The sequence below is a fragment of the Anoxynatronum sibiricum genome, from assembly GCF_039414295.1.
GTDB lineage: Bacteria > Bacillota > Clostridia > Peptostreptococcales > Tindalliaceae > Anoxynatronum > Anoxynatronum sibiricum.
In genome coordinates this window covers 57,672-115,342 of sequence record NZ_JBCITM010000001.1, presented here as the reverse complement: position 1 = coordinate 115,342, position 57,671 = coordinate 57,672, and the positions used below count along the sequence as shown (strand labels likewise).

51 protein-coding genes and 1 pseudogene (2 of these 52 cut by a window edge) are annotated in these 57,671 nt (G+C 48.9%); 17 read left to right on the top strand and 35 right to left on the bottom strand.

Annotation, left to right across the window (positions count from 1 at the left end):
* The 7 genes from AAIG11_RS00510 to AAIG11_RS00480 form a co-directional block, all read right to left on the bottom strand.
* Nucleotides 1–386: the start of an iron-sulfur cluster carrier protein MrpORP gene (locus AAIG11_RS00510; protein WP_343184323.1), read on the bottom strand. Its footprint begins 820 nt before the window's first position; only the first 386 of its 1,206 coding nucleotides appear in the window; it begins with the start codon at nucleotides 384–386; its stop codon lies off the left edge, out of view.
* Entirely contained in the window at nucleotides 370–1,281 is a 912-nt protein-coding gene (locus AAIG11_RS00505) for a nucleotide-binding protein (protein ID WP_343184322.1), read from the bottom strand. The genes AAIG11_RS00510 and AAIG11_RS00505 overlap by 17 nt, the downstream gene beginning before the upstream one ends.
* Nucleotides 1,278–2,120, bottom strand: a complete 843-nt coding sequence (locus tag AAIG11_RS00500) for a nucleotide-binding protein (protein WP_343184321.1) — start codon at nucleotides 2,118–2,120, stop codon at nucleotides 1,278–1,280. Before AAIG11_RS00500 ends, AAIG11_RS00505 begins: the two co-directional genes overlap by 4 nt.
* Nucleotide 2,121: 1 nt before the next feature.
* Complete coding sequence (locus AAIG11_RS00495; RefSeq protein WP_343184320.1) at nucleotides 2,122–2,490, bottom strand: NifB/NifX family molybdenum-iron cluster-binding protein; 369 nt, start codon at nucleotides 2,488–2,490, stop codon at nucleotides 2,122–2,124.
* Between the two features lie 18 nt (nucleotides 2,491–2,508).
* Entirely contained in the window at nucleotides 2,509–2,886 is a 378-nt protein-coding gene (locus AAIG11_RS00490) for a DUF134 domain-containing protein (RefSeq protein ID WP_343184319.1), read from the bottom strand.
* Between the two features lie 13 nt (nucleotides 2,887–2,899).
* The gene (locus tag AAIG11_RS00485; protein WP_343184318.1) at nucleotides 2,900–3,250 is read right to left on the bottom strand and encodes a DUF5320 domain-containing protein; all 351 of its coding nucleotides are present in this window, start codon (nucleotides 3,248–3,250) and stop codon (nucleotides 2,900–2,902) included.
* Nucleotides 3,251–3,586: 336 nt separating this feature from the next.
* The gene (locus tag AAIG11_RS00480) at nucleotides 3,587–4,444 is read right to left on the bottom strand and encodes an MBL fold metallo-hydrolase (RefSeq protein ID WP_343184317.1); all 858 of its coding nucleotides are present in this window, start codon (nucleotides 4,442–4,444) and stop codon (nucleotides 3,587–3,589) included.
* A 109-nt stretch (nucleotides 4,445–4,553) separates the two neighbouring features.
* Between AAIG11_RS00480 and AAIG11_RS00475 the strand changes: the two genes are divergently transcribed.
* The 5 genes from AAIG11_RS00475 (at nucleotide 4,554) to AAIG11_RS00455 (ending at nucleotide 9,421) form a co-directional block, all read left to right on the top strand.
* Nucleotides 4,554–4,835, top strand: a complete 282-nt coding sequence (locus AAIG11_RS00475; protein ID WP_343184316.1) for a hypothetical protein — start codon at nucleotides 4,554–4,556, stop codon at nucleotides 4,833–4,835.
* A gap of 301 nt (nucleotides 4,836–5,136) precedes the next feature.
* Nucleotides 5,137–6,360 (top strand): stalk domain-containing protein, encoded by a 1,224-nt coding sequence (locus AAIG11_RS00470; RefSeq protein ID WP_343184592.1) that lies wholly within the window; start codon nucleotides 5,137–5,139, stop codon nucleotides 6,358–6,360.
* Between the two features lie 238 nt (nucleotides 6,361–6,598).
* Nucleotides 6,599–7,297, top strand: coding sequence for a zinc metallopeptidase (locus tag AAIG11_RS00465; protein WP_343184315.1), 699 nt, complete (start codon nucleotides 6,599–6,601; stop codon nucleotides 7,295–7,297).
* A gap of 133 nt (nucleotides 7,298–7,430) precedes the next feature.
* Complete coding sequence (locus AAIG11_RS00460) at nucleotides 7,431–8,105, top strand: response regulator transcription factor (protein ID WP_343184314.1); 675 nt, start codon at nucleotides 7,431–7,433, stop codon at nucleotides 8,103–8,105.
* Nucleotides 8,102–9,421, top strand: coding sequence for a HAMP domain-containing sensor histidine kinase (locus AAIG11_RS00455; RefSeq protein WP_343184313.1), 1,320 nt, complete (start codon nucleotides 8,102–8,104; stop codon nucleotides 9,419–9,421). The genes AAIG11_RS00460 and AAIG11_RS00455 overlap by 4 nt, the downstream gene beginning before the upstream one ends.
* Nucleotides 9,422–9,512: 91 nt before the next feature.
* Here AAIG11_RS00455 and cls read toward each other — a convergent pair whose 3' ends face one another.
* From cls to AAIG11_RS00435, 4 genes are all read right to left on the bottom strand, one after another.
* Nucleotides 9,513–11,141, bottom strand: a complete 1,629-nt coding sequence (cls, locus tag AAIG11_RS00450; protein ID WP_425499394.1) for a cardiolipin synthase — start codon at nucleotides 11,139–11,141, stop codon at nucleotides 9,513–9,515.
* A 16-nt stretch (nucleotides 11,142–11,157) separates the two neighbouring features.
* Nucleotides 11,158–12,639, bottom strand: coding sequence for a threonine synthase (thrC, locus tag AAIG11_RS00445; protein ID WP_343184312.1), 1,482 nt, complete (start codon nucleotides 12,637–12,639; stop codon nucleotides 11,158–11,160).
* A 189-nt stretch (nucleotides 12,640–12,828) separates the two neighbouring features.
* Nucleotides 12,829–13,779, bottom strand: a complete 951-nt coding sequence (locus AAIG11_RS00440) for a TDT family transporter (RefSeq protein ID WP_343184311.1) — start codon at nucleotides 13,777–13,779, stop codon at nucleotides 12,829–12,831.
* Nucleotides 13,780–13,796: 17 nt separating this feature from the next.
* Nucleotides 13,797–14,318, bottom strand: a complete 522-nt coding sequence (locus AAIG11_RS00435) for a C-GCAxxG-C-C family protein (protein WP_343184310.1) — start codon at nucleotides 14,316–14,318, stop codon at nucleotides 13,797–13,799.
* Between the two features lie 460 nt (nucleotides 14,319–14,778).
* Here AAIG11_RS00435 and AAIG11_RS00430 point away from each other — a divergent pair, with 460 nt between their 5' ends.
* The 4 genes from AAIG11_RS00430 to AAIG11_RS00415 all read left to right on the top strand — a co-directional run bounded on the left by AAIG11_RS00430 (nucleotide 14,779) and on the right by AAIG11_RS00415 (nucleotide 19,382).
* Nucleotides 14,779–16,593 carry a heme NO-binding domain-containing protein gene (locus AAIG11_RS00430; RefSeq protein WP_343184309.1) on the top strand — a complete coding sequence of 605 codons (1,815 nt, stop codon included), beginning with the start codon at nucleotides 14,779–14,781 and terminating at the stop codon, nucleotides 16,591–16,593.
* Entirely contained in the window at nucleotides 16,593–17,735 is a 1,143-nt protein-coding gene (locus AAIG11_RS00425; protein ID WP_343184308.1) for a coiled-coil domain-containing protein, read from the top strand. The genes AAIG11_RS00430 and AAIG11_RS00425 overlap by 1 nt, the downstream gene beginning before the upstream one ends.
* A gap of 80 nt (nucleotides 17,736–17,815) precedes the next feature.
* Nucleotides 17,816–18,475, top strand: coding sequence for a cell division ATP-binding protein FtsE (locus tag AAIG11_RS00420; RefSeq protein ID WP_343184307.1), 660 nt, complete (start codon nucleotides 17,816–17,818; stop codon nucleotides 18,473–18,475).
* Between the two features lie 16 nt (nucleotides 18,476–18,491).
* Nucleotides 18,492–19,382 (top strand): cell division protein FtsX, encoded by an 891-nt coding sequence (locus AAIG11_RS00415; protein ID WP_343184306.1) that lies wholly within the window; start codon nucleotides 18,492–18,494, stop codon nucleotides 19,380–19,382.
* Nucleotides 19,383–19,421: 39 nt separating this feature from the next.
* Here the strand turns inward: AAIG11_RS00415 and AAIG11_RS00410 are convergent, their stop codons facing one another.
* The 6 genes from AAIG11_RS00410 to AAIG11_RS00385 form a co-directional block, all read right to left on the bottom strand.
* On the bottom strand, nucleotides 19,422–20,414 hold the full coding sequence (locus tag AAIG11_RS00410; RefSeq protein WP_343184305.1) for a zinc dependent phospholipase C family protein: 993 nt from the start codon (nucleotides 20,412–20,414) through the stop codon (nucleotides 19,422–19,424).
* Nucleotides 20,415–20,570: 156 nt separating this feature from the next.
* A complete protein-coding gene (locus tag AAIG11_RS00405) occupies nucleotides 20,571–21,491 on the bottom strand; it encodes a cation diffusion facilitator family transporter (RefSeq protein ID WP_343184304.1) in 921 nt (306 codons plus the stop codon).
* A 149-nt stretch (nucleotides 21,492–21,640) separates the two neighbouring features.
* The gene (locus AAIG11_RS00400) at nucleotides 21,641–22,186 is read right to left on the bottom strand and encodes a TetR/AcrR family transcriptional regulator (protein ID WP_343184303.1); all 546 of its coding nucleotides are present in this window, start codon (nucleotides 22,184–22,186) and stop codon (nucleotides 21,641–21,643) included.
* Between the two features lie 142 nt (nucleotides 22,187–22,328).
* Entirely contained in the window at nucleotides 22,329–24,440 is a 2,112-nt protein-coding gene (locus AAIG11_RS00395; RefSeq protein WP_343184302.1) for a sensor domain-containing diguanylate cyclase, read from the bottom strand.
* A 16-nt stretch (nucleotides 24,441–24,456) separates the two neighbouring features.
* The gene (locus AAIG11_RS00390; RefSeq protein WP_343184301.1) at nucleotides 24,457–25,818 is read right to left on the bottom strand and encodes an extracellular solute-binding protein; all 1,362 of its coding nucleotides are present in this window, start codon (nucleotides 25,816–25,818) and stop codon (nucleotides 24,457–24,459) included.
* 114 nt (nucleotides 25,819–25,932) lie between these two features.
* Nucleotides 25,933–26,220 carry a putative quinol monooxygenase gene (locus AAIG11_RS00385; protein ID WP_343184300.1) on the bottom strand — a complete coding sequence of 96 codons (288 nt, stop codon included), beginning with the start codon at nucleotides 26,218–26,220 and terminating at the stop codon, nucleotides 25,933–25,935.
* 199 nt (nucleotides 26,221–26,419) lie between these two features.
* On the opposite strand from AAIG11_RS00385, the gene AAIG11_RS00380 reads away from it, so the two are divergent.
* On the top strand, nucleotides 26,420–27,583 hold the full coding sequence (locus tag AAIG11_RS00380; protein WP_343184299.1) for an aminotransferase class I/II-fold pyridoxal phosphate-dependent enzyme: 1,164 nt from the start codon (nucleotides 26,420–26,422) through the stop codon (nucleotides 27,581–27,583).
* Here the strand turns inward: AAIG11_RS00380 and AAIG11_RS00375 are convergent.
* From AAIG11_RS00375 to AAIG11_RS00350, 6 genes are all read right to left on the bottom strand, one after another.
* Nucleotides 27,580–29,847, bottom strand: coding sequence for a DUF4129 domain-containing transglutaminase family protein (locus tag AAIG11_RS00375; RefSeq protein WP_343184298.1), 2,268 nt, complete (start codon nucleotides 29,845–29,847; stop codon nucleotides 27,580–27,582). The genes AAIG11_RS00380 and AAIG11_RS00375 overlap by 4 nt on opposite strands.
* The gene (locus tag AAIG11_RS00370; RefSeq protein WP_343184297.1) at nucleotides 29,825–31,045 is read right to left on the bottom strand and encodes a DUF58 domain-containing protein; all 1,221 of its coding nucleotides are present in this window, start codon (nucleotides 31,043–31,045) and stop codon (nucleotides 29,825–29,827) included. The genes AAIG11_RS00375 and AAIG11_RS00370 overlap by 23 nt, the downstream gene beginning before the upstream one ends.
* Nucleotides 31,035–31,982, bottom strand: coding sequence for an AAA family ATPase (locus AAIG11_RS00365; protein ID WP_343184296.1), 948 nt, complete (start codon nucleotides 31,980–31,982; stop codon nucleotides 31,035–31,037). Before AAIG11_RS00365 ends, AAIG11_RS00370 begins: the two co-directional genes overlap by 11 nt.
* Nucleotides 31,983–32,099: 117 nt before the next feature.
* Nucleotides 32,100–32,921: a TPM domain-containing protein gene (locus AAIG11_RS00360; protein WP_343184295.1), complete on the bottom strand. Its 822-nt coding sequence runs from the start codon at nucleotides 32,919–32,921 to the stop codon at nucleotides 32,100–32,102.
* A gap of 76 nt (nucleotides 32,922–32,997) precedes the next feature.
* The gene (locus AAIG11_RS00355) at nucleotides 32,998–34,032 is read right to left on the bottom strand and encodes a TFIIB-type zinc ribbon-containing protein (RefSeq protein ID WP_343184294.1); all 1,035 of its coding nucleotides are present in this window, start codon (nucleotides 34,030–34,032) and stop codon (nucleotides 32,998–33,000) included.
* 42 nt (nucleotides 34,033–34,074) lie between these two features.
* Nucleotides 34,075–35,568: an SPFH domain-containing protein gene (locus tag AAIG11_RS00350; protein WP_343184293.1), complete on the bottom strand. Its 1,494-nt coding sequence runs from the start codon at nucleotides 35,566–35,568 to the stop codon at nucleotides 34,075–34,077.
* Between the two features lie 247 nt (nucleotides 35,569–35,815).
* Between AAIG11_RS00350 and AAIG11_RS00345 the strand changes: the two genes are divergently transcribed.
* Nucleotides 35,816–36,247, top strand: coding sequence for a nucleoside recognition domain-containing protein (locus AAIG11_RS00345; RefSeq protein WP_343184292.1), 432 nt, complete (start codon nucleotides 35,816–35,818; stop codon nucleotides 36,245–36,247).
* Entirely contained in the window at nucleotides 36,244–36,741 is a 498-nt protein-coding gene (locus AAIG11_RS00340) for a nucleoside recognition domain-containing protein (protein ID WP_343184291.1), read from the top strand. Before AAIG11_RS00345 ends, AAIG11_RS00340 begins: the two co-directional genes overlap by 4 nt.
* A gap of 27 nt (nucleotides 36,742–36,768) precedes the next feature.
* Here AAIG11_RS00340 and AAIG11_RS00335 read toward each other — a convergent pair whose 3' ends face one another.
* A complete protein-coding gene (locus AAIG11_RS00335; protein WP_343184290.1) occupies nucleotides 36,769–39,372 on the bottom strand; it encodes a U32 family peptidase in 2,604 nt (867 codons plus the stop codon).
* Between the two features lie 424 nt (nucleotides 39,373–39,796).
* Between AAIG11_RS00335 and AAIG11_RS00330 the strand changes: the two genes are divergently transcribed.
* Nucleotides 39,797–40,348 (top strand): phosphoribosyltransferase family protein, encoded by a 552-nt coding sequence (locus tag AAIG11_RS00330; RefSeq protein WP_343184289.1) that lies wholly within the window; start codon nucleotides 39,797–39,799, stop codon nucleotides 40,346–40,348.
* 534 nt (nucleotides 40,349–40,882) lie between these two features.
* A complete protein-coding gene (locus AAIG11_RS00325; RefSeq protein ID WP_343184288.1) occupies nucleotides 40,883–42,871 on the top strand; it encodes a methyl-accepting chemotaxis protein in 1,989 nt (662 codons plus the stop codon).
* 140 nt (nucleotides 42,872–43,011) lie between these two features.
* Here the strand turns inward: AAIG11_RS00325 and AAIG11_RS00320 are convergent, their stop codons facing one another.
* Nucleotides 43,012–45,126, bottom strand: a complete 2,115-nt coding sequence (locus AAIG11_RS00320) for a PAS domain-containing hybrid sensor histidine kinase/response regulator (RefSeq protein ID WP_343184287.1) — start codon at nucleotides 45,124–45,126, stop codon at nucleotides 43,012–43,014.
* A 292-nt stretch (nucleotides 45,127–45,418) separates the two neighbouring features.
* Nucleotides 45,419–45,985, bottom strand: coding sequence for a nitroreductase family protein (locus AAIG11_RS00315; protein ID WP_343184286.1), 567 nt, complete (start codon nucleotides 45,983–45,985; stop codon nucleotides 45,419–45,421).
* A gap of 438 nt (nucleotides 45,986–46,423) precedes the next feature.
* Here AAIG11_RS00315 and AAIG11_RS00310 point away from each other — a divergent pair.
* The 3 genes and pseudogenes from AAIG11_RS00310 to AAIG11_RS00300 all read left to right on the top strand — a co-directional run.
* A pseudogene (locus tag AAIG11_RS00310) lies at nucleotides 46,424–46,981 on the top strand (DsbA family oxidoreductase); the annotation flags it as partial.
* Between the two features lie 167 nt (nucleotides 46,982–47,148).
* Nucleotides 47,149–47,760 carry a TetR/AcrR family transcriptional regulator gene (locus AAIG11_RS00305; RefSeq protein WP_343184285.1) on the top strand — a complete coding sequence of 204 codons (612 nt, stop codon included), beginning with the start codon at nucleotides 47,149–47,151 and terminating at the stop codon, nucleotides 47,758–47,760.
* Nucleotides 47,761–47,837: 77 nt separating this feature from the next.
* Nucleotides 47,838–48,770 carry an alpha/beta hydrolase gene (locus AAIG11_RS00300; protein ID WP_343184284.1) on the top strand — a complete coding sequence of 311 codons (933 nt, stop codon included), beginning with the start codon at nucleotides 47,838–47,840 and terminating at the stop codon, nucleotides 48,768–48,770.
* Nucleotides 48,771–48,937: 167 nt separating this feature from the next.
* Here the strand turns inward: AAIG11_RS00300 and gap are convergent, their stop codons facing one another.
* The 9 genes from gap to AAIG11_RS00255 form a co-directional block, all read right to left on the bottom strand.
* The gene (gap, locus tag AAIG11_RS00295) at nucleotides 48,938–49,954 is read right to left on the bottom strand and encodes a type I glyceraldehyde-3-phosphate dehydrogenase (protein ID WP_343184283.1); all 1,017 of its coding nucleotides are present in this window, start codon (nucleotides 49,952–49,954) and stop codon (nucleotides 48,938–48,940) included.
* 48 nt (nucleotides 49,955–50,002) lie between these two features.
* Nucleotides 50,003–50,755 (bottom strand): DeoR/GlpR family DNA-binding transcription regulator, encoded by a 753-nt coding sequence (locus tag AAIG11_RS00290; protein ID WP_343184282.1) that lies wholly within the window; start codon nucleotides 50,753–50,755, stop codon nucleotides 50,003–50,005.
* A 243-nt stretch (nucleotides 50,756–50,998) separates the two neighbouring features.
* Nucleotides 50,999–52,198, bottom strand: coding sequence for a chromate efflux transporter (chrA, locus tag AAIG11_RS00285; protein ID WP_343184281.1), 1,200 nt, complete (start codon nucleotides 52,196–52,198; stop codon nucleotides 50,999–51,001).
* The gene (locus tag AAIG11_RS00280; protein ID WP_343184280.1) at nucleotides 52,174–52,332 is read right to left on the bottom strand and encodes a hypothetical protein; all 159 of its coding nucleotides are present in this window, start codon (nucleotides 52,330–52,332) and stop codon (nucleotides 52,174–52,176) included. Before AAIG11_RS00280 ends, chrA begins: the two co-directional genes overlap by 25 nt.
* A gap of 417 nt (nucleotides 52,333–52,749) precedes the next feature.
* A complete protein-coding gene (locus AAIG11_RS00275) occupies nucleotides 52,750–54,003 on the bottom strand; it encodes a radical SAM/SPASM domain-containing protein (RefSeq protein WP_343184279.1) in 1,254 nt (417 codons plus the stop codon).
* Nucleotides 54,004–54,010: 7 nt separating this feature from the next.
* Entirely contained in the window at nucleotides 54,011–54,907 is an 897-nt protein-coding gene (locus AAIG11_RS00270) for a methyltransferase domain-containing protein (RefSeq protein ID WP_343184278.1), read from the bottom strand.
* Nucleotides 54,908–55,056: 149 nt separating this feature from the next.
* The gene (locus AAIG11_RS00265; RefSeq protein WP_343184277.1) at nucleotides 55,057–56,007 is read right to left on the bottom strand and encodes an alpha/beta fold hydrolase; all 951 of its coding nucleotides are present in this window, start codon (nucleotides 56,005–56,007) and stop codon (nucleotides 55,057–55,059) included.
* Between the two features lie 89 nt (nucleotides 56,008–56,096).
* The gene (locus AAIG11_RS00260) at nucleotides 56,097–56,660 is read right to left on the bottom strand and encodes a TetR/AcrR family transcriptional regulator (RefSeq protein WP_343184276.1); all 564 of its coding nucleotides are present in this window, start codon (nucleotides 56,658–56,660) and stop codon (nucleotides 56,097–56,099) included.
* A gap of 273 nt (nucleotides 56,661–56,933) precedes the next feature.
* On the bottom strand, nucleotides 56,934–57,671 hold the end of the coding sequence (locus AAIG11_RS00255; protein WP_343184275.1) for an NADH-dependent [FeFe] hydrogenase, group A6. The gene runs 1,005 nt beyond the window's last position; 738 of the gene's 1,743 nt are visible here — the last part of the coding sequence; the start codon falls outside the window, past its right edge; the stop codon is at nucleotides 56,934–56,936.

Here is a 57,671-nt window from a genome sequence, read left to right as displayed (position 1 = left end):
ATTAGCGGGCCGCGCCACACAACAGGGTCTGTGTCATTGGGAAGTAACAGGTTAATGGACATCAGTTTGATGCCGGTCTCACTGGCGATGGGAAAAATGCCGGTTTCACTGCCCATAGCCTTTCCCGTAATTCCAAAAGCCTTGGGAATGGAGGGTCCGGTGACATCGGCATCAAGAATTGCCGTTCGGTAACCCCGCCGGTTCATACTCACCGCCAGCAGTGATGTTACCAGTGATTTTCCAACGCCTCCCTTTCCGCTCACCACCCCAATCACTTTTTGAATCTGACTGCCGGCATGAGGCTGTTCTTTCATATCATAAGGGGTTTTTCTTTCATCACAGGCTTCGTTGCAGCTGCCACAGCTTTGGTCACATGCTTCGTTCATTTCCTGTCGCCTCCAGTTGATTAAGATGCCTTACCAGCTTTTCATAAATCAACGCCACCGCTTCACCGGCAGCACAACTGACTTCCACAATACTCTTGCCATCATTGATGGCAGTCACCACCTCAGGATCATAGGGGATACGTCCCAGCACCGGAATGCACTGCAAAGCGCACCATTCTTCAATGATGTTGGTGTTTTCAGGGCTGATGTTCCACTGATTTATGCACACTGACAGGTGGGTGTTCAGTCCCCGGGCGGTTTCAACCACCCGCCTTAGATCACTGATGCCGGAAAGGGAAGGCTCTGCTACCACCAGCACCAGATCCACACCAGTGATGGAGGCAATCACCGGACAACCGATCCCGGGTGAGCCATCAATCACCGCCAATGCCTCCGAAGACTGATGAAAAGATTCTTTTTCTGCTGACTCTTTCATCCGTTTTTTCACTGCTGTCACCAGCATTCCAGAGTTGCCGCTGCCCATTTTTAATCTGGCCGTGGCGAAAACAGGTTGCTGATGATAGGTCATTAAGTTCCCCGCCTTTGCAGGTGTCATGGTGACAGCATGGGTGGGGCACACATGGACGCAGACGCCACAGCCTTCACATGCAAAACTGTTAACCCGATAGACCGGAGTGACTTCAATGGCTTCAAATCGGCAATGACTGGCACATGAGCCACAAGCAACACACCGGGTGGTATCAATCACTGCCTTGTCAAGCCCCCAAAAATCTTCTGCGGTTGGGGGATCGTTTCGATGCATCAGTATATGCAGATTGGGCGCATCCACATCGCAATCAGCACAGGCTGCAGCCGCCGACAGCTGAATCAATGCAGTGGCCACTGTAGTTTTACCTGTGCCGCCTTTTCCGCTGAGGATCAGCAATTGCTTCATTGCAGCACCTCCTGTTTCAACCGGCAGAGTAATACTTCAAACCACTTCCGATAATGGGAATCCATCTGAGCAACCACTTTTCCATTGGCATGCATCTCACCCAAATGCTGATCGTGGGAAAGCCTCCCTAAAATGGGAAGGGCGTTGGTGTTGGCATAGTCTTCCGATGGATTTACCCCCCCAGTGGTTTTATTCAAAACCAGTCCATGAGGTTTATGAAACAGTTTCACCAGTTGATGCACCATTTCCAGGTTGTCCCGGCCAAACCGGGTGGGTTCGGCCACCAACAGGCAGTAGTCCGCTTCCTGAATGCTTTCCATGACACTGCAGGCACTCCCCGGCGGGCAGTCAATCACTGTCAGGGTCGTTTTCGGCAGTTCCTTCAACAGACTGCGAATAACAGGAGTACCGGCAGCTTCTCCTGGGTTCAGGAAACCGGTGAAGACCTCCAGCTCTTTTTGAACACCTGAAACCCCTTTTTCCATTCTGCCAATGATCCGGTCGGTTTCCATGATGGCCTTTTGGGGACACACAAGGGCGCATCCGCCACAAGCATGGCACACTTCGTCAAAAACAATCACTTTATTGGTGTATGCCAGAGCATGAAAACGACAAAAATCCACACACGCCCGACAACCATCACATTCTTCATGCAAAACACGGGGAACTTTCACTTTCACAGGCATTTCCCTGATGGCATCCGGTTTTAGGAATAAATGGCCGTTGGGCTCCTCCACATCACAGTCCACATAGAGTGCCGGAGAAGCCACCACAGCCAAATTCACTGCCATCAGTGTTTTTCCTGCACCGCCCTTACCGCTGAGAACTGCCAGTTTCATATTACCGGCCTCCGTGTCGGTGAAGTCCGGGATGAATTTCTTCCAATAATGATAGTTCTCCGCCTGCCAGTGCATCCAGATTATGTTGGACTGAGCCTGGCTGGCACTGATAAAGCTCGATTCCTGCAGCCTGAAGTACCTCTGCTGCATTTTTTCCGCACCGGGGAACAATGGCAGCTTTCACTCTCTGGTCCACCAGAAACTGGGCCGCCTTAATCCCAGCACCGCCCTGACTGGCGGCCGCTTCATTGTCCAACAACTCAGACTGCTTTGTAGTATTGTCAAATATAAGGTAATAGGGTGCCCGGCCAAAAGACAGGCTCACTGCTTTTTCCAGATTGCTCCCGTCTGCCGGGACAGCAATTTTCATATGTGATTCCTCCCATGTTCATTCTGATGGCGACCCCTGTTGAGACACCTGGCCAAACCGGTGCCGTCTGCACCGGCCGCAACCCATCTGCTGATCAACCTCATCACACAGTTTGTAGTCACCGCCTTCTATTTTCAGCAAATGACCTTCCACCAATGAAGCCGCCAGTTTTTTACGGGCATCATTATAAATTCGCTGCACCGTCGTTCTGGCCACTTCCATGCGATCAGCACACACCTCCTGGGTGAGTCCTTCCAAATCAATCAACCGAATGGTTTCATATTCCTCCACAGTCATACTGAGAATCTTTCGTCCCGGTCGCTGGTCCTGCTGGGGTCCGAATAAATCACTTTCCGGCAGCTGGCAGACCCGGCGCCATTTTCGGGGTCTTGGCATGTCTCTTCACCTCTTATTCATCGTTTGTTCCATTGTCCAATTGCATTTCAACGATGTCAAGGCGTTTTTTCAGCCACTCACGCTGTTCTTTCAAAGCATCCCTGGTCCATTGTGACTGCGCTGCCTGTTCTTCCGATGTCTCCCCAGTTCCCCAAAAAGGACCATAACCGCCATAGCCTCTGCCGCATCCGAATTTGGCACCTACTGGAACGCCGGGGCCAAAAACCGGTCCTCTCCGCATTCCCATGCCGCCACGCCTAACCCCACGACCCATTCCCAACGAACGTGAAGTCATGCAGAATCCGGTCACCCATCCTGTCATGGGACCCTGACCCCTCGGGCCTGTTCCGTCTCTTCCTGGCATCTATTACCCTCCTCACATTGATTCAGTGTTCCCTTTCTATTACATACGCCGTTATTGACATATGTTCTTTACAGCTTCAGTTTACACCTATATTGAACATATGTCAATAACCATTTGAAGAAAGCACCGGTTTTGCAGTGAACCGTTAAAGAAGGAAATGCGATGGCAGGAAATCAAAGCAACAGCCCTCGCAAACACTTTATCTTGAGATTGGGTGGATCATTCAATCCCACACATCAAAAAAACCGCCGGGTATCAGCGGTTTTCAAATGGTATGATTTTGAACAAGATGAATCAACACTATAAGTGCGGTAATGCTCATATGGTCGTCAGCTTCTACAGGGATATATCACTGCCGCCGGCAAGATAGTGAATACGGTCACCCATGATTTCTTTCAGCAGTTGATAGGCTTCTTCACCGGTACAGTGTCCTGTGTAAAGCACTGTCTCTGTCTTCATCAGAAATGCCGCCAGTTCCCGGATCCGCTCCGGTGATTCACTGGTTCCAGTTGCACGGTTGTGCAAATGAAAACCGCCAATGGCAACGTCTGGATAACGGCCCCATTTGCTCTTGAAATGATTAAAAATCCTGTCAATCCCCTGATGTGCACAGCCGGCTATCAAGAATAATTTTTCTGATGATTTATCCTGAGAATCCGCTTCTCCCGAAACTTCACAAATGACCAGGTTCTGCTCATGGGCAAAAACATCCGCCACCAACTCGTTGCCTTGTTCCATCCATAAAGAGTCATTGCCGGAAGGTCGAAATCCCTCACCGGAGACTCCGGCAAAAAGAGAGAACCCTTCCCGAATGATCTGTTCCTCACCTGTAAAAATCAACCTTTCATGATGCTGCAGATGTTCATCCAGTCCTATATATTTTGTGTTGCCTTCCCCATCTTTTGCAAAATGATGGTTAAAGGCATACCGATTCACGTAGACCCGGGCCTGATCATTGATTCTTAGAAAGGCTGCCAGCCCGCCGCCGTGATCATGATGACCATGTGAAATGACTGCCGCATCCACAGATCCCAAGTCTATTCCCAGCTTTTTGGCATTCTCGGCATAAAGTCCTGTGGCACCCATGTCAAAAAGAAGGTGAAAGCCATCACTTTCAATATAAAAACTTAACCCGTGTTCTGCGCCAAGGTCATCGGTTAAAGCGCTATTTTCTAGCAGTGTCACGCAACGCATCCGATCATCTCCTGTCTGTTGTCGCCGCCGCTCAACCTGCGCCGGTTTAATGAAACTTTCTTTCATCCTCCACGTCTGATTGAACAGAAGCTTGTGAAGGAGGGCCTTGATGAAAAAGCATCTCGAAAAACCCAGAAAGCCAGCACGCCACCCCCAGTGGCATATCAAACGCCAGCTGGGAAAAAGAAAGTTTGTCGGCCAATCCACACTCTTCATGGGTCTTGCCTGTTTCGCCGGTCCCTTTGCGGGCAGCCTGTTTTTTTACCAGCCGATTCGGGATTATGCTTTGGCAGACTACTTGACATTATACCTCATCGCATTTGCCGGAGGCTGTACCATCGGCCTGATACGAGGGCTCATCCTGTGGAAACGAAATGAAGCAGATTACTGATCATTTCTTAAGGTCAACCTCCTCTACATCACCTCACATAACCCTTCATACCCGATGCATGCTTGCTTCAACCGAATAATCTGTGTATTCTTTCTCATGGCAATGCTTTTTCATTTCCTTGATGAGGATTTAGCTGATTAAAACACCTTTCACTCTTACATATCGCTTTTATGATAACAGATTGTCTGCGTAAATCAAATAAAATGGGATATGAAACCTAATGTAACGGCCACCGTCTTCATAACAAAGGATAAAAAAATGGCGAGGCCAACACACACCCTGCTGAAGAGGAGTGAAAACAATGCTGTATGATTTAAATCCCTTTCGACACAAACAGCTGCTGTCTACCCGTCTGACAACCATGCTCATTTTAATAATGCTTGCCCTGCCTTTCTCAGCATCTGCCCAGCCCAACGTCGCCATTGAAATTGATGGCGTACCGCTGGCCCTGGATGTGGCCCCTGTGATTGAAGCCGGCAGGGTACTGGTACCCGTGGCTCCCCTGATGCGTGCCCTGGGGGCTGAAGTTCAGTGGCAGCCAGAAAACCGCCAGGTGATCATTGAACACCACTCAGACAGGGTGGTGCTCACCATCGACAGTGCACAGGCCGCTTTCAATGATGCCCTGATCCAACTCCAGGTTCCGGCCAGAATTCTGGAAGGACGCACGCTGGTACCCCTTCGCTTTGTCTCTGAAACCTTACAAGCTGATGTGCAATGGGATGAGGTGAATCGTATGGTCCGTGTGACAACTCAGGAAATCCCTTTTCAACCCCGCAACATCCCCTTCACAGTGGTCAATGAAAGCCAGTTGGCAGAAATCCCCGGTCTGTCTGCCTGGGTGGATAGCCACCGGATGACCATGGGGATTCACGTTGACCGGGATATCGACAGCAACACCGTATTTCTGATGGCTGCAGGCGGCGAGCGCAGCACAGGCGGCTATCGCATGGAGGTTTTGAGCCTGCGGGAGGAAGCCTCTGGCGAAGCTGTTCTGGAAGCCGAACTGGAAATGCCCGCCCCGGAAGACATGGTCACCCAGGCCTTCACCTATCCGGCTCAGTTGATTCGGTTTGATGCCGATGGTATCACCGATATCACTGGCACCATCCGGGAACTGCGCCGCGGCACCCGGGAAGTCACCCTGTATTTTATGCGGGTCACTGACACCGCTTTTCTCACAGAAGGCGAACCCCGCCTGTTTCAGACAAAAGACCTGACACCCGATGACCTGTTGGCTGTTTTACTGGCAGGTCCTGAATCAGCTGACCTTACCCGCGTGATTCCACGGGATGCAAGAGTGCTGAACGTATCAGTCAATGACGGCCTGGCCAATGTCAGTTTTTCCCAGGAAATCACCCGGGCAAATGTGGGTGCTGAGGCCGAGGGAGTGCTGGTGAACTCCATCGTCTGGACCCTGGTGCAATTGCCGGAGATTGATGCCGTTCAGATCCTGGTGGAAGGCGAAATCGTCGAAACTCTCGCCGGCCACATCACCGTCAACGAACCCCTCTCCCGCCCATAGATTCATCTTGATTCCTGCGGAGCTTTTCGAAGCTCCGTTTTTTCATACCCGTTGGACACCTGCGAGAGTGAAAAGTTCACAGTGAGTTCATCTCCAGTTCATTCATGGTTCATTTAACCATTCTAAAATCAATGTAACAGTTAATCATCCACGACGCCATGACTACACCTGCAATTGCAGTTATCGCCATGAAAGTCGTGAAAGGTCATCAGCCAGATTGTTCAAGGGAGGATTTGCCATGTTTTATCCATTTGGCTTTTGGGGATTTGACCCCACCATCATCATTTTAATCCCCACCATTCTCTTGACCCTGTATGCCCAGGGAAAAGTGAAATCAAGTTTTTCAAAGTACCTTCGGGTCAATACCCGTAAAGGCTATACCGGTGCCCAGGTGGCCCGCATTCTTCTGGATGACCACCAGCTGCAGGATGTACCTATTGAAGTGTCCCAGGGACAACTAAGTGATCACTATGATCCCACCCAGCGGGTGCTGCGTCTTTCAGGAGAAGTTTATCAGGGAAATTCCATTGCGGCTGTCAGTGTGGCCGCCCATGAAGTGGGCCATGCCATTCAGCATGATGAAGGATATGTGCCGCTGAACCTTCGCAATCTGGTGTTCCCCATTGCCCGATTCGGTTCTTCTGCCGCCTGGTTCTTTATCATCATCGGCTTGATCCTGCCTGCTTTTGCCGGTTTGATGGATGTGGGGATTCTCCTTTTTGCGGCTGCCGTATTGTTTCAGATTATCACCCTGCCGGTGGAGTTCAATGCCAGTAACCGGGCACTTCGCCTGTTGGATACCAATGGATTCATCACCACAGAAGAAACCATCGGCGCCAAAAAAGTACTGAATGCTGCTGCCCTTACCTATGTGGCCGCCATGGCGGCAGGCATTGCTCAGCTGTTGCGCCTGCTGTTGATTCGAAACCGACGCTGACGGCTTGATCTGTCAACACTGCTCACCCTCCTTGACATAGCCAGGCCGACAGCCGGTACCCCCCGGTTTGACGGCCTGGCACCTTCATGTTATATGTATAGTAGCACGAATTCATCCCAATGGAGTGATGCCCATGTTTACCATACTCGTTGCCGAAGATGATAAAAATCTTCAAAAGCTCATGGCTGCCGTTTTAAAGCAGAACGGCTACGAGGTGCTTTGTGCCCGGGATGGCCGGGAAGCACTGGATTTGTTGGATACACACCACGTCGATTTGATCATCAGCGATATCATGATGCCGGAAATGAACGGCTACGAACTTACCAGTTCCTTGCGCCGGGCTGACTATCAGCTGCCTATTCTCATGGTGACTGCTAAAGACACGCTGGATGATAAAAAGAAAGGCTTTTCATCAGGTACCGACGATTACATGGTGAAGCCCATTGATATGGACGAAATGATGTTGCGGGTCGCCGCCCTTTTGAGAAGGTCCCGCATTATGAATGAACACCGCCTCACCATCGGTGCTGTGACCCTGGAATATGACACACTAACCGTGACCCGGGAAAATGAATCCGAAACCCTGCCCAAGAAGGAATTCTATCTGCTGTTCAAGCTTCTCAGTTATCCCCGCCAGATTTTTACCCGCCAGCAACTGATGGATGAGATCTGGGGACTTGATGCAGAAAGTGATGAACGCACTGTGGATGTGCACATCAAGCGTCTTCGGGAGCGTTTTTCCCACTTCCCTGAGTTTGAGCTGGTGACAGTGCGCGGACTTGGGTATAAGGCGGAGAAACACATATGAGATCTCTCACCCTGCGAAAAATAACTGTAAAGTTGGTACTGTTTTTTACAGCCCTCATCATGGTTTCTTCTTTAGTTTCATTCATTGCTTCCATGATTTTTGCCTACAATGTGGAGAATGAAATACGCCTGAACCAACAGGCCATTGCCCGCACCATACTGGAACTGGAGGCGCGCACTGACCTAAGCCTGGAAGATATTCTCCAAATAGCCTCCACCTTCATGTATGACGCCGAGCCTCTCCATGACGCTGATTCACTGGCACAACTGCCAAAACCGCCGGATCAGCTGCCCCCCGGAGAATCGATTTTTCTGGGTGAACGTCCTTTTCATGGCACCACCACTTTGCTAAAGATTGGTGACACGGTGGTGCAGATTCGCCTGCGTCCCCAGAATACCACTTACGGAATTGCTGCCTCCCGCAGCTGGCGCTCTGCCCTGATTTACGTGGCCATTGGCGCTGTGTTGGCCAGTGTGCTGGCCCGCCGGATCGTCAGGCCCATTATTCAGCTGAATGCTGCCACCAAAGAAATCGCCCGGGGTCACTTTGATATTCAGCTTGCAACTGAAAGTCATGATGAGCTGGGTCAGCTGACACAGAACTTTAACCGGATGGCCCGAGAGCTGAAACACATGGAGTACCTGCATAAAGATTTCATTGCCAGCGTCTCCCATGAGTTCAAAACGCCCATTGCCTCCATTCTGGGATTTGCCCGCCTTCTTCAAAAGGGAAATCTTTCTGCTTCGGAACGGGAAGAATATACCCGCATTATTGTGGAAGAAAGTGCCCGTCTCTCCCACCTTTCCAGCAACATTATCCGACTGTCCAAGCTGGAAAATCAGGAAATTGTCAGCCGGAAAGATCTTTTTTACCTGGATGAACAGATCCGCAAGTGTATTCTGCTGCTGGAGCCGGAATGGGATAAAAAATCCATCGAGTGGGACATTCAGCTGGACCGTGCCCGTTATCCCGGTGACGAAGAACTGCTGCAACAGGTATGGATCAATCTCATTGGCAACGCCATCAAGTTCTCCCATCAAGACAGTTTGATCAGTATTGCCCTGGAACACATGGCCGATGGCATTCGTGTGACACTGAAAGACGAGGGAACCGGCATGGATCAACAGACAGTTGCCCGTATCTTCGAGAAATTCTATCAGGGAGACGCCGCCCATTCTTCTGAGGGCAGCGGCCTGGGCTTGCCTCTGGTGAAGCGAATTTTAGATCTTCACGATGGGACCATTCAAGTCACCAGTAAACCTGGCGAAGGCACCTCTTTCACCGTCGAACTTCCCATCACCACTGAAAACCATTAAAACCACCAGAAAACCATTAAAACCACCAGACAAAAAAGCCCTTTCCTCATGTGATCATGAGCGAAAAGGCTTTTTCTGTCCCTGCAACCAGTTACAGCATGGGGGCAAAAACCCGCAATACTGACCCCAGCAGGGTGGTGTACCAGCGCACCTGCTGAAAATCCTTCATGGTCACTTGATGGCATACCTTCAGCGTATCCAGGAAGTCATGGGTCAGCTCTTTCACGCTGGGGGTGTGATAGAGCCAGACACCACACTCAAAATGGAGATAGAGGCTGCGGTAATCCATATTGATAGTGCCCACCACCCCATAAAGATCATCCACCACAAAAGTCTTGGCATGCATGAACCCAGGAGTGTATTCGTAAATTTTTACGCCGCTTTCCACCAATACACGGTAATACGTGCGGGTAACCACATGCACATACCACTTGTCCCATTTGTGGGGAGTGATAATGCGCACATCCACTCCTCCCTTGGCAGCTGCACAGAGCGCCGTCACCATTTCATTGGCGATGATGAGATAGGGCGTGGTGATATAAACTGATTTTTTGGCCTTGTAAATCATGTTCAGGTAGACGGTTTCACTCACTGGTTCATCATCCAAAGGGCTGTCTGCAAAGGGCTGTACAAAGCCAGTTTCCGGCAGATCATCTGCACCAGAACCCGGTCTGTCTGTGATATCTGCCACACCTGTTTCATTGTGATTATGGTGGTGATGGGCTGACGGGTGAAACTGGAAATAATCCTCTTCCAATCCTTTCAGATAATCCCACATGGCAAGAAACATCACCGTTAAGTTCCAGACAGCAGGCCCCTTGATGATAATGCCGGTGTCTTTCCAGTGGCCATATTTAACGATTTCGTTAATATACTCATCTGCCAGGTTGATGCCCCCGGTGAAGCCGGTATGGCCGTCAATCACCGTGATTTTACGGTGATCCCGGTGATTCATTCGCAAGGAAAGCACAGGAATCAATGGATTGAACACACCACATTGGATTCCCATGGATTCCAATTGACTGTGATAGTCCCGGGGTAACGTGAACAAACATCCCATATCATCATAAATCAGCCGCACATCAACCCCTTGGGCTGCTTTCTCTTTCAACACTTCCAGAATCTGGTTCCACATGACCCCTTCTTCGATGATAAAGTACTCCATAAAAATAAACCGTTCCGCTTTTTTCAGTTCACTGAGAAGCCGTTGAAATTTTAACTCTCCAATGGAAAGGTATTCTCCCGCCACTTTTTCGTAGGGAGGATAGCCGCCATAGTCGGCAATATACCGGGACTGAACTGCTGCTTCAACATGATGTGCTTCCATCACCTGCAGGCAACGCCTGGTTTCCGGTTCATGCGCTTTCATGGCCTCTTTCACTTTTGCTTCGTGTGCCTTCATTTTCGCCGCCTTTTGGCGGCTCATTTTGCTTCTTCCCAAAAAGAGGTAGAAAAGCCCGCCAAAAATGGGAAACAGCATGATGGGGATGATCCAGGCGATTTTGTAGGCAGGGTTGATCCGACTGTTCACCACCCACAAAAAAGCCACCAGGCTCAGTACCAGGCTGAATGCATAGAACAAAGCAAAATACTCATTGAAACGACTGATGACAGCAATTAGAATCACCAGTTGGCCCAATACTGACACCAGCAGAAAGAAAGTGCGGGGCATCATCATTTTTTGAAGGGTGGTTTTGGTTTGCCGTTTAAAATCACTCATAGGCCACTCCTTATGATTATGATCCTTTCAACGCATCAAGCACCGCTGTTTCAATCCCTGATTGATCCAGTGTTGTTTTGTGGCGAACAGGTTTCTCTTCCAGGCCTTTCAATCCGACAGGTATGGGAACACCCGTTTTCTGATGCAGTTCCTTAACAGCTGCAAAACCATCCCCCAAGGGTGTTCCCCACAGGGCTTCTGTCACTGTATCGGCAAATTTATACGCACTGGCAGTGGCGGCAATCACTGCAGGGGTTGTATCTCCAGTTTCTTGCAGGAAGTCCCTGTATACCTTATGGGCCACGGCAGTATGTGGGTCCATGAGGTACTGATGCTTCTGATATAGGGAGGCAATAGCTTCCCGGGTTTCTGCTTCGTCAGCATATCCGGCGTAGAAACCTTCCAGTCCCTTTCGAATCCTGCTGCTGACGGTGTAGCGTCCCTCCGTTTCCAATGCCTGCATAAAGCCCTTGATCTGATCACTGTCGCCGCCGGACAAGTGATACAGCAGGCGCTCCAGGTTGCTGGAAACCAGAATATCCATGGAAGGTGAAGTGGTGATATGAAAATTCCGACGAACATCGTAGGTGCCGGTGGTGATAAAGTCAGTGAGCACGTTGTTTCGATTGGAAGCACAGATCAGCCGGTTCACTGGCAGACCCATCTCACGGGCATACCAGGCCGCCAGGATATTGCCAAAATTACCAGTGGGAACAACAACGTTCATGGCTTCTCCCGGCTTCAGAATCTCCTGCTTCAACATCTGCAGGTACGCCCACACATAGTAGGCCACCTGAGGAACCAATCTCCCAATGTTAATGGAATTGGCTGAAGAGAATCGAATGCCTGATATTCCAAGCTTCTGAGCCACTGATTCATCATTAAAGAGCTTCTTGACAGCTCTTTGAGCATCGTCAAAGTTTCCTCTGATCCCGAAGACATGGGTGTTGGTACCTTCCTGGGTGGTCATTTGCCGTTCCTGTACCTGACTGACTCCCACATGGGGATACAGCACCACAATCTGGGTTCCCGGCACATCAGCAAAACCTTCCAGTGCCGCCTTTCCAGTATCACCGGAGGTAGCGGTTAAAATGGCAATTTGCTGCTGTTCATCTTCCTGTTTCAACGCTGCTGTCAGCAGATGAGGCAATAATGACAGGGCCATGTCTTTAAAAGCAGCCGTGCGGCCGTGGTACAACTCTAAAAAGCAGGTGTCTCCCGCCTTTATCAAAGGGGCTACTTCAGCCGCTGCAAACTTGTCATCGTAGGCACTTTTCACGCATTGACCCAACACTTCTGCCGGGTAATCATCCAGAAAAGGCTGCAGCACACGCACAGCCACTTCCTGATATGGCAGTACTGTCCAGTCGGTGAAGTTTTCCGGTAACGAAGGAAACATCTCCGGTACAAAAAGGCCACGGTTTCCCGCAATCCCCCTGATGATCGCCTGAGCGGCTCTCAGCTTCTCTGACCCGCCCCGTGTGCTCACATACTGCATTTATCATCATCTCCATTTCTTTCTGCTTCAACCGCCATGATCTTCATCTGTTAGTGGCACACTGTGACAACGCACCGTCTGCTGTCACTAACCGTTAACAATCATTGTAACACAAAGAGCCCCTTCTGCGGAAGCATGACCGAAGCAAAGCGCCCCACCAGTTTTTGACCAGTGGAGCGCAGATATTGATCAGATCGCTTTTTCTGTTTGTGGCCGGGCAGAAGCCGGCATCAATGCTTTTCTTAAAAAATGCAGATACTGCCACAGCACATACAGTACCATGATCACCGCCCAAAATTCAAACATGGGGATGGTGGCTCCAAGAGTCGGGATGCCAACGCCTGCCTGGCTCAGATACCCATTGGTTCCCTTCAACGCAATCCCAGTAATCACAAAGGGAAAGGTGAAGGCTGAATAGCTGGGAAAAAAGGGCAGTTTTAGCAGCCGGGACATCACCAGCATCACGCCGATGAAACTGATGAGGGTACACGCTGTCAGAAAAGCAACGATCGCCAGGTTTTTCTCCGGAAAGCTGTTAAGATAGCCTGCCAGGGCCAGACTGCTGGGCGCCGTCATAATAGCCAGTGAAGGCAATGCCGGGTCAGGAATCTGGCCCACCTTAATCACCCGGTAAAGCACCACTGGAAGCAGTACCAGGTAGGCAGCAAAAGCAATCCAAAACAGGGCCTGTCCGATGACAAGCTGTCCCATGGCCGGTGCTGTCAAACTGAAGCATGCCAGCCCCACATAGACAATAAACCAGCTGGGAAACACTTTCTTCATCTTAAAAGATACCACGTGTTTTTTTGTAAAGATGACCAAAAGCACCACATGGATCAGTAGTGCTAAAAACCACATGACCAGCGCTCCCTGGGGAAGGAAAGGCTTGAGGTAAACTGACAGAATTGCCATTCCCATACTGAAGGTGGGCAGCACACTGGCCACCGGGGGCTGTTCTAAAGCTTCTTTCAGCGCTGCCGGGTCAGTAAAAGCTTTGGCGGCAATCAGCACCATGATCAATGTTGCCACTGCTCCCAGGGCATACCGATAGCCGGCACCGTAGGATACGACCAGATTTCCCAGCCCCGCCATTCCCAGCATCAGTCCAGCCATGGGAAAAGGTATTTTTTTCAACAGCATCTCGAACGCTTCCTTTCTTAACTGCAGCCACAGCCGCTGCAGGCACATGATTCCAACCGGTCATTGCTGAAGTTTTCCACCGCCATACGGGCTGCCACTGCTTCGTCTGCGAGGAATTGCTCAGCAATCCAGGCTGCCACCTCTCCCGTAATCTTTACACAGTGTGCTTTGCGTTCAGGGCTGGTGAACTCGAAATCTTTGATCATCACCCGGCAACAGGTGCTTTTGTACATCGTCTTGATATGGTCATGCAGCTGGGCCGATACGGGAAACATCCGCTCATCCATGCTTTCACCGTGATTTCGCCCATAGGCCATGCCCAGCGCCATGGCACCGCCGCTGACGGCACCGCAGAGACATCCTGATTTTCCAAGACCAATGGGAAAGGCCGAAGCCATTTTGGTTACTTCTTCAGGAAAAGGCCATCCCATCAGTTCGTTGATGGTATGAATCACCGCCTCTGAACAAAAAAATTCTCCCCGTTGAAAATACCCTTCTGCCTTCTCTCGTACTGCCTGAATCAATTGTTCCTTTTCCATTTTCATTCCTCCCCTTCTTTCTACTGCATACTGCCATCTTTCCCGCTAAGGATCCATGAAGACTTATCGCTGAATACCTTTAAACGAATGTTGCTGTTAATCGGTTGTTGCTGTTAGTCCGGTGTTCAGGAGTCCGATGGCGTTTTGCCGGATACTTTGATAAATTTCCATCTATCATTATATGAGAAGCCCCACCGAAGGTCGAATTGAAGTTCGTAATCGATGGATAGAGTTTTCAAATGATTCAGCTGCACATGTTTCCTTCTCAAATCTGTCATCGATTGCCTTCCACTATCGTTTAACCCCGATTTATTAGATTTGTTCCCATGGTTCATTTTCAGGTTTTCTCTTCATCTCAATAACCTGTCACCATTTTTTGCTGAACGGGCACCCATAGTCCCAGAATGATGGTATAATGACAGGTAAACACACTCTTACTATGTGAAAAGGACGGTGCAGCATGAAAGGAACAGTCGTCAACATTTGGCTCAACACCATTGAGAAACTTTACGGGCAAGATAAAAGGGATGCCACACTGGAACAAGAGGGGTGGAACCCCCGGCGCCTCATCACGCCTCTGGAGGAAATTGAAGACAAAAAAATATTCTCACTAATGGATGCTTTTGCCCAGTCTCAGGGGATCAGCAGCGAAACCCTTTGGCGAAAATTGGGTCAAAATAACATCGCTTCTTTTCATGGCTGGTTCCCCTCGTACTTTGAGAGCGGAACTGCCATGGGCTTCCTGTTGCTCATGGACAGCGTTCATGCTCAGTTAACCAAAATGATCCCCGGAGCCAAGCCGCCCCGTTTGATTCCTGAGAGCGTGGGCGAAAAGAGCTTTCAGATGGTTTACCAGTCAAAACGTGGTTTGCATGATTATCTTCTGGGCCTCATTGAAGGTGTTGGCGCCCACTTTAATGAAAAAATTCACTCTGAAGTAATGGAGAAAAAAGTGGGAAGCGATGGCACCCATGTGGTCAGAATTAAACTAAACTTTGAAAAAACACCCCGAAAATACAAGCGATACCCCTTCTCCCAGTTATTGTCTCTGGGAGTCATCAAATCGCCGGCATTTAAAGTCATTTTACTGCCCACCATCTTGTCCGGTATTTTGGTTGCGCTGCTCAGCGGCACAGATAATCTCCCATTGCTGGCAGGCGTTCCTTTGGCGGTATTAGCTTCCGGCCTCGTCACAGGCCTGGCAGTGAACCGACCGTTGCAAGACTTACCCGGCGAACTGGAAAAAGTGCGTCACCTTGATCTGTCAGAAAGCCTTTATGTTGCCACAGGTGATCAGCTTGAGCAAACCTACGGCGAAGTGGTTCAGGTGAAGGAAAAACTACGAGAAGAGTTTACCCACCTGCGGGGGGGGATGGATGACCTCTACTCATTCACCGACAAGTTTGCACAGGTTGCCAAAAACCTGAGTGAGGTTTCTGATCTGATTTCCCAGGCTGTGCAAGAAGTGGCAGAGGGGGCGGTACACCAGGCCACTGAAACAGAAGGATCTGTCGCTATTCTGTCGGATAACCTGAACGTACTCAATGATATCAGCCGAAAAGAGCTGGAAGGCAAAGACAGCCTTGAGTCAGCCGTGGCACAAATTGAAACCTCCTTCAATGACTTGGAGAAGGTGTCCAATAACATGAACCAAATGAAAGACCGGTTTGCTCAGGTGAACGAACAGGGCAATGAACTGAGCCAAAAAGTGAAAGACATCATATCCATTGTCAGCACAGTGGAGCATATTGCTGAACAAACCAACCTGCTGGCCTTAAATGCCTCCATCGAAGCCGCCCGGGCCGGTGAAATGGGCCGAGGCTTCAGTGTGGTAGCCGAAGAAATCAGAAAGCTGGCTGAAGACTCAAAAAAAGCAGTGGGCACCATTAACCACAGTCTTAACGAGTTTGTTGAGGGCGTGAATCAGATGGTTCACCAGGTGAATGACCAGTTTACTGAACTGGATACCGGCACCAAAACCATGGTGGCCGTCACGGAAGAAAGCCGACAAGCTTCCTCCCGCATCAATCAGGTTTCCCTGACCATTTCTGAGTTTTCCAAACAGCTCTCCAATGAAACCACTAAAATAAATACGGTTTTTGATAATCTCAACACCCTGGCAGCCATTGCCCAGGAAAATTCTGCTACTGCCCAGGAAATGAGTGCCAACGTCACCAGCTTCTCTTCTGAAATTGTGACCCTCACCGAGAACATTGAAGAACTGGAAAAAGTGGTGCTATTCCTGAAGAACGAACTGAAACGTTACAAGATTTAATGCAATCACAAGAAAACCGGGTGATGTTGATGAAAAACAACCGACGGATCACAATCTGGCTGTTCCTGGCCGGCTTCCTTTTCATGACACTTGCACAGAGCCTGGCGGCAGTTCCCATCCCCAGGCAGCAGGAGTATGAAGAACAGATTGTCATTTTGTCAGAAACCCAACGAGAAATTCTGGATGACCTGTTCCAACTGGTGCAGGATATTGATAATGTGGAAATTCAACAACGCCAGCTGGAGGAGGAGATTCTTCAGTCTGAGGCTTCCATTGTAGCACTCCAGATCGAAATAAGCATTCGACAGGAATCCTTCGAAAACAACCGGAATCTCCTGGAAGCAGTGCTGAAAAGCTATCAGCGACGGGGGCCCGGCTCCTCTCTGGAAATCATACTGGCCTCCGAAAGCTTTTCAGACCTCATCAACCGACTGCATCTCCTCCGGGACCTGACGCGGAACACCGGTGATCTATTGGATGATCTGGAAGAGCAGCAAGTCTGGCTCACGGCTGAACAGGAACGCTTGGAAGCTTTTCTGCTGGGTGTGGATGAGCAACGTCAGGCTCTCCAGTCACTGTTGGAAAGCCACCTTGCCCTACGGGATGATCTGGAAGACCGGCTGGTCTCCCTTGAAGATGAGCGCAGCCTATATGAAGACCGCCTGATGAATCTGGAACGCCACTGGTTGGAAGCAAAAGATATTTTTACCACTTTTGCAGACACCTTTAGTCGGCTGGCCACCGACGGCAGCCTTCCGCAGGACGCCATTTCCCTCTCCTTTAATCTTTTTGAGGTCAAGGGAACCCTGAGAGAGGAAGCCCTCAATCTGGCACTTCAACAGACAGCAGGCATTGAAGGTATGTCTTTACAGTTCCAGCCCGGTGTGACTACTGTGCTGATGCCTGAACGGGAGTTTCAGCTGACAGGCACCTTTGCTCTGAAAGACGGCCATACCCTGGAGTTTATCGCCGAAAGCGGCACATTTTACGGTATGCAGCTCACCGACTCCTCCATCCGTGACTTAATGCAAACTGGCACCGTAGAACTGGATCTGACAGCTGTGCTGGAGGGCAACACCCTCACTGCCGTGCGTACTCAGCAGGGAGCTCTGGAGCTGGTGAGCCGCTTTTCACTCTTCTAATCTCCACCTCTGTTTTGAAAAGCACTGGGACGAGCTCCATGTTTTCCCCTGAAAAAATGATATTGAAAGGAAGCTGCGTCTTGATCACTGCCAACGACATGACCCTCACCTACAGCGATGGTACCGATGCCTTAAAAGGCATCAGCCTGAAAATTCAAACTGGCGAGCTGGTTTACATCACCGGTCCCAGCGGCTCAGGAAAGACCAGTCTTATCAAGTTGCTCATGGGAGCAGAAAAGCCCACTGCCGGAGAGTTGCAAGTGTTGAATATTTCCCTACCACCTGCACGCGAAAAAGACCTGCTGCAGCTTCGCCAGCAGATCGGGCCTGTTTTTCAGGAACTGAAACTCATTGATGGCAGAAGCGTTCTTGATAACGTGGTGCTGGGCATGCGTTTTCTGGAGATCCCCTCTCAACAGTGGCGGAGCAGGGCTTCAGAAGCACTGGAAAAAGTGCGCATCAGTCATAAAATGATGTCTAAAGCCGAACACCTCTCCTGGGGAGAACGGCAACGGGTTGCCATCGCCCGTGCCATTGCCCGAAGACCTTCACTGATTCTGGCAGATGAACCAACAGGCAACCTGGATCATGATAATGCTGTTAATATACTCCAATTACTTGATTCTCTGCGGAATCAACACACATCTGTCATCATCACCACCCATGCCACACATCTCATCGACCGCCAGCGTACCAGTCAGTTAATTCATATCAGTGAGGGGCGTATTGCCCCCCAGTGATGGGAGGAAGTCACCTATGAAGAAAAGCCTTGTCAACCTTGGATACTTTATAAGAGAAGCCTTCACGCTGCTGAGGCTGAATGGCATCTCCCACCTGCTTTCTTTTGTCAGTATTGCCCTGGCCTTTTTTTTGCTGTCTTTGGTGGTGTCCACCTGGTGGGTGAGTCTTCAAATCATCGACACCCTTCAGCAGGAAGCAGAAATCTCTGTTTTCATCTCTGAAGACATCAACCAGACAGATCAGGAGGCACTGACGGCTTCCATTGCTGCCATCCCCGGAGTGCTGGGTGTGCGAATGGTCAGCGAAACTGAAGCCTTTGAACAAATGGCTGCCATTCTGGGGGAAGAAGCTGAAGTGCTCACCTATTTTGATGAGAATCCTTTCGATGCCTATCTGGAGACCAGCGTTGATCCTAACCAGGCAGCAGTTATTTACCAAGAGCTGATCCTTCTTCCCGGTGTGCGCCACATCCGCGATAACCGGGAAGTGCTGCACCAGATCCAAAGCCTCACAAACCTGCAGCGAGTACTGGGACTGCTGTTTATCGCTGCTGCCGGCACTGCCACCCTGGTGGTGATTTCTCACCTCATTCGCCAGGGTGTTTATCAAAACCGCGACCAGATTCACACATTAAAATTGCTGGGTGCCCCTCCTGCCTTCATTGCACTGCCCTTCCTGATGGTGGGTCTCGGTCTCACCCTGGGAGGTGGCCTGTTGGCCACTCTGTTCACCCGATGGGCATTGCATCTGGGGTATCAGCAACTGGCCGCACCACTGCCCTTCATCCCCCTGCCGCCCCTGACAGTCCTTTTTCGAAATACCTCTTTGGTCATTTTATCCCTCAGCCTGCTGCTGGGAATTGCCGGCAGCGCCATGGGACTGAAAGCCTCACGGATTCAATCATGAATCCACGAGGCTTTCTTTTTTGACAGCTTTGTTCCGGCTTTACTTTGTTGCCCTGTGCTGCTGATGTCGATAACGGAATACCACCTGCTGTTGACAGTCAATCCCCGTGGAGAAGGATCGGTTACCAATTTTTTCCAACACTCCCTCAAGGGTGTCTCTCTGTTTCAGCCAATCTTCCACCGCCTGCCACAGCTCAACCGTTTCTCTCACTGCTTCCTGGTACATCTCCATGAAGCTTTGGTCTCTCACTGCCTGCTGATCCCAGGGAAGGCACCAGGATTTTCGGCTTTCATTGAGAATATCCTGATCACTGGGTACTTTTTGAGGATAGATATTGGCTGTCACATAGCCCGGCGGCCTTAAAATACCTTCCAGACAGGCGGCCATCCTTCTCTTCCATCCGGCGGGATCCATCAGCAGCCGGTAAATCAACTGCATGTCCCTTGCTGACTTCATCACTCCTTTTGGAGATACCGATATGTCATACAGATGATGCAGCAATGGTGCCAGCCACCGGGCCATTGCCTGCATTTCCTTTTGTGGCGGTTGAATCCACCTGTGGAGAGGTATTTGACGAGCATTTGGAACAAAAAACAGGTCAAGGGCTTTTTCATAGGCACTGTGATCACATTTAAACCGATACTGCTGTGCCGGATTCTGGAAATCCTCCACAAAACCCGACCAGTAGAAAATAAAAGGATGCGTATGGGTATCAAGGGCATAGTGGGCCAGATAACCCATTATATAGGCCAGTTTCAGCTGAAAGAACGCTTCGCCGTCTTTCAGCGATGCCAGCATTTCATTGAAAAACCGACGAATGTGACTTTCATGCATTTTTTCGCCCAGTGCCCGAAGGTGCAATTGCCTCTCCCAGGGAACCGCCCCTTCGTAAAAGAAAGGGTCTCCGCCCTGGGCCCCCAGCATGGTCATTTGTGGGTGCTTTTGTGCTGCCTCAACGATGATGAGTTCCTTCCCCTGGAAACTTCCCAGTGCATCTTTCACGCACTGGCAGTGAGCAATCAGACTTGGCATGGTGCCACCTTTCCCTTCCACATACCTGTCAACTTCATTGATCATTTCTCATGGACGCGTATCTCAGTGATTTGATTATCTAATGAATGACTCCAACTTACAAGCCCAGACAGAAAAAACCGCCGGTTAGAATCTCCGACGGTGTCAGCAGTCTCATCAGACCGCCCATTTTCTGTTTTCAGTGAAAGAAATGGTGAGCCATGGCTCGTAGGGGAGCTTGAAAATAGCTTTGCTGATTTCCTCCCGGATCCTGTCTGTATCTCTCACCGTATATACCAGGGTTTTCTTGCCTGTAACAAAATCAATTTCTGCATAGAGCGTCGTTCCCACTTTACTGATCCGGCAGTAGGCTTCTTCCAACTGGTATTTTTGACGTACCTGCTGTACAATTTCATCCACCTGAAGCTGCATCTCTTCATCGGGTGCCATTCGCAGCAACTCACGCATGCCGTTCCAAAGGGTGTGAGCAGGTGTTTTCACGAAAAGAGCGGTAATCATCAGCAGCAACACTGGGTCTACATAAGGAATAAGGCCTGCGACAGTGGTGCGTCTCAGAAACATGGCCACGGCAAACCCGGCCAGCGTTCCCAGTGATATCAACCCATCCATTTTCCATTCAATGGCTTCCAGCTTCAGCAGACCTGAACGGGATTTTTTTCCTTTTCGGTGGAGCAAACTATACACGGCCAGACAAAAAACGCTGGAAATCACGGCATAAATCAACGAGTTCTCCAGGTTCACCACGCGTCCGCCATGAAACAGGTCTTGCACTGCGAATATCATGGCAGTCACGACGATACCCAGCATCACCAGCGATTTAATGATCATGACAAGCGGCTCCACTACAGTTCGGCCAAACTGAAAAAGATCGTCTCGCGCCTCTCCCTCCCTGGCAATGAAATTCACTGCCCAAAGGGACAATAGTGACATGCCGGTGCTCACCAATGAATAGAGCCCATCAAACATGATGATGCGTGCATTGGCAGCTATTCCCCAAACAATTCCCATGGCGGCAAAAATCAGGGTGCCGGCAATGGACAACTTCAATAATTTGCGTACTATAAATCCTTCTTCCATAAGTCACCTCTACTATTATTCACATCTGTCACGATGTTCTTTTCTAAACGCTTTCAGCACAGTCTTATTGCTCATCAATCGGTTTCATCATGCATCTGTATATGAATGACTGTCAGTCATTCATAGTGCAAAAAACCGGGGCGGCTTTTTCAGGGCGTCAACGCACGCTTGACAAAGGCCATCAACTCCTGCTGGTAAATCAGGGCATTACTGCTGCTTTCTTCAAATAGATAGACTTGCTCTGCAACGCCTTCCATCATTTCCACCACAATTTTGGCAATCATATCAACCCGCATATCCCGTCTTATTTCTCCCTTTAACTGGGCAGCGGCGATCCGTTCTTCCAGCCAGTGGTAATAGGGCTTGTATATTTCCTCCCATTCCAGAAAAGCACCGGTTACTGCCATGCCGGAGTAGCAAAGGCCAAGCACTTCACGGTACAGGTGGGTGGTTTCAAAGGTTATGCCTACAATTTTTTCCATTTGATCAAAAAAGGTGTCCTGGGGCGGAATATGTGTTTTCATTTGGTTTAGCATGTATTGCAGCATGTTATCGGCAATGGCTGGAATCAACGCATTTTTGGACTGATAATACAGATAGAAGGTACCCTGAGCCACACCAGCCTCCTGCACCACGTCTGACACCTTGGTTTTTTCAAGTCCTTTTTCTGATAACACTTTTATGGCTGCTTTCAAAATCAGTTCTTTTTTGCTGTGTTGGCTGATGGGATCACCTTCTTTCTAAATCATATTTTTATGACTGACTATCAGTCATATTTTACCACCTCACTTTGTCTCTGTCAAGCTTCCTTTTGATTTGATCCTATCCTTCCCTTTATCAGCCTTTCTCACACCAGGATTCTTTCCCACTTCGTTTAGCTTGATACAGCGCTTCATCTGCAAGCTTCAACGCTTCTTCGTAGTCTTGATCCGGACCTTCCAGCCACATCAAGCCACCTGAAAGTGTCACTGGTTTATGACTGCCATCAGGAAGACCGATCGCTACATTTTGGAGACGATTAAAAAAGCTATTCACACATTCTCTGATCGCTTGGCGATTAGAAAAATGGTGGAGTAACAGCACAAACTCGTCACCTGATCGTCTTCCCAGCACCATCTGATGCTGTTTGGCAATGGTTTTCAACATCTCCACTGCATGAAGAATATACTGGTCCCCAAATTGATGACCATGGGCATCGTTCACCTTTTTTAGATTATCCAAATCAAACATGAGTAGTGCTGCTGTTCCTGCCTGCTTTTCTGACATCTGGTGTTTCAGCTCCTCCTGAAACGCTTTGCGGTTCAAAATGCCCGTTAAAGGATCGCGATCTCTGTCTGCTTTAATCTGTTTCTTCTCCAACATTTCCGCCGTCACATCCATCACAATTCCCAGAACATCTTTCTCCCATTGAGTTATTTTAATTTTAAGCCAACAAAGCTCTTCCTTTGAAAGCACATACACATTGGGCTCACCTTCTTCCGGACAGCGAAAGATTTGATCCAGCTTTTTCCGAAAGGCTGCTTTATCTTTTATCAGCAGATTTCTTTCCTCTATGTCGACATCTAGTAGGTGCCACAACTGATCAGTGACAAAAACGCCATCTGAGTTCTCGCGTATTTCAAAAGCACCTATGGGCACTTCCACCAGATCAATGATACGAGACATCCTCAAGGCAGTATCCAGCAGAGAATTGTTGGCCGCTTCCATAGCCATGGCCAGTTCATCCACTTCCAGAAGTCCTGTAGCGTTTAGTTGCAGGTTTTTTTCACCACTGCTCTCCCGCACCTGTTTTGCCAGCTTTACAATAGGGCGGGATACTCCATAACTGATGAAGATGCCACCCGCAATCCCAATCAAAATGGAAATCACCAGGGAGGCACTGAGGATCCGTTGGATTCGTTGCACAAAACTCAACAAACTCCCTTCTGTCATCATGCCCACTAAATACCACTCTTCTCCTTCAAAAGGAGTGTTTAAGTGATAAAGCCCAATCCGCTCCAAACAAGCGTAAATAGGTTCTGCACTGTCATGATTCTCAATGGTGAACATGTTTAACTCCGAATGAACCCTGGTCAACAGTAGTGGTTCTGTTTCCCGGATCATACGCTTTTGTAAAGCACCACTGGTGATCACAGGCTTCAGATGACTCTCTTCTGATTTGCTGTAAGCAATAAGATAACCCATGGAGTCACGTCGCTGAAGATCGGTACCCGAAAGATACTGATTCAGGTAATTCAGCGAAACTTCCACTCCAATGATTCCTCTTAATTCATAATCTGCATTAAACAGCGGCATGGTGTAGGTGACGATTGGCAGATCATTGGGGGACAATTGAAAAGGCAGGCTCCAGTAACCCAGTAGTCCTGCATTGAATGTAAGCGATGCGTTACGATAGGGCTGGTCAAAAAAAGCACGGTTATCATCAGTCAGTTTCAGGTAGTATCCCCAAGTCTGATCCAGTGGGATTTTTAAGCTTTTTGCAAGTTCAGAAGGTCCGTGAACCATATATAGGTCTTTGTTGCCAACGTCATTCAACATGGGATCATAATCCCGTATATACAGCACCGGATTACCCACTTCTGCTGCGTTCGGTTCATCCAGTATAATAAAGGCTCCAGTCGTTTGAGTGGTTCGCAGCATGGCGATCAGATCTTTAGCAACCGCATCGAAAAACTCCTTTTGCTCAGGGTAATCAGACAAAACACCTGCGATCTGTATCAGGTAGGGATCCACATTAGTCCACCGGTTTTTCATCTCACGTTCAATGGTTTCTTGACGGTTACTGACTTTTTCAGAAAAAGACTGATAGGCATTTTCTCTGGCCCTGCTCAAAACACCACCAATAAGCATGGCTCCAGTAAGCAGCAATGCCTGAAAAATAATAATGAGAATGACAAAGATCGTCAGTTTAAAATAAATGGACTGTCTGCTCCATCGAGTCTTTATCATGAAAATCGCTGCCTTCCTAATGATTCATAATCAGTGCTGCTTCCTGGATAAACTGGTGATACCATTGTTCAAATTGCTGGTCTGAAATAAGTGCTTCAACGACAGTTTCACGGTCTTGCCCTTCAGTCACTCTTTTTTCCAGCACTTCCAGATCCCTTTGTATTCGGTTAAACAGGTGAGATTCCATCAGCTCTCGCATTTCGAAGCTTCCATCAAAAGGCCTGTTGTTATAAAACCGATAATCATCAAACATGTGTGTGGTTGTGACGAGAGACGCACGAATTGCCGGATTAATCACCTCAGTCGTCTCCAATACTTCCATCAGTACCACTTCATCTATGGCTTTCGATTTTACTGGCAGGTAACCAGTGGAGACGGCGAAAAGAACATTTTGTTCAGGGTCAGTAAACCACTTCAAAAAGACTGCTGCTGCATATTCATGTGGCGTATCGCTTTTGGTAATACACATGCCAGCTCCCTGCTGAACTGCGTATCGCTCACCGTTTTCAAAATAAGGGTAGGGTAGTATTAATGGTTCAATGGTGCGGATATTCTGCTGACTAAAAGTTACCTCCATGGGAAAATAGGCAGCTCCTGCCGTCGATCCAACATAAGCCATTACTGCTCCGGTTTTGGCATCATCAGAGCTGAAACGACCTGTTTTCTCATAGTATCCTTTGATATAGGGCCGATAATGGTAATCCCAGATTTTTCGGGCAGTCTCTTCCGAAAACTGCAATTGTGCCTTGCCACCTTCGTAATGATACAGTTCCTGTCCCAGCTGCATTCCTGCCTGTAAAAAAAAATTGGCATTGGCATCGATCCCGAAAAAACCATTACCTGTAGTTTCGTAGTATCGTTTGGCTGTTTCATATACGCCTTCCCAAGTGGCCAGGTTTTCTTCTGTCAGTCCGTTATTATCGGCAAAAACTTCCCAGTCAGTTTTATTCACATATAAGTTTTCAGATGACTTGGCAATTGGTACGATGCGAAGTCGTTGATCACTGCCAATTCTTCCTTCTTCCAGAAACTCTTCGCGAAATAAGGCCAGTTCATCATCAGAAAAATAGTTTTCCAGCTCAACCAATTCAACAATTTGATGTACTCTGTGTGCATTATCTGAATAAGCCATGAAAATGTCAGGCATCCGCTGAGCTCCAATGGATTTGCTGGCCGCATCGAAAACCGCATTGGCCAGCTGCCCCACATCACCCAGGCTTTGGGCATCCACCACAATTCCCTGCTCCATTCCCACCGTCTCATTGAATGTTGCCACCAAGACATCAAAATTGTCTTTCAAATGACCACTGTAATAATGCCATAAGGTGACAGTCACAGGTTTGGATGGATCCAGCAACGATTTCTCCTGCGTCGTCATTTGACACCCTGATATAAGCAAAACGACCAATATCACTGACAATATACTACACCCGATCCAGCTCTTACTTTCCACTGATTTCCCTCCATCATCTTTTATGATAACCCTTTCACATTATGACAGTCTTTGATATAAACGAACTTCTGAGGGACCTTCCCGAAAAGCTGCCAACTGGGGCACAATGCGAACGAAATGCTCTGATGCATTATGACGGTCAATGGCTGCCTGATCCTGCCATTCTTCGATAAAGGTAAACACCTGAGGATCGTTTAGATCACGATACAAACCGTAGGAAAGACACCCCACTTCCTGCTGACTGGCTTCAATCAAGTCTTTTGTCATGGCAATGAAAGCTTCTTCCTGTCCTTTTTTAACAGTACTCTTGGCAACGATGGTGATCATTCTGTTCATCTCCTTTTAAAGGTTGTTTTCATTCTATCACGGATGGTCAATGGGATCATACACTTCTTTTCCCATGTGCTGCTGACCCACCTGCTAAATTAATCCTTCTATTTCGAGTCTATTGTCTTAATATTTGGGTAGAACTGAATTAGATGATAAACATACACTTTAACAGGATAAATGAAAAGGGAGGGATTTGATGAAACACAAATTCATCGCCAAAAAGTACTGGAAAGATCAAACCACCCCCATGGGCGAAGTGGACGATCTGGTGAAGCTCTACTCCAATGTGATCAACCTCAGCTTGGGCGACCCGGACCAAACCACTGACGAAGGGGTGATTCAGTTTGCCCTTCAGGAAGCATTGCAGGGCCACACCCACTACACTGATTTTCGGGGAGACCCGGAGCTTCGCCAGGAAATTCGAAACTTTTACCGGGATGATTTCAAAACCCTGGTGGACGACCCGGAGATCATGGTGACGGCCAGCGCCTGTCTGGCAGTATACCTTGCCCTGGAGGCCACCCTGGACCCGGGGGATGAAGTGATTCTTCCTGCACCCTATTTTACGCCTTACTATCAGCAGGTGGAACTGGCCGGAGGCATTCCTGTTGAGCTGCCCACCTATGAGGAAGAAAACTTTCAGGTTGATCTGAAGCGTCTGGAGGCAGCCATTACAGACCGCACCCGGGCCATTATTGTCAATTCGCCCACGAACCCCACCGGCGCCGTGTTCAGTGAAGAAACCCTGCAGCTCATTGGTGATATTGCCATCAAGCGGGATCTGCTGATCATCGCCGATGAGGTTTACCAAGCCTTTGTTTTCAATGGTGATTTTCAATCACTTATCACCATCGATGATATCCGGGATCGGCTGGTGGTGGTGAACACCTTCTCCAAGGACTATCAGATGACCGGCTGGCGGGTGGGCCACATGATTGCCCCCCGGGAAATCATTCGCATTTGTCAGCAGATCAATGAGAATGTGGTGTTTACGCCTTCTTCTGTTTCCCAGCGGGCAGCCCTCTATGCCCTGCGCAATCGTCATACCCTGCTGGCCCAATCCCATGAACTTTATCGGGAGCGGGTGAGCTACGCAGCCCGCCGTATTCAGCAGATTCCATGGATGAGCGTTTTGGAACCCCAGGGAACTTTCTACCTTTTTGTCAATATTAAAAAGACAGGATTATCTTCCCAGGAAGTCAGCAAAATGATCTTACATCAGGCCAAGGTTCTCACCATTCCCGGCAACTCCTTTGGAAACAGTGGAGAAGGCTACCTGCGCATTGCCTGCACTGTGAGTCAGGAAAAACTGGAGGAAGCCTTTGACCGCATTGAAAAGATACAACTGCCTGAGAGTTAGTCCTCTTTTCGATGATCCCGTCCATAATAATCCGCACGCAGGTATTTTAGGTACACATATCGGAGAATCCCAACCCGGTAACGAATCCGCCGGTCGATGTACCTGAGATATGCTTCGACGGATGAAATATCATCCCTGTTCACAGAAGTCTGGCTATACTGGGCCAGCACATACTGATGGGTGATGGACTCAAATACTTTGTCCATGTCATATAACTGTCTGCTGATTCGCCGGGCATACTCATAGGGTGTTTCTCCCGTTTCAAGGGGATAACCCAGGGTTTTCAATAACTGTAGCAATTGCCGATAGAAGCCGATGACCCGCTCATTGGCTTCTTTTGAGTTCAAATAACTGCGACGACGGCGGTGATTCATGACCTGCTGCCCCATCCTCAGCGCCGTGACCACTAAAGCAGCACCCATCAACAACAGCATTTTCAGGGGGATTCCTTGGGCATACCAAAGTCTCTCGTTCTCTGGCTTTTCCCTGTCCATCAAGATCCTTTCCGACGCTTCGTCTCCGTTGCCCGATTGCGACTGTTCCATTCGTTCCACCAGCATCAGAAACTCGTCGAAATCACCAGCATCAAACAGGTCACCAGACACTGTCATTTCCTGCTCTCCCGCCGTTACCGGCGGTTCATAGGCCGGTGTTGCTTCCAGCGTCACCCAGCCTTCGGGTTCAAAATAGGCTTCCACCCAGGCATGGGCATGATGTTGGCGAATAACATAAACATCTTCATCATTGTTCTGTGGCATCACATACCCTTCCACATACCTGGCGGGAATTCCTTCAAATCGCAACATCACTGCCAGTGCTGAGGCAAAATGGGTGCAGTAACCCTCTTGAAGGTCGAAAAGAAAGGTGTCCACAAAATCCCGGCCTGCTGGTGTATGGGGCACTTCCAGAGAATAGGTGTACTGGGTGCGCAGATACTCCTGCAGTGCCAGTGCTTTGCTCCGTGCATCAGAAACTCCTGATGTAATGTCAGTGGTCAGGGTCTTCACCCGTTTCGGCAGGGTCTCCGGCAGCTGCAGATATACCGGCGAAAGGTGGTTGACACCAGTGGAGGTCTGGCCCGGAATCATCACCTGCAGACTGTATGTCTCATCCTTAAACACCGCATCAGGAAAGGAAAGCTGATAGTTGGTATCCACCCGCAGAGTTCTGTAACGTTCACTGTTCACCACCAGGGGTTGATAGGGTGTGAAAATTGTCATGGATGAAAAATAGATGTTGGTAATCTCCAGGGTGATGATCTCTCCCCCCGTCACTTCGTGAGGAAGCAAAGTGCCTGTCTCGGAAATGATAGCTTCAACCGTATCGAAGCGCCACCGATTATCTTCATAGCGGGTCTTCACGTTTCCCCGGAGATAGTAAGCGGCCGGTGATGTCACCATCATCACCGCCTGGTCACCTGGCCGAACCGGGCCACCCAGAAGACCTTCTGACGATTGGAATCCGGTGACGCTGAAATCAAAATAGTTCCCACGTCCAAAGCTGCGGCTGTGTACCAAATCTCCCCGCAGATCTGTCAGCATAGGCAGCCGCCTGTTGATCTGGGCCTCCATCCAAGACCACTTCAGGGGTGCTCCCGCTTTGGGCAACAGAGCTGCCAACAAGACGATGACCAGCCCGTAAGTCAGCACTGTTCGCTTCCACGGCTGGTAAAGATCTTCCCGCATCTGGGCTTTCTCTACCATCCATCTTTTTTCGGCTCTGTCAAAATGTCTGAGCCCTGCCAACATCAAGTAGAGCATGACAAACAACACCAGCATGGGATAAGCCACGTCAATGTGTTGATACCAATAGACCGTCAATGGAATGCCGTAAATCACCAGCAACGGCCAGGTGGTTTTTCCCTTGAAAACAAAGCAGCCGGTCAGAACAGCCAGTAACAGCACCACCAATCCCCACAGATAGGGAGCGTTCTCCGGCAGTATAATCTCTCGACCCCGAAAATGATCCAACAGATTAAACATGAAATGACCCAGCGCTTCATAAGCCTGAACTCGCAAGGCCCTGAAAAAATAATTGAAGAAGATCATTCCCACTACCAATAAGCCCGCCAGCAAGTAGCGAGCCAAAGGCCACAACAGTAATGCCAGACTACCCATCGCCAGCAGGCTGGTTATCATTATGCGAGAAAACCACCCAATTTCAATGAGAAGGGCCGTTCCCAGGGTATTTGCCAGGGTAAAGACCATTAGCAGGTACAGTACCAGTGCCGATACTTTAGCTTCACGTCGCGTCTCTTCTTGCATAGGTTCCCTCCAGCACATCTCTCACATTTTGCTTTTTGTCAAACAGGTAGCATGAAAGACCTTCCAGCGTGAGTTTCTTAACAATTTCCCGGTTTTCCTCCCAGCCGGCAGGGTTGTTATCGCCATCACCAAAAACCAAAAACAGGGGATACCTGTTTTTCAGACGGTCTGCAATTCCCCTGGCCGCCAGTCCTTTGGTCAGGCGTGGCGTCAAAAGCAGCAGCGCAGTTCCCGGAGGAATCTGTTCTGTCCATGAGGCCGCCTGTTTTTCAAAAGAAACCGATTCGGCGGGGTGAAACAGTGCCAGTCCATCCAGAAAGTGCTTCAGATAAATGGGTGAGTTTCCCGTGTACCTGACCTGTCGTCCCCGGCTTGCATACTGGAGCGTGACTTTGATATTTCCCCTGAGGCAATAGTCAATCACTGAGGCGGCGGCCTCCACCAGCTGGTCTTCGACCCAGCCTTCAGGATCATGGGCATAATGCTCCTGGCTACTGTCCAACAGCAGTAACACTTCTGTATCTCCCCGCTCTTCATACTCCTTGACCACGAGGTTTTTTTTGCCGGCCGACACCTTCCAGTGAATCTGTTTAATGGGATCCCCTTCCCGGTACTGGCGCAACCGGGAAATCTGGGTATAGTCCTGAAATAGCGGGTCTTTTACCTTTAGATTGCCCATTTGCTGGCTGGCCACAATGGGAAAACTGCTGATGGGAACCACCCGGGGGTAAACTTTCAGCGATAGTGGACTGGTGATGGTTTTTTCAAAAGTGTTCATCTGAAAGATGTCATGAATCAACAACCTGATGTGACCCAGCTCATACAGCCCTCGTCTCCGGCATACCAGCTCTGACTGTCCTACCAGCTGCTCTTTTCCATTCAGGGAAAAAACCCGGCGGGGCTCTTTTATGCCAGTGAGCCGATACCCCACCTCATTCTCCAGCTCAATGCCGGGAAAAGCGATGGGCAGTGGGTTCTCCACCCGGTAGGCTACCGAGACAACTTCCCCCGCCACCAGCTCTGCCTCAGGTACCAGTATGGCACCTCTCAGAAAAAGCTTCCCAAGAAGGCCATGGGCCATGGGCAGTAACCACACCAACAGGTAGGCATACCACACAAAAAAAGGCAAACGTCCACCCACCAGCAGTGCCAGTAAGGTGACCGGCACCCCCAACAGCAGGTAAAGCTTACGCTTCATGAAAGTCCACCGCCGGTGTGTAGATTTTTTTCAACAGCTCCAACACCACCGTTTCAACCCCCTTACCTTCAATTCGTGCTTCCGCCGAAAGCATCAGACGGTGACACAGCACACTGGCAAGATTTTCTTTAATGTCATCGGGAATCACGTACTCTCTCCCACGGAGATAAGCAAGAGCCTTTCCACTTTTCAGCAGGTCTATGGATGCCCGGGGACTTGCCCCCAGATAGATGTCCGGATGGTTGCGGCTGGCATTCACCAGGCTGACAATGTACTGAATCACTTCCGGCGCCGCATACACCCGTTCCACTCCTGCCTGCATTGCCAGCAAATCAGCCTCTTCAGCCACTGATGTCAGGTGACTCATGGCATCATGACGGGGGTGCCGCACGATGGCCATTTCATGCTCTGCATCGGGATACCCCAATGAAACACGCATGAGAAACCGGTCTAACTGGGCTTCCGGCAATGGAAACGTACCCTGATATTCAACGGGATTTTGCGTGGCCAGCACCATAAACGGCTTTTTGAGAGGATAGGTGTGGCTGTCAATGGATACCTCCCCTTCCTCCATGGCCTGAAGCAGACTGGACTGGGTCTTGGGAGAAGTGCGGTTAATCTCATCCGCCAGAATGATCTGATGAAAAATGGGCCCTTTCCGAAAAGAGAAACTGTTGTCTTGCTGGTTATAGATAGTCATGCCCAGCAGATCAGCGGGCATCAGGTCCGGTGTAAACTGAATGCGGCCGAAGGAAAGATTCAGGCTTCTGGCCAGCGCCTTCACCATGGTGGTTTTTCCAACCCCCGGCACATCTTCAATCAGTACATGTCCCCGGGCCAGCAAACACACCAGCACCTTTTCCAGTACAGGTGTTTTACCGATGATCACTTTTTCCATGTTTTCCAGAATGATGTTCCCTCGTTCTTTGTTGGACATGATGTCACCCCACCCATGTTATTCGCCGCCCTGATGGGCTGCTACTCGATCAATCAAAAACCCTCCCGTTGTTGATAAGAATCATCAATCATCTGCAGAGGGTTGATGGAACACTGCTTAGAACTTCTTACCCCCACCCCCATGGGTTCTGCCGCTGCTGCTGCTGTGGGTGGTGCTGCGCCCGCCAGTTGAAGAACCGCCACTGGAGCTGCTGGAGGCAATTTTCACCCGATTGGTGGTTTCTCTGAGAAAGCGGTCCTGAACACTGGTGATGGTAAAGCCACTGGGAGGCTGGTAAGCTGATGCACTGGTTTTGGGCATCACGCGGTGTCCGGCAGAAATGGCAATGGTGGATACGGCGGATACAATGAGGGCCGCCACAAAGATTGGCCAGTAGAGTGCCATTTGCAGCAATTTCCCCCAAAAACTAACTGGTTCCGGCGGCGTTTCCGGTTCCCGGTATTGACCGGCAGGAACACCCTGACGGGCATACACATCCACCTGATTCAAAAATGTCTGGGCTGCAGCGTGGAACGCTCCGTCGGCCAGGTGCTCCACCACTGAATCGTTGATCGTGTCAATCCGCTGATCGGTAAAGATGTCGATGGCTTCCCCCGTGGTGGAAATCCACACCTCCCGCTCTGCCATGTTCACCAGCATCAACAGACCCGATGCCTCTGGGCCAATGCCATACCCGTTGTTGTCATAGTAATCGTCGGCAAAGTCCCGGGATGATTTTCCAGCCACCTGATCGGTGATCACAATCACCACATCCAGCCCATGGTCAGCTGCCAGGCTGTCAATCTGTTGCTGAAGCGCATCAATATCCGACTGGGACAATACATCATACTCGTCCACCACATGGGAGGAGGCCAGGCCTGCCGCCCAGCTGCTGCCAATGAGGAGCCACAGCAGGGTGATGGTTAGAAACGTCTGCATGAATGGAATCCGCTTATATACTCTATCTGCACCTGATCTTTTCCGGCAGGAAATCTTTTTATCACCTTTAACAGCTTTAAACAATGAGAGCACCTCCCAACACACCCAACAACCAGACAGCGGCAAACACGATGCCGGCAAAGGTCATGCGTTTGGCGTTACTGACGGGGGCTTCACCGCATATTTTTCCTGTCTGACCATTGATCATAAAGAGGTATTCTTTCCCACCGTACTGGTGAATCAGTACATACACCGGCAGCATGGAATAGGCATGGGCTTTTTCTTTCATGGTAAAGGCCTTGTCCCGGATTCGAAAGCTGGAGTAGGTTCCTGCTTCCCGGCGCAGCTGGCTTTCTGTCTGGCTTTCCACCCGCTGAGCCATGATTTTTTCTGCATCCTCCACCGGTTTATCATATTTTTCTGCAGTAAAGCCCGACATGTACTGCAGGGAAAAGTCGGTGAGAGCACTGTAATCAAAGGGTTCCACTGCCTGCATCAACTCATCGTCCAGTTTCATGGAAGCATCCACCGGCACACGTTCATACCGGTAGTCACCTTCCCGTACCACCTGGTAATACTTGGTATTGGTCACCCTATAATCCCCCATCACATAGCTGTTAGTGCGGGTACCCTCGCCATCAATGCGACCGGCCACCTGGCAGTCAAATAACCAGAAAGGGGCGTAAACGCCGGTGATTTTTTTGATTTCATCAGCGGTTTTAAATTCATCGGGAGCAAATCTTTTCTTGGAGATCCATTCCCGGTAGATCCCTTCTGCCTGCTCTTTTGTCAGGTAAAAGGGAATCAGACTCTCGGGCTTGAATTCTCCGGCAAACCGGGTTTTGATAATGGTGGGGCTCTGGCAATACAGACAGTGGGTGGCCGCCAGGGTGGCATCTGTCACCAGCTCGGCTCCGCAGTTCTGGCAGTGATACGAATCCAGCTCGGTGGCTTCATTTTCAGGAACCACTTCTGCCTCCTGACCTGCTTCATCCAACTGCTGTTTTTCAAACTCACTGAAACAATAATGGCATTTCCATTTCTGCGAAGGCGGATGAAATTCCAGACCCGCTCCGCAATTCAGGCACCGAAAGGCTTTTATACCGCTCATGGGCATACCTCCCCCTTCTTCATATTGTCATGTTAACGTGGCCTAAGGCTGCTTTGGAAAGGCCGTGCCGCATTCAGGACAAAAAGCGGGCGTCGATGCCCCTGGTTCCGCCTTCCAGCCGCAATTGGTGCAGGCAGCTGAAGCTGCCTTGTCATCAGGGCGCTTGGTTCCGCACTGGCTACAGAAAAGACCGGTATTGGTATGACCGCAGCTGCATTGCCAGGTATCCGCTTCCGGTTTCTTTTTCCCGCAGGAGGAACAAAAATGACCACCTGCATTTTGATGACCGCAGGCACATACCCAGCTGCCGGCACCGGCAGCCTGAGGCACCGGCTTCTGATTGCCGCATTTGGAGCAGAACCGGGCTTCTTCAGGCATCTGAGTGCCGCACTGACAGATCCAGTTTGAGGAAGTCGCTGTACCCGGCGTTGACGCTGGTGTGGGCTGGGGTGACTGGTGTGGTGTGGCAGGTGCCTGCTGTCCCGGCATCATTCCCATCCCTCCGGCGGCATTCATTCCCATGGCCATGCCGGCAAAGCCCATCATGGCACCGCCCTCATTGGAACCGGCAGCTTCCAAGCCAGTGGCCAGACCAGCAGTCATGCGGGCTGCACGGGCATTGGGATCCAACAGGATGGAATCGCTGGCGTAACGTTCCAGCAATTGATTGGTGGCATCGTCGAAGGAAATACCGGCAATCCCCACGCTTTGAATGATAAATCCCCGCTGGGAAAGCCATGATTCATCCAGCACCTTGGCCATGTACATGCCCAGCTCCATGGTTTTCATGGGAATGTCGGATACCAGCACCTGATCAGCTGACAAACTGGCCAATGCTGTTGTATAGGCCATGAGGAACTCATTGATATACTGCTCTGCCATATCACCGGAGGAAAGATTGCTCTTGTCTGTTTTCTGACAGACTTCGGCGTAAAACAGCAGCGGATCCATCACCCTGATGGAATAGGTGCCAAAAGAGGTCACCTTGCAGGGGACCACTCTTCCCGGCACCAGCACCCGGTCGGTATAGGACACGGGAGTTCTCGTTCCAAAACGAATGTTGGGAAATTCCTGCTTGTTGACATAAACCACCTGTTGCTTCAAAGGGGTGGTCCCGCCGAATTTCAGACGTTCCCAGGAATCTTTCAGGGAATGCTTCAACCCTCCGGGACGTTGAATGCTTCCCGTGCCGGTATTGCTGATGGCCTGGGTTTCAGCTCCTTCTTCTGAACGAAAAAAAATCGAGGGTGCTTCAGACTTGTCTACCCGGTAATAACCCGGGTCATCGGTTCCAGCGATGATTTTACCGCCGCTCACCAGCAACATGTACACATTTTCAGGCACATGAATGATGGACCCGTTGGAGATGACATCCTCTGTGCGCTTCTTGTTGACACTGCGCTTGTCATTTTTTCGAACCAGCACCCCATAACTGGCCAACACCGAGTTATTAATGGTATCCGGTTCCACCGTCTCCAGCCACTGGTCTGCCAGGCCGCCGCCTGCGGCACCGGCTATTGCTTTAATGATTCCCATGATGCTTCACCCTCCCATTTCTACCTGTGTCAGCGGTTTTGACGGCGTCCATTGCCGCGACTGACATCGGCTAACTGCTTCTATTATACCACGCAATGTATGGTGCCACACGCTCAAGAACACTTCCCAGGATGATTTTGACTGAGACTCCGTTCCTTACAACCCCTTGCCTTTTTCATTGAATCAGAGTAAGATAATGACATATGCGTTGTTGCATCTGCAACACAATGTTGGAGGAGGACTGGCAGTGCTGATTCAATCCATTAAACAAGGTACCCGCAAGGGCCTTGAAACCACTTTTTTGCTGGGAAAGATCATTGTTCCCGTCTATTTTTTTGTCACTTTTCTGAGCCATACCCCTGCCATCGATTGGATTGCCCGCCTTGCTGAGCCGTTGATGCGCCTTTTTAACCTGCCCGGTGAAGCCGCCATTATTCTGGTGATGGGCAACCTGTTAAATCTCTATGCGGCCATTGGTGCGATTCAGGCCATCTCTCTGACTTCTTCGGAGATTCTGGTCATCGCCCTGATGCTTTCTTTCTCCCATGCTCTTTTTGTGGAAACCGCCGTGGTGAAACAACTCCAGGTGAGCGGCCTGAAAGTGGTGGCCCTGCGCCTCAGTCTAATGATGCTGGCAGGCCTGGTGTACGGCACACTCATGAGAGGGGGCCTGGTATGATGGACATATCAGCTGTTTTTCAGGAAGCCTTTTTTGGCAGTCTGGCATCTGTCTGGAACATCGCCAAAGTGGTCATGCCTCTAATGATTGTGATTCAGGTGGCGAAAGACTACCGGCTGCTGGATTACCTGAGCCGTTTCATGAAGCCAGCCACCAATTTTCTGGGTATGTCCAGGGAATCCGGCTTCCCGCTGATGGTGGGCCTGGCCTTCGGCCTTTCCTTTGGGGCAGGGGTCATCGTACAGAGTGCCAAGGAGGGCAACCTGTCGAAAAAAGACCTGATTCTGCTTTCTGCTTTTCTTGCCAGCTGCCATGCCGTGGTGGAAGACACCCTTATCTTCGTGGCTGTGGGGGCCAATGGGTGGATCCTGCTCTCGGCCCGTCTGCTGACAGCCATCGTAGCCACCTTCCTGTTGTCAAAGCGACTCACGCACCTGACCCACGATGATACCATGCAAATTCAACGTGAAAATATGAAACAGCCGGTGAGCTAGCCGGCTGTTTTCTTTTATCTGTTATTCTTATTCAATACCCCGGTGAAGATGGCCTCTGGTAACCCCTTCTAATTTCAGTTGCTGCAGCAATGTTCTGTCAGCGCGGAGCATTTCTCCCTTCAAACCCCGGCGATGGAGATTCACCAGCGCTTTCACCTGTTCCGGTGTTTCTTTCATAAAGTTCAGTCTAAAAAATCCCACACCCGCTTCCGCCAGTGTTGGCAGATCTTCCAACAACAGCAACTTTTTGGAGTTCATGATTTCTGTCTGGCAATGAAGACGTCTGACAATGGGAAAAACTTCATTTTTACGGTCCATCAGGGCGTAATCAGCCTGGCGGCACATGTCGCAGTGTAGGGGTTTATCCATCACCGCCGCCATGACACAATGTTTCATGGCCATGACTGGCACCCCGCCGTAAACCAGCATTTCAGTATTTTCAGGCATCATCTTCATGGCCTTGATCTGAGAAAGGTTCAGCTCAGGGGACAGGCTCAGCCGCTGGAAGCCGCCATGCCTCAAAAATGCGTAGGTGTGGTCATTGAGTATATTAAGATTAAAATCGCCCACCCATTGAAAATCACCAAAGGGGATCAGCTGTCCCAAACTCTGGATCAGCACCGTTTCCAGCTGTAAATCCGAAATAGTATTTAAATATTTTTCAAGATCTTCATCCGGTGTCAGGCGAAAGATCTCTGGGATCAGCTGCCCCGGAAAGGAAGTCTCCTTTGCCAGTGCCACCGCCTGCGGTAAGGTTTCCGGGTCTTTGTAGTAAATGATATCTGCCTGAAGGCTCATCAAAGCTTCCAGCTGATCAAGTCTGCCGGTGGAAAAAGTGAGAGCAGGCAATGGCATGCCACCAATGGAAGAAACTCCAGAAAAATCAACATGGCGTAAAGACGTTGGAGCGGTTTCCCCTGCGGATCTGACAGCAGGCTGCAGCAAATGAAACCTTCGCTGAGGATACCGGTTCATCCGGTGGTGGTTTAACTGCTCCACCAGACTCCGCCGCAGCTCATTCAGCGCTTTCATAGGCACCGACAGATTTTCCTCCAGTTCCACTTTCACACTGACAGCCTGATAAGGTGTGCCCCCCATTTTACTCAACTGCTGCTTGACATCAGCCTCTGTCACGGCACGCTTAAGGGCTTTTTGGGGAGCCACTACCACGCTGGTTGTCACTTGATGCCTCCCATCGGAGAGAGAACCGGTAAGGGGCTGTCCCAGGCGAATGGTCGCTTCCAGAGAAACAGGAATGGTCAGTTGTTCTTTATGGTAGGTTTCCTGAAGCGTTTGCATCAGCTGCATGTCATAGGTTTTAAAAACCATTTCTCCCCGACGGCATTTGTGCTTGAAATTCACCTGACAGGTCTGATCTCCATGACAAGTTTTCACCACTTTACCTTTCAGCTCCATACGTTCCACCCGACCACCGACGGACTCGCTCCGGCGTCTGATCTGAATTTCATCGTGATGATGCAGATCATCTGAAAGTTGAAGGGTGACTTTCCCAAGAGTGGCATCATAGGATGTCACTTTTCCCACTGGGTACCCCTGATTTCCCGGATGGGCCATACTCATGAGAGCTGTTCCCGTCACCCCCATGAGATGACCGCCGCTGAAGCCCCGCTGAAAGACAGTAAGGGTTTTTGCCAGTGCTGGAATTGTCTTCGAAAGGTCATTTGACGTTGAAGCCGCTTCCTCCAACAGAGTTCGGTATGCCCTCACAGCTGCCGCCACGTATTCCGGCCGCTTCATCCGTCCTTCGATTTTCAGGGAGTGAGCGCCCGCCGCCACCACCTGCTGGATATGATCCAACGTATAGAGATCTTTGGGACTTAAAAGATAGTCTCCCTGAGATGACGGCATCTTATCGCCGGATTGCCGGTTAATGAGAGTGTATGGCTGGCGGCAGGGCTGGGCACAGCTGCCCCGGTTACCGCTGCGGCCGCCGATAAGACTGCTCATGAGGCACTGGCCGGAAACAGAAATACACAGGGCTCCGTGAATGAAAACCTCTAATTCCACGCCGGTTTCTGCCCTTGCCCTGCGAATATCCGCCAGAGTCATTTCACGTCCCAAAACCACCCGTCTGACACCCAATGACTCCAAAAACTGAATGTCGGCCACTGTCTGAACAGACATTTGCGTGGAGCAATGGATGGGCAGGTCCGGGTAGGTGTTTCTCACATAGTCCACCACACCCAGGTCCTGAAGGATCACTGCATCCACATCTGACTGGTAAAGAAAGTCAAGATATTCCCTCAGCAAGCCCCATTCATGATTCAACACCAGGGTATTCACCGTCACATACATCGAAACATCCCTGGCGTGGCAGTATGTAATGGCTGCCTGAAGTTCTTCATGCGAAAAATTGCCGGCAAATTTTCGAGCTCCAAAAGATTTGCCGGCCAGATAGACGGCATTGGCCCCATTTTGAACCGCCGCTTCCAGGGCTTCTCTTGTACCAGCAGGCGCTAAAATCTCATAGGCTTTTGAATGTTTTAGGTCACTTTTTCTTAGAGATTCGTTCATGCTCTTTTTCATAAAATCTGCGTCCGATTCTTCTGAAGTTGGTTGCTCCGATACCCTCTTCAGTTTTTTCTCATGTTCTGTTCTGGATTCCATCATGTTTATTCTCCCTTTCAAACACATTAACCTTCAGCGTTGCCAGCTTGCAAAGGAATCCTTTGCCGCTTATTTCTATTATCTGAGCATGATTTCTGAATAACCCGCATCATGTTTGCTTTCAGGTTATATTATAACCTGACCGCATGACACTGTCACCCAACGTCCTTTGTCTGTTGATAAAATTACAAAGACAACATGATCACTTCAGTGTCTGCTGTCATTTCTCAACTAACCGTTGCGAATCATCAGCTTCACACAAACAAAATGAAGTGATATCCCTTGACAAACTCAAAATCCATCACATTTGAGGGTCTGCTCATATCGAACTCTATCAAATTATTGTTTTAAAACGTCTTTTTTATTGACAATTCATTTGCAACATGACAAACTGATAAGAGCTCATGCTTTTGTCAGGAGGACTCCCATGAAACACTTTGAAATTGAAATTGCCGGTCTGAAACGCCGACTGCCCATTGTTCAGGTATCTGATGAAATCGCCCTGGCCAGTTTTGTCATACTGGGTGACCAGGAGCTGGTGGCTGCTGCTGCTCCCATGATTCTGGAAAAGCTGCCGCCGGTGGACTATCTCATGACTGCCGAGGCCAAGGGAATTCCTCTGGTGCATGAACTCTGCCGACTGTTGCATCACCCTTATTATGTGGTGGCCCGTAAAAGCCTGAAACCCTATATGGAAGAAGCTATCATGACTGAAGTGGTTTCCATTACCACCCAGCAAAAACAACATCTCTACCTGAATGGGTCTGATGCGTCACTCATTAAGGGCAAACGGGTGGCCCTGATTGATGATGTGATTTCCACAGGCGAATCATTAAATGCCCTGGAACGACTGGCTACAGAAGCCGGTGCCCAGGTGGTGGCTCGTGCAGCTATTCTGGCTGAAGGCTTTGCCGCTGACCGGGACGATATTCTTTTTCTTGAAGAACTGCCCTTTTTTCCTGTTGAATGCACTGAATGAGGTGCTAAATAGCTTTGTGATTCATCCCTTTTTTTATTAGCAAAGCAGCTTTGCACCTATAGCGGTGCTGATGTCATATCATCATTGACTCCATTTGACCAAACGGTTCTCTTCTTGCTAATCATCAACTCTCATTGTGATTTCGCCGTTTATCCCACTGAATTACCTCAGACAGTTAATGGCCGGTTATACAACCGGCATTCTTATGCTTTCATTTTCACCAAATAAGTTCAATGACCCTGGTTTGCTAATATTATTGCTTTCCAATTATTCTAGCATATTTATCATTTACACCCTCAACCATGAAATCGATTTTGCTGTGCAAAAATGGAAACACTTCGGTTACCTGTTTGCAACAAGCCATCACATACGTTTTCATATCTTGTTGCCAGCTCTTATAAACTCAGCTTGCTATACATCCCATTTTTCATATCGTTTGAAAGGAGGTCTTCTTTGTTGAAAGCATGGTTGTAGCATTAAGCAATTTGTTTATCATTCAACTGTCCCAGAAAATCGTCAATTGGAGGTTATTGTATGAAAAGCATTAAAACAAAGCTGATTATTTTCTTTTCGTTAATCATGATACTTATTTCCGCTTCTTTTGGGTTTATTGCCCTGCATACCGCCACCACCACCATTGTTGGTGAAGCTGAGAAAACCCTGGAAGGCCTGGCTCAAGAGGGTTCCCGCTTAATTGAAAGTCGTATCGTTGCAATGCTGCAGCAGGCAGAGTCAGTGGCCGCCATTCCTGACATTGCCTCCATGGATTTTGAACTCCAGCAGCCCATTTTGGAGCAGTTGGTGCAGGAGCTGGATGTACTCTCTTATGCTGTTGTTCATCCTGACGGCACCACCTACACCTATGATGGGTTAGTGATCAATCTGGGCGACCGGGATTATGTACAGCGGGCCTTCAATGGCGAATCTGCCATGTCAGACCTTACTGTGGCCCGATCCACCGACGAGCTTTCTCTTCTGTATGCTGTTCCTATTAAGCGCCAGGGAAGAATTGTCGGCGCGCTGGTTTCAAGGGGCAGTGGCGAATCCTTAAGTGAACTGGTTCAGGACATGGGTTTTGGCGAACAGGGCTACACCTATATGATCAACAGCGAAGGCGTTATTGTGGCCCATAGGGACAGGCAATTGGTCATGGATCAAATGAGCGCCATTGAGATGGCAAAGGAGGATCCCACCTTTGAATCTGCTGCTCAGCTAGTGCATCGTATCATGGCCGAGGGCACCGGCATCAGTACCTACAACTTTAGGGGCAATGACCTCTACGCCGCCTACACCCCGGTGGCCGGTACCGAGTGGACCATTGTCAACACCGCCTTTCAACAAGAAGTACTGGGCTCTTTACCCGCCTTTCGAAACAGCATTATCCTCACTGGTATTGTGATGCTTCTCATCGGCATTGTTGTCGTGTATATCATCGGCAGTTCCATTGCCAAACCGCTGGTTCGTTCAGTGGAGTTTGCCAATCGCATTGCCGCACTGGACATTACCGATGATATACCCGAAAACTATCTTCATCGCCAGGATGAAATTGGCACCCTGGCGCAAACATTTCAGGTGGTGGCAGAAAATCTGCGGGAATTTGTCAAACAAATCACTTTTACATCGCAACAGGTGGCTGCTTCTTCTGAGGAGCTGACCGCCACCAGCCAACAGTCCAGTACCGCAGCTGATGAAGTGGCCCGTACCATTGAATCCATTGCAAAAAGTGCCGGCGAACAAGCGCAGAACACCGAGGCCGGTGTTTCGAAGACCAGTGAAATCAGTGATCTCATAGAAGCTGCCTTACAGTCGATGGGCGATATTAATGCGGCCCTTGAAAAGCTTACTTTGCTGAAAAACGATGGCGCCGAGATGATTAAGGCGCTGAATGTGAAAACCAAGGACAGCCACGAAGCCATTCAGACCATCTTTAACAGCACTCGTGAAACCAACCAAAGTGCGGAAAAAATTGGCGAAGCCAGTCGTCTCATTCAAAGTATTGCCGAGCAAACAAACCTGCTGGCCCTCAACGCTGCCATCGAAGCTGCAAGAGCCGGAGAAGCCGGCAGAGGATTTTCTGTGGTTGCCGAAGAAATTCGGAAGCTGGCTGAGCAGTCCACCGCGTCTGTTCATGAAATTAACGCCATGCTGGAAAAGCTGCAGGAAAACTCCCGCGGCGCTGTGGATGTCATGCAGGGCGTCACCGGTATTATTCAGGAACAGGTGGAAAGTGCCGATGTGACAGAAGAAAAATTCGAAGGCATTGCCGAACAGGTGGAAACCGTCAAAGCCATTGTGGAAACTTCGACAAAAGCCGTGAGTCAAATGAACCAGAAAAAAGCAGAGCTGGAAGAAATCGTGCGTTCACTGGCAACCATTGCCGATGAAAATGCTGCCGGTACAGAAGAAGCTTCTGCTTCTGTGGAAGAACAGACTGCCTCCATGGCAGAAATTGCCAACTCCAGTGAGATGCTGGCCCAACTGGCCGTAGAAATGCAGGAGAGCATCAGCAAGTTTAAATACTAATCGTCAGCAACTACTAAAGCCGGGATCAGCAAACTGCTGATCCCGGCTTTAGTCAGTTCAAAGCATATATCATCATAAATCGTATTGCTCACATAAGATTTTGTGTTCGCTAACTCCGTCAAAACTGTTCCAGTCTCCACTCATAAATGGGTATCAATGGCAGCTATAAGCTGGTGAAAATCAATGGGTTTTTCAAGAAATGCATCCATGCCCGCGTCCATGCATTGTCGTCGATCTTCTTCTGTAACGTGAGCCGTCACGGCCACAATTTTAGGTGATTTTTTGTTCCTAAGAGATCGAATCTGACGTGTCGCCTCCAGTCCGTTCATTCCTGGCATTTGAACATCCATTAAAATAAGGGAATAGTCTGCTTCACGAAACATGGCCACAGCCTCATTGCCGTCATTTGCCATTTCAAAAGAATATCCTCTTTTCTTCAACATCAATTCCAGCATTTTTCGGTTTGTTTCCTGGTCTTCCACCACTAAAATATGCGGCAGCCTTTCTTCCTTAATACCATTTTCTTCTTCGATATGAATGTGATCCTCATCAGTATTGATTTGATTAGATATAGATTCAGCCAAAGAAAATGGAATCTTAACTGTCATAGTTGTTCCAATATCTGATTTGCTTTCCGCTTCAATCGTTCCCTCCATCAATGCCACCAGCTCTTTTGTTATTGACAGGCCCAGGCCTGTTCCTCCATGCTGGTGAACAACACCATTGTCTGCCTGGTAAAAGGGTTTGAACACTTCATTAAGCGTTTCCTGCGTCATGCCTATGCCTGTATCTTCAACAATAAAACTGATAACAGCCTTTCCCGATTCAGACACTTTTGTTTCGTCTTCTCTGTTGACAGTCAGTCGCACCGATCCTTTTCTTGTAAACTTCACCGCATTAGCTGTCAGGTTCATGATAATCTGTTGTACTCTCACCGCATCACCCACCACACCGACTGGCAGCCGGGATGACATACTCACTGAAAGTTCAATGTTTTTGGCATCAGCCTGAACTTTCACTGGTGCTGTGCCTGCTTCAACGATCTCTTTCAGATTAAATGCCTGCTTTCTCAGTGTGATGTTCCCTGACTCGATTTTTGACAAATCCAAAATATCTTCCACAATTACCAGCAACATTTCTGATGCTTGAAGGATCAAATCTGCATATTCACGATGGTCACCATCTGATGCAGTTTGATGCAATAATTTTGCAAATCCCATGATGCCGTTTAGGGGTGTTCGAATTTCATGGCTGATATGGGTCAGAAATCGGCTTTTGGCTTCATTGGCAGCCACCGCCGTTTTTTCAGCTGTTTTCCGCGGGGTGATATCCACGTGTGTTCCGCTGAGACGAAGGGGTTTGCCATCATCACTCCAGGCGTTCACCTTGCCTTTGCTTTGGACCCATACATAATGACCTTTTTTGTGTTTCATCCGAAAATCGACTCGGTAGTATTCTTGATGGTGATTGAAAACTCCTTCCAGTGTTTTCTCAACAACCGGGTGATCTTCCCAGTGAATCAGTTGTTTCCATGCTTCGATCTGCGGTGCGATTTCTTTCACCTCATAGCCGATGATTTCGGCCCAGCGCTGGTCCACCCGATTTTCACCGGTTTGCACATTCCATTCCCAGATGCCTGCCTGGGTTCCTTCAATCACCATGCTCAGGCGTGCCCGTTCAGCTTTCAGAACTTCTTCTGCTTCAATGCGACGTAACGAGGCTGCAGCGAATGAAGCGTAAAAATCAAGAACTTCCCACTTTGGATTCGGTTGTTCCCCTGTCAATGCAATGACTGAAGAACCATACAACCTGTCGAGCAAATAATGCTGTATGAGGATAAACCGATCAATACCCGTCATCAAGTGAAAGGTTTTAGAAACCGCCGGCGGAATATGACCCATGGTTGCTTCTGTCAGACTCGAAAACAAGATCACCAATTGGTTTCTTTTACTTGCCACCTCTGCCTTTGAGACACGTGTTTCCAAATGCAGCACTCTTTTACCAAGGATTTGGACCACCTTTTGAAGAAATGCACTGGATGCTTCGATGTGCTGAATTGTCATGACTTCACGATGATGATCATACAGGGAGAATACGACAGCCACAGCCTGGGTCATCTCCTTTAACTGACTGGTCATCACCTTTTGAAGTGCTTCGAGATTCTCTGCCAATGCCTGCTCTGTGGTCATTCGACTCAACTCTTTCCAGATACTGTTAAACTCAGTCATTGGTTGCGCCCGATTCTCTTTTCTCATCTGCCTCACCTTCCAACTTATGACTTGCCCATTTATTTCTGGAGAAGTGTCATGGTGCGCTGAACCTCACCCAGTGCAGCTTTGTATTAAAGATACTCAGCCTTATCCTCGTACTGTCAGATTGCGAATTAAACGATTCTATAATGGTATTATATCCAAAAATAAACTGCGTAAATCTTCAGAAATCTCAACAGATGTATGTTTGGTAAATAGTGACATTCATCCTTCATAAAAAGACGGAGGGTGTTTTCCCTCCGCCGTCAATAGGTTGTATTTCTATTCTTTGATCGTATTATCGTCCCATTAAAATCTCGTTGATGGGCTTGCGAGTTGCCGGATTCTCTTTTTTCTGCAGTTCGGGATTCAAGTCTTCTTTTCTGCCGTAATACCCCATGGCCACCGCTGCGATCACCGACGTATCTTCGCCTATTTCAAAGATTTCCCGGGCGCGGGATACACTGAACCCTCCCATGGCGTGGGTGTGGAGACCTCTACGCTGCGCCTCCAGGCTGAGATAGCCCCAGGATGTGCCGGCATCAAAAAGATGCCAGCGATTCTCCTTGTCATTGCGGGAAAAAAGCTTGCGGGACAGAATCAACATCAAAACGGGTGCCTTGGAGGCCCATTCCCGGTTGGTCTCTGCCAGCACTTCCAACATTTTTTCGTAATCAGCTTCTCCCTTTATGGTCACCAAAAAATGCCAGGGTTGCTCGTTGAAGCATGATGGCGCATATCGCGCCGACTCCATAACTCCCATCAGATCTGCTTCTGAGACGGGACGGTTTGGGTCGAAGGCTCTTGGTGACCAACGTTTCTTCACTTCATCAAGTATTTCATGATCAAAGGTTCTGGTTGTCATTTTTTTACCTCCCCATTGGCGTTCTTATCTTTTTCCATTTCATCTTCTTGCACCCTTACTCTTGGTGAAGCATTCAAATCATTTATACCATTCATACCCAATGACAATCAAAAAATGAGCCTACAGGCATTATTTCAATTTCACCACAGATCACAGGCATTCATGGCGAGTAACTGCTGGTTCAGAGCAATGATCCGAAGCCTTGCTTTCCATCACCGTTTCAATATGTTTCGCCGTTACTTATGGCGTCGTGATTACCAGTCCCACTTGAATGGGTATAATAACAATCACATCATCATTGTCATTCCGATCAGTGCAACTGGGTGAGTAGAGCTTCATAACCCCTGCAGATGATACCTCCACCACAAACAGAAAGAGAAGGTGAAATGAATGGTAAAGCTGACAGTTTTTTATGATTTTATCTGACCCTACTGTTATCTTGGCAAGGGTCTTGTCAACGAAATGGAACAACACTATCCCCTGGATGTAACCTGGGTACCTTTTGAACTGCATCCAGCAACACCTGAGGAAGGAATTCTTTTAACTGATCGTTTTGGTGCCGAAGATTTCAACATGAGGCTGGAAGAACTGAAGTCACGGGGAGCCCGCTGGAACCTGACTTATCATGGTCTTGAGCGAATGGCCAATTCTCGTATGGCCTTGCTGGCTGAACTCTACGCCACCCACCAACAATGCGGAGAAGCTTTCCGAACTGCTGTCAGTCACGCTTATTTTGAAGAAGGTCTCAATATCGGCCAGCAGGAAGTTCTGCTTCGCATTGGGGAAAATGCAGGTTTAGACCGGCAACAGCTGGAAACCTACCTTCAGCGGGCGGGGAATGACCTGCTGTTACCGGCACAACAGCTGGCAACGCAATGGTCAGTGAGTGCAGTGCCCACCTTTGTGGTAGCCAATGAACATAAAATCGTCGGGTCCGACCAGGATCAGGCGCTGCGAAATGCCATAGAAAAAGCCATGAAGGCCAGTGATAACTGAACAATATCTGTTCATCAACAAAAGCACCCCAAGTATGACAGGGTGCTTTTCCCATGACCGGAAACAACTCAGGTTTATCCTCAGCCAAATTGACCCTTGACAAGATCACATCATCGACATATACTTCTATTGAATGAAATTTCAACCAATAATCAGGAGGTGCTCTTTTGCCCCGTAACAAATCTCAAAACCAACAAATCCGAGATGAACGAAGAGAGCAAATTCTGTCACAGGCATTGATGCTTTTCGCTAAAAGAGGCTTGGCTGCCACTAAAATCACTGATATCGCCGATGCTTCTGCTATCTCCCAGGGACTGATGTATCACTATTTTTCTTCCAAGGAAGCCATCTTTGTGGAACTCATCAGCAGAGCTTTTGACAGATTAAGCCAAGCCTGCCGATGGCTGGAGGAACAACCAATGCCTCCATTGGAGAAGATCACCTTTGCCCTCACCGAACTCCTGAAACTGCTGGATCAGGATGAAGACGCTGCCCGTTATCATTTACTCATCGCACAGGCAACGGCTTCTGATGCGATTCCCGATGAAGCTAAAGCCATCATCCTCCGAGAAAATACTTTTCCCTACGAGTCCATTTCCCGCATCATGGCAGCAGGGCAGCAAGAAGGCACCATTAAGCAATATGATGCCGATCAGCTTGCCTTGATTTTTTGGACTTCCATCAACGGATTAGCCATTTACAAGGCTGTTCATGGCACTAAATATCTGGCTCCCAATGTGGAAATCCTTGTTGGCATGTTTCAGTCAAATCATCTTTAAATGCACACACGTTGGCGCTTAACACGGTTCAGGAACCACCCACAGTACCGGAAATTTCCATGCGAAGGAGAAATAACATGCCCAGTGTCCGAGGACGCCTCATTAAAACCTTGTTGCAACACCGATACCTGTTCCGATATCCATTTAAGAAAGCTCGCATTGACTGGACCCGTTATGACTCCATCCTTCAATTTCGGGAAGAGGTTGAAGCTGGAGCAGGCAAGTTTGGCAAAATGCCCCAAGACCTACAGGTGAAGCCTGTTCAAATCGGTGATCTCTACGCTGAATGGATTGAGCCATCCCAGGCGGCTTCCGACAAAGTGATTTTATACTTTCACGGGGGTGGCTATGTCACAGGCACCTGTCAGTCTCACCGGGCCCTCACCGCCAAATTTGTCAAAAGCAGCGGCACTGGCGCTCTGTTATTTGAATATCGACTGGCTCCAGAAAACCCCTACCCGGCTGCATTGAAGGATTCGCTGGCTGCTTATCAATGGCTGCTCCAGCAGGGAACCGCCCCCTCTGACATTGTTTTTGTGGGTGATTCTGCAGGCGGCGGGCTATGTCTGGCAGCTCTGCTGGCCATCCGTGACCAGGGCATTCCACTTCCCTCCAGCGCGGTTGCCTATTCTCCCATTACCGATTTCACCTGTAGCGGCAAATCCCACGAAACAAATCTCAACATATGTCTATCGCCCGAAGGAATGGCCCCTGCTCTCTCCCGCCACTACGCCGGAGGGACAGACCCTGCCCTTCCCTATATCTCGCCTCTCTTTGGAAATTTGGAAGGACTTCCGCCTCTGTTGATTTATGCCGGAGAAGATGAAACCTTGCGGGATGATGCCATTCGCTTTGGCCATAAGGCCAGGGAAGCAGGCGTTAATGTCACTTTGAGGATTGGCGAGGGAATGTTCCACTGCTATCCTGCCATCGCCCCCCTTTTTCCTGAAGCAACAGAGGCTTTCAACGAAATATGTGCGTTTATCAATACCGGCACCTTATTTCATTGAAAGATCGTTGCGCGATCCATCCAGGCACCATTTATCGTTGTATAACAAAATCAGTCTCCACCCACGGCAGAGACTGATTATCAGCTTTTTGTCACAATCATTTCATCCCCTAACAGGGTGTATGAAAGATCGTGCAACCTAATTTTTCTTTTGTGCCTGAACTGCTACTACAGGCTTCCCATGTACTTCAACGTACGCACCAGCTGAGCCACGTAACTCATTTCGTTATCATACCAGGCGACCACCTGTACCTGGAACACACCGGTTCCACTTCTGGCCACCAGTGTCTGTGTGGCGTCGAAGAGTGAACCATAATCCATACCAATAATATCACTGGAAACCAGTTTTTCTTCTGTGTAACCAAAGGTTTCATTTGAGGCCGCTTTCATGGCTTCATGAAGACCTTCCTTGGTAACTGTTTCAGATTCGTCTTTTAGCACTGCATTTAAGATCGTGCAGGAGCCGGATGCCACCGGAACACGTTGTGCGTTCCCCATCAATTTGCCGTCCAGCTCAGGAATTACCAATCCAATAGCTTTGGCAGCCCCGGTGCTGTTGGGAACGATGTTCATCGCTCCCGCCCGTGCACGGCGAAAGTCGTTTTTCTTGTGTGGGCCATCCAACAGCATTTGATCACCCGTGTAAGCATGAATGGTGGTCATGAACCCAGTTCGCAGTTCCCGATAATCATTCAGTGCCTTTGCTACGGGCGCCAGGCAGTTGGTGGTGCAGGAAGCAGCCGAAACAATGGTGTCATCTTTGGTCAGAATGTCATGGTTGACACCATAAACAATGGTGGGAAGATCGTTGCCTGCAGGTGCAGAAATCAACACCCTTTTAGCCCCAGCATCGATATGTGCCTGAGACTTTGCTTTTGTACAGAAAAACCCGGTACATTCCAGCACCATATCCACATCCAGTTTTTTCCATGGAAGCTTGGATGGATCCGGCTCTTTGAATATTTCAATCTCTGTGCCGTCCACAATGATGGAATGATCTGTGTTCTCCACGGTATGACCCGCATAGGCCTTCTGAACGCTGTCATACTTCAGCAGGTATGCCAGCATATCTGGCTGACTCAAGTCATTGATGGCCACCACTTCAATGTCCTCATTCCCAAAAATCTGCCGAAATGTCAAGCGTCCAATACGTCCAAATCCATTAATCGCAACTTTCATTTTCATCGTCTCTTCCTCCTTCATCTGCTTTCATCAGTGATCATTCATTTACATTCACTCAGATTCTGTTTCGATGACTTCGGTACGGCACTTATACTCTTCATTTCCCAGTTTGTCTGTAATGATCCAGGCACTTTCAATATCCAGAAAAGTGACAGGCGCTACCGTCTCAAACTTTCTGCTGTCTGCCAATACGTATACAATGGATGATCTCTTTGCTGCGTGTGTTTTCACTGTGGCTTCGTCCAGATTTGGAGTGGTAAAACCATGTTCCAAATCAACGGCATTGGTCCCCAGAAAGCACTTGGTGAAATTATACTTGGTCAGCGCCGCAAGAGCTTCTGTTCCGGTAACAGCTTCAGTACTTGCATTCACTTTGCCGCCCAACAGGTATACCCGGTGCCCGCTGCGTGTTAAAGCCAGTGCGTGGCTCAACCCATTAGTGACATAGGTAGCAGCTTTGTCAGGTAGAAAATCAATCAGCTTTGCTGTCGTGGTGCCGGCATCAATAAACACAAAATCATTGGCTTCGATGAGACTTGCAGCATGTTTTGCGATGGAGTCTTTTTCTATGACACTGAACACAGCCCTTGTTTTCACATCTGTTTCTTTCGAGGTTAGGTATGTGTCACAAGAGACCGCTCCGCCAAAAACTTTTTTCAGCTTTCCCATATGGTCCAGTTCGATGATATCTCTTCGAATAGTTGATTCACTGATGGTAAGCTCTTTTGCAAGTCTGGTCACCTTAACGGCACCCTTTGACTGCACTTGAAAAAGAATTTTTTCGTAGCGTTCCTGTTGCAGCATGATTCACCTCCCTCAAAAATATCATACCATACAGATGAGCAAAGTCAATCATTTTCAATCAAATGCACTCATTTTCTGCCAAAATCATTCGAGCGATCTGTTAAAGTCCTCCATCAGCTCATATCTGATCATCCCCTGCGCATGGCAAGGTCTGGTCAGCATTGGTTGGATGCTATCATATTTGTCACATAAACAAGTTTCATATAGTCCAATTATCCAAAAACAACGGGGTCAGACAGTCTGTCAAACGATAAAACCCACTGCCAGCACAAAAAGCACAATCAACGGTGCCGGCACTTTTTTCGACAGCAAGAGGACCGTCGTCAACGCTGTGACCGCCACATTATCCAGCACGAGCCCGCTTCTCTGCATGAGAATTACCGCTGCAACGGTGATCAGACCACCTGCCACAGCAGTCACTCCTTTTAGAGAAACTTTGATGCCACGAATGTTCTTGAGGTTTTCCCAGATGGGAATGATGAAATAGATCAATAGCAACCCTGGCAGAAAAATGGCAACGCCGCTGACCACAGCCCCCAAAGCCTGAAAGAAAACACTTTCGCCACGAGCTGCCATGCCGCCGGCATAAGCACTGAAGCTGAACATGGGACCCGGCAGTCCCTGCACCAATCCAAACCCGGTTAAAAATTCCTGGCTGGACATGTATTGGTAAACCTCCACCAGTTCACTGTACATGAGGGGTATGACCACCTGTCCCCCGCCAATGACCAGATACCCATACCGATAGAATTTCTCAAAAAGATCAAGGGTTCTGTAATCCACCAGAAAACTGAGGATCAGGCTTCCCAAGGCAAAAAAGCCAAAGACAGCCAAGTATATCCAGGGCGGATTCAGTTTTACCCTGTTCCACAGGTTTTTCTCACCCGAAGTCATGACACTAACAACTCCACCAACAATGAGCACCAGGGGGAAAATCCAAGGATCCCGAATCAGATAGGTGGTAACGGCTCCAAAAATCAAAAGACTTGCTGTGATGCGATCCTTCACCACTTTCCTGCCAATCCGCCAGGCCGCCACAATAATGAAGCCCACCGCCATGGGCCCAATGTATCGAAGACCATCCTGAGAAATATTCATCTCTTCCAAAAACTGGCTCAGAAAAGACAGCAGCGTCATGGCCGTCAACACAGGCAGTGCCCACACCAGCATGGTGAAGAATGCCAACAGCGGGCCTCCCATCTTATAACCAATGGCCACAATGGTCTGTGTGCTGCTGGGCCCCGGCAGAATCCCTGTTAAGGCAATCAGTTCCACCAGTTCTTCTTCTGTGATGTACTTTTTCTTCATGATCAACTGATCTGTAAAGACGCCGTAGTGAGCTTCCGGGCCTCCATAGGCTCCCAGCGAGCAAATGAAGACGTCCTGCAGGAAGATCTTCCACCGAACTGGTTGACTGGCTACTGCTCTAATTTCTGTTTGCATTCCAGAACCTCCGTTTCGTCGGTGTCTTTTGTTTTTGTTCCATTATCAATAGGTGTTCGCAGATTTAATGGGAGGAAGCTTTTGGCAGCCTCCATTCTTTGCTTAATGGCTATCCAACCTTCATCTTGCCTCATGCCTGATATTTTTTGATCCCATTCATCTATTGACTTCCTATTGATACCCTCACCTTCTACAATTAATATGGAATTCATAAACTGATTTTTGTGCGGTAAAAAGAGATAGGGGAAAAATCCCTATCTCACAGACTGCAGACAAAATATGATGAAGACAAGGGATTTGGTAAAGGGCAGCCTTGGAAATCTTGTCAGTGTTTTTTCGAAAAGATGAGAAAACCGCCAGCGCCTGCTGTTTGAGCGCAGCGAGTTCAGGCGCTGTTTTCGAGACTTTCGACTAAAAACACACACGATTGGAATCAGATGCCCTGGCCAAACCCCTTTGTCTTCAACCTCAGAGATAGGGGAATAATCCCTATCTCACAAGCATTGTGTCACTATACCGTACGACAATCCATCGAAAGAAGCCGCTTAACGCTATTGCAATTCCCGGTAATACTGGGGAAATTTTTCTGATCGATTGTTTAAGCATATTTCTGTTGACTGTTCTTTATCCAGGGGTAAATTACCCTCTGCTTTTCGGTAGACTTCTCTGTTGATTCTTTGAGCGAAGCAGCCAATTTTAGGAATTCCCATGACTGCATTCATTTCCTGCCATAAGACCTTGATGCTGTTCTCAGTGACGTTGCCAAAGCTCATGGGAACAAAATCGCAGGGATATAGATCCCCATTGGCACTGATATAGGCGTGCTGGGTTCCCGCACCACACCCAAACTTCGCTTCACTTTCAGTGTAGGCAAAGGTGCTGATTTTCGGCAATGCTTTCACTTGATTTGCTTTATGCTGGATGTCGATGAGTTTTTTTCTGTCGGCGGTACCGTAAAGGATTTGATCCAACTTCTCTTCATTCAGCAGTTTTCCGCTGAGAATGGGTTCCAGCAGTTTGACTTCATGGGCCCCATGATCCCCGGCCAGTTTAAAGAGCTTAAACAGCTGATCTTTTTCCAGATTTGCCTTTAACGCAACGGTTTGTGCCATGACGTAGAGTCCTGCTTGTCTTGCATTTTGAAGGGCCGTCAGCGCCATATCAAAGGCCTGTTCATCTCTTCTGTTCTGATTATGCACCTCCCGGTCATGGGAATCCAGGCTAATGCCGATGCTGAACAACCCATTCTTTTTTAATTCCCGGGCCCTTTCTGGTGTCAGGTTAAAGCCGCTGGTAAAGAGCATTGCGGTACTTCTTGGGTCGACGGCTTTAACGATTTCAAAGATATCTTCCCTCACCAGCGGTTCGCCGCCGGTGAGGCCAATGATGCTGGTTTTCATGTCCTGCAGGTCTTTAATCACCCGAATCCACTGTTCTGTCGTCAGTTCTCTTTCTGCCTGTCCCGTTTTCGCACTGCAGTAGATGCAGTTGTTGGGGCACTTATGGGTGATACTCAGATAACTGGAGATGGGCGCCGATCTTTTCCCATAGATCTGCTGGGTGAAGATACCCCTGGGCTCTTTAACCGCCCGCATATTTGTGTAAAATGGCTCCGATGGGAAGGGGGGCATAAACGTGCTGATGATGTACTTGCCCTCATGCTTCATGATTTTTTCGCCTTTTTGCATGCTTGCCAGCATCTTGACATACTTCATCATGTTAAATGCCTGATCTTCCTTGAGGATCCCATAGGTTTTATACATCCCTTTGATGGCTTCCCGATCCACTGCCATTCTCATCAGCATGGTTGCTTTATGTATGTTCACCATTGACACCGCCATTTCGAAAGATTCCATAGACAAAATTATGATTTATCTCATACTGGTGATCCCTGCATTTTTCTTTTTCGATTTCCCGAAGGATGTCACCCTTCACCTTTTCATAGTTGTTAAATATCTGCATGGTTCCTGCCAGAGCTCCTGTTTCATTGAGCCACGCCAACAGTTTTTCCGGGGTATCAAAAGAAAAGATCGCCTCGCCTTCGTCGATTTCGACGGCCACAAATCCATGATGCCGAAACCAGTTCTCCAGCCCTTCTCTTCCCTTTGGCAGTTGAAGGGAGATATCCATGGGTTTCCTCACATTTTCCGGATTTTTCGCCATCACCCGAAGGAAGATTTCCTCCATTTTATGCAGGGTCCCCGTACGATTGGCAATGACGCCCACTATGCCGCCATCTGCCAGTCTTTCCCTGAACTTCTTTAGCAGCACTTTGTGTGGAAAGTAGGGTAATGCCCATCCACACAGGATGACATCAAATGTCTCCTCTGTCTCATTGAGAAAGGTGATACCATCCATGTGAACCAGTTTGACCCCCTGGTCCGACAGATCAGCGCAGTGTTCCAGCATTTTTTCTGAAATATCCACAGCGGTTATTTCACAGGGCACACCCATCCCGACGATTTTCCGGCTGATATAACCTGTGCCGCAGGCAAAGTCCAGCACCCTGATGGGTTTTTGGCCGGCGGTTTCATTGGACAATATCGCAGGCATGATCATCTGGTCTGTAAATTTCCCCATCTGTTCGATCCAATCTTGATAGGTATTGGCAACCTCATTATAAGAGGCTTTGTAGTCCTCCTGATTAACCACTTCTTTTTTCAGCATTTTAAAAATCATCTTGGTGTAGAACCTGGATTTGTGAATCATTTTTCTTCCTCCACAATGATGAAGTGATGGTCTTAAACAGCTCTACGCGTTTTGAAAGCAAACGTCTGATGGGAACTGCTGTCTAATCAGGTCTTGTATCTGGTCAGCTCTGGAATCTGCTGATTGACATATCCTGATGAATCGCATCCTTATTCTTGAACAGTCGTCTCAAGGAATGCGTTGATTTGATGACGGATTTCCTTCAGCTCCGATGCCATCCCATGACCACCACTGTCAAAAGAGACCATCTGTGAATTGGCCAGATGCGTATGATAAAACTCGGCGTGTTCGTAGCCCACCAGAGAATCATCTCTGGCATGCAGAATGATGGCCGGGACCTGGATTCCTTCCATTGCCGCTCCTGATAAGGGCTGAATCTTCCCCTCGTGAATGTTCCCCGGTCGCCGGGGGCTCATGGGATGCATGAATGCCAGCATTTGATCTGCAAACTGTTTTTCGTCAGTGCTGAGAGCCTGATAAGTCTCCGGTGGAATGCCAATGAACCCTAAGAACTGGGTGCGGAAAGTTTTGAGCACCAGCCAATAAGCAAAATCTGATTTCTGAATGGTGTTGACCACTTTTGTGCTTAAGGGAATCTCATCGCCCATATATTGGGAGACGGCCGAAGCCAGAATCAGTGCACTGCTTTGTTCAGGGTAGTCATGGGCAAATTGTATGGCAGAAGGGCCTCCGGCAGAAACACCGAAGATGATCGCCTGCTCAATGTTCAAATGACTCAGTAAATCGGCATAGAGCATTGCCTGCTGTTCAACAGTGGCATTTTCTTCCGGCAGGGGAGAGCCTAAATAGCCGAATCGAGAAACAGCGACTAACTGATAGCCGCTCCCTAAAAACGCCTGTCCCATAAGAAGCCCTTGGTCATAACCCCCTCCAGCTCCATGAATCAATAAGACAGGAGTTCCTTCGCCCTCTGTGCCAAACTCGATTTCACCATTTTCAGTAATGAGCATATGGCTGCCATCCGCTACCCGTTGGTACGCATGGTCGATTTCTCTCGTGTACTGCATCGAGAAAGACAACGCCAACCCCAGCAGCACCAACACCACCAGCCCTACTCCCATTAGCATCATTCTTTTCATCCGAACATCCCTTTCTCCCGAAAAACAAATTATCAGCATTCATTTCAGATAGCCGTTCTGAATGCCTTTAAAATCACCTACACCTTAGCTTATGGCTGCAACAGGTTATCCACCAGGGTCTCAATATAGTGATTCCGTTGCCGCTCATTATATAGATCAATCCCCGAGTACAATAAAAATTCTGCTGGATTAATGCTTGCCACCTGTATGGGAAGCAGCATTTGCAGGGCAATGATCCGTAATTGAATAGAATCCCGTCGATCCCCAAAGATTTCTTTTAGAAGCGGAACGATAAAAAGAGGGGTTTGCATTTCACCATCAAGCAGATTTTGGGTAATGGTGAATTTGATCAGTTTTTCATGCTGCTCAGCAAAACTGTACAGTTTTGTTAACATGGTTTTCAGCTTTTCAACCGGATCTGAACCGGAATATTCACCCGGAGTCGCAAAACCAGCGGCCATTGTTGCCATATAGTTTGCCACAGCAATGCCCAACAGGGCATTTTTTGAACTGAAGTGATAATTGATGAGACCCATGCCCACATTGGCACGTTCAGCCACCTGACGAACGGTGATTTTTTCCACATCCTCCCCCTCAGCCAGCATCGCCACAACCGTCTTGATGATGTTGCTTCTTGCATCTGTGCCGCTCATGTTTTCGCCTCTTTTCCATCTAAATGAAACGTTTGCTGATAATTGTTGAATGCCGCTCGAATGTTGAACGCATTTTGAACATGTTCAGTTTATGCCATCATCAAGCCCTTGTCAACTGTTTTTTCTCTCAATTCAACAGTGGCACGGTGTATGGCGACGTTTCGCACATCCCGATGTCCTTAATACCACCAGTTCGTGGAAAACCAGAGCGTCAGGTGGAGAATGTGACTGAAAAGAAGCCACGGAGAATTGCTTCGCGGCTTCTTTTTGGGGTTAAATGCGTTCTCTTGGCACGTAATAAGTGTGAAGCAACTCATGGGCCTTTTTACCATTGGGTTCTCCCAAAAACGCTTTGTAGAGGCGCATGACCTCCTGATTTTCATGGGATTTACGCTTCTTCTTGCCCTTGTCCTCCCGATAAAGTGCCTCCTGGCGTTTTTTGATCACTTCCATATCACCGTGATGATACGGTTGTCCGCCACCCCCGATACAGCCGCCGGGGCAGGCCATGATTTCAATGGCGTGGTAATGGGACTTGCCGGCCCGTATGTCTTCCAGCAGTTTCCGGGCGTTACCCAGTTCATGGGCGATGCCGATTTTCAGCTCCATGTCCCCCATGGACACCGCGGCTTCCCGGATACCTTCCAAGCCCCTTAAATTGGTAAATTCAACGTTTTCAAGTGTTTCCCCCGTCATCCATTCGTAAGCGGTGCGAACAGCGGCTTCAATGACACCGCCTGTGGTGCCGAAGATGGCGGAGGCTCCTGTACTTTCCCCCATCAGGGAATCAAAATCATCGTCCTTCAGACCGGCAAAGTCGATGCCCGCTTCCTTCATCATCTGGGCAAACTCCCGGGTGGTAATGACAATGTCTACATAGGACTCAGTTCCCTTGGTCAGTTCCTCTCGCTTGGCCTCGGCTTTCTTGGCCAGACAGGGCATGATGGACACCACCGTGATGTCATTGGGGTCAATGTTCTTCTTCTGCGCATAGTAGGTTTTAGCGATCAC

What these genes read in the sequence shown, in the direction of transcription:
- AAIG11_RS00505 (WP_343184322.1), bottom strand. Translation starts at nt 1,281, where the DNA reads ATGAAGCAATTGCTGATCCTCAGCGGAAAAGGCGGCACAGGTAAAACT.
- AAIG11_RS00500 (WP_343184321.1), bottom strand. Translation starts at nt 2,120, where the DNA reads ATGAAACTGGCAGTTCTCAGCGGTAAGGGCGGTGCAGGAAAAACACTG.
- AAIG11_RS00495 (WP_343184320.1), bottom strand. Translation starts at nt 2,490, where the DNA reads ATGAAAATTGCTGTCCCGGCAGACGGGAGCAATCTGGAAAAAGCAGTG.
- AAIG11_RS00490 (WP_343184319.1), bottom strand. Translation starts at nt 2,886, where the DNA reads ATGCCAAGACCCCGAAAATGGCGCCGGGTCTGCCAGCTGCCGGAAAGT.
- AAIG11_RS00485 (WP_343184318.1), bottom strand. Translation starts at nt 3,250, where the DNA reads ATGCCAGGAAGAGACGGAACAGGCCCGAGGGGTCAGGGTCCCATGACA.
- AAIG11_RS00480 (WP_343184317.1), bottom strand. Translation starts at nt 4,444, where the DNA reads ATGCGTTGCGTGACACTGCTAGAAAATAGCGCTTTAACCGATGACCTT.
- AAIG11_RS00475 (WP_343184316.1), top strand. Translation starts at nt 4,554, where the DNA reads ATGAAAAAGCATCTCGAAAAACCCAGAAAGCCAGCACGCCACCCCCAG.
- AAIG11_RS00470 (WP_343184592.1), top strand. Translation starts at nt 5,137, where the DNA reads ATGCTGTATGATTTAAATCCCTTTCGACACAAACAGCTGCTGTCTACC.
- AAIG11_RS00465 (WP_343184315.1), top strand. Translation starts at nt 6,599, where the DNA reads ATGTTTTATCCATTTGGCTTTTGGGGATTTGACCCCACCATCATCATT.
- AAIG11_RS00460 (WP_343184314.1), top strand. Translation starts at nt 7,431, where the DNA reads ATGTTTACCATACTCGTTGCCGAAGATGATAAAAATCTTCAAAAGCTC.
- AAIG11_RS00455 (WP_343184313.1), top strand. Translation starts at nt 8,102, where the DNA reads ATGAGATCTCTCACCCTGCGAAAAATAACTGTAAAGTTGGTACTGTTT.
- cls (WP_425499394.1), bottom strand. Translation starts at nt 11,141, where the DNA reads ATGAGTGATTTTAAACGGCAAACCAAAACCACCCTTCAAAAAATGATG.
- thrC (WP_343184312.1), bottom strand. Translation starts at nt 12,639, where the DNA reads ATGCAGTATGTGAGCACACGGGGCGGGTCAGAGAAGCTGAGAGCCGCT.
- AAIG11_RS00440 (WP_343184311.1), bottom strand. Translation starts at nt 13,779, where the DNA reads ATGCTGTTGAAAAAAATACCTTTTCCCATGGCTGGACTGATGCTGGGA.
- AAIG11_RS00435 (WP_343184310.1), bottom strand. Translation starts at nt 14,318, where the DNA reads ATGGAAAAGGAACAATTGATTCAGGCAGTACGAGAGAAGGCAGAAGGG.
- AAIG11_RS00430 (WP_343184309.1), top strand. Translation starts at nt 14,779, where the DNA reads ATGAAAGGAACAGTCGTCAACATTTGGCTCAACACCATTGAGAAACTT.
- AAIG11_RS00425 (WP_343184308.1), top strand. Translation starts at nt 16,593, where the DNA reads ATGCAATCACAAGAAAACCGGGTGATGTTGATGAAAAACAACCGACGG.
- AAIG11_RS00415 (WP_343184306.1), top strand. Translation starts at nt 18,492, where the DNA reads ATGAAGAAAAGCCTTGTCAACCTTGGATACTTTATAAGAGAAGCCTTC.
- AAIG11_RS00410 (WP_343184305.1), bottom strand. Translation starts at nt 20,414, where the DNA reads ATGCCAAGTCTGATTGCTCACTGCCAGTGCGTGAAAGATGCACTGGGA.
- AAIG11_RS00405 (WP_343184304.1), bottom strand. Translation starts at nt 21,491, where the DNA reads ATGGAAGAAGGATTTATAGTACGCAAATTATTGAAGTTGTCCATTGCC.
- AAIG11_RS00395 (WP_343184302.1), bottom strand. Translation starts at nt 24,440, where the DNA reads ATGATAAAGACTCGATGGAGCAGACAGTCCATTTATTTTAAACTGACG.
- AAIG11_RS00390 (WP_343184301.1), bottom strand. Translation starts at nt 25,818, where the DNA reads ATGACGACGCAGGAGAAATCGTTGCTGGATCCATCCAAACCTGTGACT.
- AAIG11_RS00385 (WP_343184300.1), bottom strand. Translation starts at nt 26,220, where the DNA reads ATGATCACCATCGTTGCCAAGAGTACTGTTAAAAAAGGACAGGAAGAA.
- AAIG11_RS00380 (WP_343184299.1), top strand. Translation starts at nt 26,420, where the DNA reads ATGAAACACAAATTCATCGCCAAAAAGTACTGGAAAGATCAAACCACC.
- AAIG11_RS00375 (WP_343184298.1), bottom strand. Translation starts at nt 29,847, where the DNA reads ATGCAAGAAGAGACGCGACGTGAAGCTAAAGTATCGGCACTGGTACTG.
- AAIG11_RS00370 (WP_343184297.1), bottom strand. Translation starts at nt 31,045, where the DNA reads ATGAAGCGTAAGCTTTACCTGCTGTTGGGGGTGCCGGTCACCTTACTG.
- AAIG11_RS00365 (WP_343184296.1), bottom strand. Translation starts at nt 31,982, where the DNA reads ATGTCCAACAAAGAACGAGGGAACATCATTCTGGAAAACATGGAAAAA.
- AAIG11_RS00360 (WP_343184295.1), bottom strand. Translation starts at nt 32,921, where the DNA reads ATGCAGACGTTTCTAACCATCACCCTGCTGTGGCTCCTCATTGGCAGC.
- AAIG11_RS00355 (WP_343184294.1), bottom strand. Translation starts at nt 34,032, where the DNA reads ATGAGCGGTATAAAAGCCTTTCGGTGCCTGAATTGCGGAGCGGGTCTG.
- AAIG11_RS00350 (WP_343184293.1), bottom strand. Translation starts at nt 35,568, where the DNA reads ATGGGAATCATTAAAGCAATAGCCGGTGCCGCAGGCGGCGGCCTGGCA.
- AAIG11_RS00340 (WP_343184291.1), top strand. Translation starts at nt 36,244, where the DNA reads ATGATGGACATATCAGCTGTTTTTCAGGAAGCCTTTTTTGGCAGTCTG.
- AAIG11_RS00335 (WP_343184290.1), bottom strand. Translation starts at nt 39,372, where the DNA reads ATGATGGAATCCAGAACAGAACATGAGAAAAAACTGAAGAGGGTATCG.
- AAIG11_RS00330 (WP_343184289.1), top strand. Translation starts at nt 39,797, where the DNA reads ATGAAACACTTTGAAATTGAAATTGCCGGTCTGAAACGCCGACTGCCC.
- AAIG11_RS00325 (WP_343184288.1), top strand. Translation starts at nt 40,883, where the DNA reads ATGAAAAGCATTAAAACAAAGCTGATTATTTTCTTTTCGTTAATCATG.
- AAIG11_RS00320 (WP_343184287.1), bottom strand. Translation starts at nt 45,126, where the DNA reads ATGAGAAAAGAGAATCGGGCGCAACCAATGACTGAGTTTAACAGTATC.
- AAIG11_RS00315 (WP_343184286.1), bottom strand. Translation starts at nt 45,985, where the DNA reads ATGACAACCAGAACCTTTGATCATGAAATACTTGATGAAGTGAAGAAA.
- AAIG11_RS00300 (WP_343184284.1), top strand. Translation starts at nt 47,838, where the DNA reads ATGCCCAGTGTCCGAGGACGCCTCATTAAAACCTTGTTGCAACACCGA.
- gap (WP_343184283.1), bottom strand. Translation starts at nt 49,954, where the DNA reads ATGAAAATGAAAGTTGCGATTAATGGATTTGGACGTATTGGACGCTTG.
- AAIG11_RS00290 (WP_343184282.1), bottom strand. Translation starts at nt 50,755, where the DNA reads ATGCTGCAACAGGAACGCTACGAAAAAATTCTTTTTCAAGTGCAGTCA.
- chrA (WP_343184281.1), bottom strand. Translation starts at nt 52,198, where the DNA reads ATGCAAACAGAAATTAGAGCAGTAGCCAGTCAACCAGTTCGGTGGAAG.
- AAIG11_RS00280 (WP_343184280.1), bottom strand. Translation starts at nt 52,332, where the DNA reads ATGAGGCAAGATGAAGGTTGGATAGCCATTAAGCAAAGAATGGAGGCT.
- AAIG11_RS00275 (WP_343184279.1), bottom strand. Translation starts at nt 54,003, where the DNA reads ATGCTGATGAGAATGGCAGTGGATCGGGAAGCCATCAAAGGGATGTAT.
- AAIG11_RS00270 (WP_343184278.1), bottom strand. Translation starts at nt 54,907, where the DNA reads ATGATTCACAAATCCAGGTTCTACACCAAGATGATTTTTAAAATGCTG.
- AAIG11_RS00265 (WP_343184277.1), bottom strand. Translation starts at nt 56,007, where the DNA reads ATGAAAAGAATGATGCTAATGGGAGTAGGGCTGGTGGTGTTGGTGCTG.
- AAIG11_RS00260 (WP_343184276.1), bottom strand. Translation starts at nt 56,660, where the DNA reads ATGAGCGGCACAGATGCAAGAAGCAACATCATCAAGACGGTTGTGGCG.